Below are 46,603 nucleotides of genomic sequence, written 5' to 3' on the forward strand. Positions count from 1 at the left end.
AATAATAATTTTATATAATTAATGTTGTTTTTTTTTATTTTTTGTAATACACAGATGGGGGGGGGGGGGGGGGGGGGGGGGGGGGGGGGGGCCCCCCCCCCCACCCCCCCCCCGCCCGTGCCGCCCGGTGCGGCCGCGGATCAGCCGGTCGCCACCCGGGCGGCCCCTGCTGCCGCTACCGCGAAAGCACGGTGTCGGCCACCGACGGCGGTACGGGCGCGTGCGCCGACGGGCGGGCGGTGAAGGTGCCCCTGCCCTGCGTGCGGCTGCGGAGCGCGGACGCGTAGCCGAACAGCTCGGCCAGCGGAACCGCCGCCGTGACCTGCGCCGAGCCGGGTCGGGCAGCGGAGCCCACGACCCGGCCGCGCCGCGCCGCCAGGTCGCCCAGCACGCTGCCGACGGCCTCGTCCGGGACGGTCACCGTGATCTCGGCGACCGGTTCGAGGAGCTCCATCGTGCTCGCCCGCAAGGCCTCGCGCAGCGCGAACCGGCCCGCGGCACGGAAGGCCGGCTCCGAGGAGTCCTTGGAGTGCGTCGCCCCGTCGGTGAGGGTGACGCGCAGTCCGGTCACCGGGTAGCCGCCGAGGGGGCCCTCCGCGAGGGCGTCCCGGCACCCGGCCTCCACGGCACGCGCGTACTCCTGCGGCACCCGGCCGCCGACGACCGTCGACCGGAACGCGAACCCCTCCTCTCCCAGCGGTTCCACATCGATGACCACGTGCGCGAACTGGCCGGCGCCACCGTCCTGTTTGACGTGCCGGTGGACCAGGCCCCGCACGCCCCGTACGACGGTCTCCCGGTACGACACCTGCGGACGGCCCACGGCGAGCTCCAGGCCGTGGCTGCGGCGGATCTTCTCCACCGCGACCTCCAGGTGGAGCTCTCCCAGACCGGACAGCACGGTCTGCCCGGTCTCCCGGTCGGTCCGCACCACCAGCGAGGGGTCCTCCTCGGCTAGCCCGGCCAGCGCCGAGGCCAGCCGTCCGGTGTCCGTGGCACGGCGGGCCTCCACCGCCACCGAGACCACCGGTTCGGCCACCGAGGGCGGTTCGAGGAGCAGCGGAGCACCCGGCGCGCACAGGGTCGTGCCCGCGCGGGCGGTCTTCGGCCCGATCACGGCGACGATGTCACCGGCCGTCACCTCCTCCATCTCCCGGTGCCGGTCGGCCTGCACCCGCAGGATGCGGCCGATCCGCTCGGTCCGCCCGGTCGCGGCGTCGAGCACCTGCTCTCCCTTGCGGGCCGTGCCCGCGTAGACGCGCAGGTAGGTGAGCCGGCCCGTCGGGGTCGCGGTCACCTTGAAGGCGAGGGCCGTGAACGGCGCCGCCGGGTCGGTGGCCCGCTCGTGGGCCGGCCCGTCCGCATGCCCGGCGAGGGTCCCGCGTACGGGCGCCACCTCGGCGGGTGACGGCAGGTACGCGAGCACCGCGTCCAGCAGCGGCTCGATGCCGCGGTTGCGGTAGGCCGAGCCGCCGAGCACGACGACGCCGTCCCCGGAGAGGGTCAGCTCGCGCAGCGCCGCGGCGAGCGTGCGCTCGGTCAGGGCGGAGGTGGCGCAGAACTCCTCCAGGGCGCCCGCGTGCAGTCCGGCCACGGTCTCCTCCAACAGGGCGCGCCGGCGGGCCGCCTCCTCGCGGAGCGGTTCGGGGACCGGCCCGCTCTCGGGGACCTCGGCGCCGTCGTGCCAGACGAGGGCGCGCATCCGGAGCAGGTCGACGACGCCGGTGAACTGCTCCTCGCGTCCGATGGGCAGTTGGACGACCAGGGGGACGACGCCGAGCCGGTCCTCGATGGACGCGACCGCCGCGTCGAGATCGGCGCCCGGGCGGTCCAGCTTGTTGACGAAGGCGATCCGAGGCACGCCGTGCCGGTCCGCCTGCCGCCACACCGACTCGCTCTGCGGCTCGACGCCCGCGACGGCGTCGAACACGGCGACCGCCCCGTCGAGGACGCGCAGGGCGCGCTCGACCTCGTCGGAGAAGTCGACGTGACCGGGTGTGTCGATGAGGTTGAGCCGGTGGCCCTCCCAGGCGCAGCTCACGGCGGCCGCGAAGATGGTGATCCCGCGGTCGCGTTCCTGGGCGTCGTAGTCGGTTACGGTCGTGCCGTCGTGGACCTCGCCGCGCTTGTGGACGGCTCCGGTCGCGTACAGGATCCGCTCGGTGATCGTGGTCTTGCCCGCGTCCACGTGGGCGAGGATGCCGAGGTTGCGGAGGGTACGGAGGGCCGTCAGGGCGGCAGTGGCCGTGGTGGTCGTCGTGGTGGGGGCGGAGGGTCGCCGGTCGGTGCGCATGGCCCGATGCCTTTCGGCTGGTTGGGAACAGGGCAGCGCGATTCCCCGACGGCACGTGGACCGCCGCCGCCACCGCATGCGCCGGCCCCCGCAGCCACTGGTATGGGGCGGGCGGGAGCCTGGCAGGAAGACGGTGGAGGGCGGTTCAGGAGTGCGTCAGGGGCGTACGGTGGCGGCCGCGCAGCCGGCACCGCGCGCTCCGGGACACCGGGATCACGTCGTACCGGGAACGGGGAAGGGGGGCGGGGGCGGTGGCGGCGGCGCTCACGCGGTTGCTGCACATGGCCTGCTCCCCTCCCCTCTGCGGTCTGCTCAACTCGGCGACGTACGCGCCGTGATTCGGGTGCGGCGCGTGAGGTGAGTGTAGGGAGGCGGACGGCCGGGGAGCACGCGGTTTTTGCCGCGGGCTCCCCCGGCGGCCGGCGGTTCAGCCGTTCGGCCGTTCAGCTCCGTTCAACCGTTCAGCCGTTCAGCCGTTCAGCCGTTCAGCCGTTCAGCCGTTCAGCGACTGCATCAGCTCGGGCGCGTACCGGTCGCCCGAGACCACCCCGTGCGGGGCCACGGCGTCGAGGGCGGCCAGGTCCGCGTCGGTGATCGTCACGGCGGTGGCGGCGATGTTCTCCTCCAGGTAGCGGCGGCGCTTGGTGCCGGGGATGGGCACGGCGCCCTGGCGCAGGGTCCAGGCCAGCGCCAGCTGCGAGGGGGTGACGCCCTTCTCGGCGGCGAGGCGGCGCACCTGGTCGACGACGGCCAGGTTGCGGCCGAAGTTCTCGCCCTGGAAGCGGGGGTCGGTGCGGCGGAAGTCGTCGGCGGCGAAGTCGTCCGGAGTGGTGATCGCGCCCGAGAGGAAGCCGCGGCCGAGGGGCGAGTAGGCGACGAGTCCGATGCCGAGCTCGCGGAGGGTGTCCAGGACGCCGTCCTGCTCGATACCGCGCTCGAAGAGGCTGTACTCGGTCTGTACGGCGGCCAGCGGGTGCACGGCGTGGGCGCGGGCGATGGTGGCGGGGGCAACCTCGCACAGGCCGATGTGGCGGACCTTTCCGGCGGCCACGAGCTCGGCCATGGCGCCGACGCTCTCCTCGATCGGGACGGCCGGGTCGACGCGGTGCAGGTAGTACAGGTCGATGTGGTCGGTGCCGAGGTGGCGCAGGGAGCGGTCGGCGGCGTGGCGGATGTACTCGGGGGTTCCGTTGTGGCCGCGGAAGGCGCCGTCGTCGCCGAACTCGACGCCCGTCTTGGTGGCGATCACCGCGGCCTCGCGCCGGCCGGCGAGCGCCTTGCCGAGGAGCTGCTCGTTGATGAAGGGGCCGTAGCCCTCGGCGGTGTCGAGGAGCGTGACACCCAGTTCCAGGGCGCGGTCGATGGTGGCGAGCGACTCGGCCTCGTCGGTGGCTCCGTAGTGGGCGCTCATGCCCATCAGGCCGAGGCCCTCGGCGCCGACCTCCAGGCCCTGGCCGCCCAGTGCACGGATCTCCATGATGTTCTCCTGACCATGTAAGTAACTAACTGGTTAGCTCCACTATGAACGCAGCCTCCGGCGCATGTCAATAACTGGATAGTTACTTGCTAGGCTCGGACCATGGCACGGGATTCCAGCGCAACCAGGGCACGGCTGCTCGACGCGGCCTTCGCCGAGTTCGCGGCGTACGGCATCGCCGGCGCACGGGTCGACCGCATCGCGGAGGCGGCTCAGGCGAACAAGCGGCTCATCTACGTCTACTTCGGCAACAAGGAGCAGCTCTTCGACGCCGTGCTCCAGCGGGCGCTGGAGCAGGGCTCGGAGTCCGTGCCGTTCGACGCCGGGGACCTGCCGGGGTACGCGGGAGCCGTCTTCGACCACCTGGTCGAGCGGCCGGCCCTGATGCGGCTGGTGGTGTGGAAGCAGCTGGAGCGGCCCGGGGCCACGGAGGCGGAGGCGGCGTCCTACCAGGGCAAGATCGCGGTCTTGGAGGCGGCACAGGAGGCGGGCCGGGTCGACCCGTACTTCGACGCCGCCGACGTGCTGACCCTGGTGATGGGCCTGTCACAGGCCTGGTTCGGCGCGATGGGCGGCCCGGCGGCGAACGGGTCGACCCCGGGCTGGCCCCGGGAACGCCTGGCCCGCCACCGGGCGGCGGTGGTGGAGGCGGTACGCCGCGTGACGACTCCCGCGGGGACATAGCCTCCCGGCTGCCCGGGGCGGGGCTCCGGGCCGGCGGGCGACGCCGGAGTCCAGCTCGCCGGCTCCGGCGGTGACGGGCCCGGCGAGTCGACCGCCGGCGCCGTGGTGGCGCGGGCGGGCGGCGGTCGACGGTCGGCCTGCGGGCTCGGACACGTCGACCTGTGAACGAGCCGGAGCCACCGCTTCGCCCCCGCCGCGACTCCGCCCGTGGCCCGTCGGCGCCCTGTCAGAGGACGTCCGGGCCGATCGCCCGGATCACGTCGGCACGGGGCCCGGGGCTCGGCGGCTGATCGAGCGGGATCCGCACGGGTTCGCCCGCCACGCTGTCCTACGGGGCGACCGGCAGCCGGCGCTTGTGCTCCGTGAGGCGGTAGCGGCGGACGATGGTCTCGAAGGCCCGCTCGTCGACCGGCTTGCCCTCCAGGAAGTCGTCGATGTCGTCGTAGGTGACGCCGAGGGCGTCCTCGTCGGCCTTGCCCGGGTCGAGGGTCTCCAGGTCGGCCGTCGGGGTCTTCCACACCAGCTCGGCGGGCGCGCCGAGCGCGTCCGCGACGGCGCGCACCCGGCGCTTGGTCAGGCCGGTCAGCGGGACCAGGTCGGCCGCGCCGTCGCCGAACTTGGTGAAGAAGCCGGAGACCGCCTCGGCGGCGTGGTCGGTGCCGACGACCAGGCCGTCGTGCGCGCCGGCCACCGCGTACTGGGCGATCATGCGCTGCCGGGCCTTGATGTTGCCGTGGACGAAGTCCTGGTGGCCTGCGTCGCGGAAGGCCACACCGGCAGCCAGCGTGGCCTCCAGCGCGGCGTCGCTCGCGGGCTTGACGTCCACGGTCAGCACGTGGTCGGCCCGGATGAAGGAGAGGGCGAGCTGGGCATCGTGCTCGTCGGCCTGGACTCCGTAGGGCAGCCGCATCGCGTAGAACCGCGCTTCATGCCCGGCCGCCCGGGCCCGCTCGACGGCGAGCTGGCACAGCCGGCCGGTAGTGGTGGAGTCGACGCCGCCGCTGATGCCGAGGACGAGGGAGCGCAGACCGGTGGAGGTCAGCTGCCCGGCGAGGAAGGCCACCCGGCGTTCGATCTCCCGCTCGGCCTCGAAGGTCTCGGCGACCTGGAGTTCCCGGGCGATCTCCTGCTGCAGGGCGATGGCCGCCGACTCGCTCACGTCTGCTCCTTGTTCCGCTTCACGTCGTGGTGTCGCGGCCACCCTACCCAGGGGGGCGGGCCGTACGGCTGTCAGGGGTTGCCCGGCCGCGGTCTGCCGGCCTGGCTTTGTTCATGAGTCGTGAGGTCAGTTGTTCAAGGTGACCTACGGACAGGTGCCTGGACCGTCCGCCGGCGCGGGGCCCCGTCGTCGGGGATCTCCGGGGAGGCGAAGTGGAACGGCACTCCGAGGTAGTCGGCCAGGGCCCGGCCCGCCTCGGCTGCGGCGGTACCCGGCTGGGAGCCGCCGGGGCCGTCGTGGACGGTCGCCATGCGCGTGGACCACCTGCTCCGCCTCGCGCAGGCCCAGATCCAGCGGGCGCAGGGCCTCCCACACGGCCCTGACTGCCATCATCCGGCGGTCGCGCAACACGTCCGTGTCGACTTCCCGGCGGGTCTGTTCCTCCAAGGAGGCCCACCAACCGCTCACAGGGCCCTCCGAACCGGATTCCATGCCGTGTGTCATGAGCCGAACGTACGTCAGTACGGGGGCGCGGGACGCCCCACCCCCGGCGTGGAGGAACCGGCAGCGGCGGGGCCCGCACCGCTGCCGGTTGGCGGGGCGCTCAGCGCTTCGCGCGGCCGCCCCGGCCCAGGCCCAGGCCCACCAGGACCGCCGCCCCGATCACGATCGCCGCGTCGATGGCGAGCACCGTGCGCACCCCGTGCAGGAGGGAGGCCTGCGTCGTGGCCAGGACGCCCAGGAGCGGGATTCCGAGGGTGAGGCCGACCTGCTGGGTGGTGGTGACCAGGCCGGTGGCCAGGCCCTGTTCCGCGTCCGGTACACCGCTGGTCACCGTCAGCCCGTACGAGACGATCGCGCCGAGGTGGAACATGCTGGCCACCGAAACGGCGAGCGTCGCCACCAGCGCCCCGGACCCGGCGCCCACCGCGAGCAGTCCGGCCGTGAGCAGTCCCTGTCCGAGCAGCGAGCCGATCAGGGTGCGCCGGGCGCCGAAGCGGCCGATGACCTTCGGGGCGTACGAGCCGGCGAACGCGGAGGCGACGCCCTGGACGCCGAAGACCAGGCCCGTCCGGAAGGAGGACAGCTGCAGCGTCTCCTGGAGGTAGAGCGTCAGTACGAAGATGACCGTCGACATCATCGAGAAGGTCACCAGACCGCCCGCGTTGCCCCAGGCCACGGTCCGCCGCTTGAGCATCGGCAGCGACACCAGCGGGGCGGCGGCCCGCCACTCGACCGCGACGAAGGCGACGAGCAGTACCAGCCCCGCCACCAGCGTGACCTGTACGTCGATGCCGCCGAAGCCGTGCTGGGCGGCCGTGGAGAGGGCGTAGATCAGCGCGAGCAGACCGCCGGTGACCGTGACGGCGCCGGGCACGTCCAGGCGGGGCCGTTCGGGGGTGCGGGACTCGGGCAGCAGCCGGGGGGCGAGGGCGAGGACGGACACCGCGGTGAGGGCGAGGAGCCCCATCGTGGAGCGCCAGCCGAGCGTGTCGGTCATGACCCCGCCGAGGACCATGCCGATGGTGAACCCGAGGGAGAGCAGCGTGCCGGAGATGCCGAGCGCCCTGTCCCGGAGCGGACCTTCGGGGAACGTGGTGGTCAGCAGGGACATGCCGGTCGGCACGATGATCGCCGCACCGACGCCCTGCAGGGCCCGTCCGGTCAGGAAGGACGCCGGGTCCCAGGCGAGGGTGGCCAGGAGCGAGGCGGCGCCGAAGAGTGCGAGGCCGGTCAGGAACAGCTTCCTGCGTCCGTACAGGTCGGCGATCCGGCCGAAGAGGAGGAGGAAGCCGCCGGAGGGCAGTGCGAAGGCGGTCACCGCCCACTGGAGCGCGGACCGGCTCAGGCCCAGGTCCCGGCCGAGCACCGGCAGGGCCACGTTCAGTACGGAGAAGTCGAGCGCCACCATGAACTGGGCGGCGCACAGGACGAAGAGGACCAGCTTGGCCCGGCGCGAGAGCCGGTCGCCGGAGGGGGCTGCGGACGCGGGGCGCGGCGCGCCGGCCGCGGTTCCAGGGGTGGTCGTGGTCTGCGTATGCGTATCGATCGGCATGGCCACCACCCTCGCGGCAGGCGAAAGCCCGTGGAGAGTGGGAACTTATGCTGTTGGTGGCACCACCAGGCAGCCCACAGGGGGAGTTCGTGGCCACACCGATCGACAAGCACCGCCGTTCCGAGCTGCGCGAGTTCCTGATGAGCAGACGGGCCCGGATCAGCCCGGCCGAGGCCGGACTGCCGGACGGCGGGGCGCGTCGGCGCACTCCCGGCCTGCGCCGGGAGGAGGTCGCCGTGCTCGCCGGGGTCGGGGCCTCCTGGTATCAGTGGCTCGAACAGGGGCGTGACATCACGGTGTCCGGGCAGGTCCTCGACTCGGTCAGCCGGGTCCTGAAGCTGACCAGTGCCGAGCGCCGCCACCTGTACGTCCTGGCGGGGCTCAACCCGCCCGTCCTTGAGGTCGCGCCCGCCGACCGGGAGATGTGCCAGGGGCTGAAGCGGCTGATCGACGCGTGGATGCCGTTCCCCGCGCACATCATGGACGCGTACTGGAACACGGTGATGTACAACGACGCGGCCTCGCTGGTGCTCGGCATGCGTCCGGAGATCGTGCAGAACTGTCTGATCGCGTTCTTCACCGACCCCCTCTACAAGGCCCGTTCCCGGCACTGGGAGGAGATCGCCTGCAAGGTGGTCGCCCAGTTCCGGGCGGCGTGCTCGGAACTGCCCGACGACGAGGGTTTCCGCGCGGTCGTCGAGGAGGCCAGGGAACTCAGCCCGGAGTTCGCCGCGTTGTGGGAGCGGTGGGACATCCAGCCGGGCGGCCAGATGCAGAAGGAGATCGAGCACCCGGTCGTGGGGACGTTGTACGTGGAGTCGACCCAGCTGCGGGTGCCCGCGCGGCCGGACCTGTCGATCGTGCTGCACACGCCGCTGCCGAACACCGAAACGGCCGAGAAGCTGGAATGGCTGGTGTCGCCGGACGGACGGCGCGAGTCCATGTACCCGGTGGCCGGCTGAGCACGCCGGGGCCGGACACCGGTTCGGGCACCACCGCCCAGCGGTGGTGCCCGAACCGGAGGGGCATCACGCCCCGTTCCCTACCAGCGGTACCAGCGGCCGCCGCCACCTGCGGGCCGGGCGATGAACCCGAGCACCCAGATCACGAGGACGGCGAGCGCCAGCCACCACAGCACCTTCACTGCGAAACCCGCACCGAAGAGGACCAGGGCGAGCAGCAGAACCAACAGCAGGGGAACCATGTCAACCACCTCCGCACCCCCGCATGCCCTGCTCCCTTCCGGTCATGCACACGTCGTCGTGAAGCCTTGACCCCGCCCTTTGGCGCTCCCGGTTCGGCAAGGTCGAGACCGTTCCCTTCCCGCCGGAACCACGATCGCTCACGGCGATCGCTCATCCGGGCCCGGCCGGGTATACGCGGCCCATGAATCGGACTTGGCACGGACGGAAGTGGGCCACGACATGGGCCACGAGGAAGGCAACGCCACGAACCGCGGCGGAAGAAGAGGCCGTGGAACGGCGAACGGGCAGCGGCCGGGCCGGGCCGGTGGTGAGGACCGCCGCGGTCCTGGCCGCGCTGGTCGGCACGATCGCGTTCAGCGTCGCGCTCGCCCGGCTGACCCTGGAGCCCTCCCCCGCCTCCGAGGCCCTGACCTACAGCAACGTGCACCCCGGGCGTTCGATCCGCGCCTACCTCGACCACGGGACCCCCACCCAGAACCTGCGGCAGCTCGGCGGGAACCTGCTGCTGGGCGTGCCGTTCGGGATGCTGCTGCCCGTGCTGCTGCCCCAGGCCCGCGGCCTGGTACGGGTGGCGGTGGGCACGACGGTGGTCATGACGCTCGTGGAACTGGTGCAGGGTGCACTCGTACCCGGCCGGGCCTTCGACGTCGACGACGTCATCCTGAACACGACGGGCGCCCTGCTCGGTTACCTCTTCATCGGCCGGCGCCTCGGCCGAGCCGTGCACCCCCGCCGTCACCACTGGTGGCACCGCCTCCGTCCGCGCCGGCGGGCCTCCGCGGACTGACGGGCCGGCCGGCCGGGCGCCACGTGGCCGAAGCGGGCGGCCCGGAGCGTTCCAGGATGCGCTTCCGCTCGCCCCGCCGGGGGCCGACACTTGACCGACGGCGCGCCGAGTCCGGCGGCACGGACCGGACGGCGAACGGAAAGGGAGACAGTGGACTTGCAGGTCGATCGTGCTCGCGTCCCGAACAGGACCGGTCCCGCCGGCACTCCGGCCGCCCCCGCCGGGGCGAGGCGGGACCGCTCCGTGCGCGCACGATCCGTCGTCCTGGGCTTGCTCCTGGCGCTCCTGGGCATCGCCTGGGCCGGTACGCACGATCTGCTGTCGAGCCTTGAGCGGCACGGCAGGCTGACTCCGCCCGACGCCCCGGCCGCGGTCGCCACCATCGTCAGCCTCGGCACCGTCATCGGTGTGCTCGTCGGCGCGATCCTGAACGGGATGGCCAAGCTGATCCAGGCGCGCGGCCAGAAGGACGCGGACATGGTGCGCGCGCGGGCGGAACTGCTCCGGGCGGAGGCCGATATGGTGCGCGCCCGCCACGGCCTGCCCCCGGCACCGGCCGAGGCCGTCCCGCCCACCGCCGGGACGCCGGACGAGGAAACCCCCGCACAGGGCGGGTGAGCCCGCACGGGGCGGGTGAGCGGGCACGGGCCGTTCAGGCGCCGCCGGGGCCGGGGTTCCAGTGCGCGTGCATGGCGGCCAGCGTGGGGAGTTCGGCCCCGTTGCGGGTGAGGACGACCGTGCCCCGCTCGCCCGCGCGGGCGGCCGGGGCATGAGAGGTGACGGTGTCCCAGGGGGCCCACAGGGCGTGCCGGGTGGCGCGGCGGGCGATGGCCGTCAGGGGCCAGGGGGCCTCGACCGGACGGTGGTCGTAGCCGAGCATGCGGGTGCGCCGCCGGGTGGCGATGACCAGGCCCTCGATGCGGAGCCGGAGCGTGCCGTCGGGGCCCCGCACGTCGGTCAGGCGGACATCGCTGACGTGTCCGATGTCGCGCCCGGCGGGGTCGCGTACGCGGGCGCCCATGAGGTCAGCCAGATGCATGGCCGGACCCGGGGAGGCGGGTGATGACGTTGTCACGGATCCAGTTCTCCAGGGGGTGGACTCCCGGGGCGCCTGCCGTCGGTGCGGCGGTGACGGCCGCGCCGACCGCGGTGACCTGTTCGATCGGGATACGGGCGGGGGTGGTGCCGCCGGTTCGCAGGCGGCGGGCGACGGCCGCGAGGAACCGGCCGGTGCGGCCGCCGAGGCGCGGCGCGAGGGCCGTGGGCCCCACGAGGACCGCGCTGACGTGCAGCCTGCCGTGCTCGTCCCGTACGAGCTCCAGGTCGTCGACCTTGGCGACGGACGTGCCGTCGCCGTCCACGACCTGCCGGTCCAGCAGGTGGAAACGGGCACTGTACGCCCGTCCCGCGCGGCGCTCGGCCTGCGGGTCCGGGGGCGGTGCGGGTGGCATCACAGGCCTGCTTTCGTCGCGAACATCAGGGGAATGGCCGCTGCCGCCGCGACCCCGATGATCACCAGGTAGATCACCCCGAGGGTGTTGGCCAGCCGGCCGTTGACCGCCTTGCCCATGTACTCGTGGTCGTTGGCCACCACGAGGATCGGCAGGTAGGTCAGGGGGAGGGCGACGGCGGCGAACACCAGGGAGTACTCGGTGACCTTGATCGGGTCGATCCCGGTGAGGACCAGCACGGCCCCGGCGATCATCGACACGATGACGACGAAGTGGAACCGCGAGGCGGTCCGGGGTGCCTGCGTCTTCCCCCACGTCCAGCCGAAGTACTGCGCGACGGTGTAGCCACTGGACAGCGCCGTCTCCAGCGCCGCTCCGAACGTGGCCGCGAACACCCCCAGCAGGGCGCAGGCGATGCCCACCCGGCCCAGGGTGGCCACGACGGGCAGCACCACCTGGGAGAGGTGGTCGACGGCGATGCCGGCCGGGTGCAGGACCAGTGCGGCGCAGGTCATGATGGCGAGGGCGAGGAGCCCGCCGAGCGGAAAGCCGATGAAGACGTTCAGACGCTCGATGAGCAGGTCCTTGCGGCTCCAGCGCTCCTCGATGCCGCCGGAGGAGAAGAAGAACACCTCGTACGGGGTCATGGCACTCGCGAACAGGGCGATCCCGTAGTAGAGGTACGTGGGCAGCCCTTCCCCGGACGGGACCGCTGGGTGGCTGACCTCCTGCCAGACGTGGCCCCACTGCGGGCCGAGGTGGAGGACGGCCACGATGAACACCACCAGGGCCAGGCCCGCCAGGCCGAAGACCCGTTCCATGGTCTCGAACCTCGTGCGCCAGATGACGGCCCACACGCAGAAGGTCACCGCCGGGATCCACAGCAGGTAGGACAGGGCGGTGAGCAGTTCGAGGGCCAAGGCGACACCCGCCAGTTCGGCCGCCAGGGTGAGCAGGGTGACCAGGAAGGACCCGGCCAGGTTGGCGAGGGCGACCCGGGGGCCCAGCCGCTCGCGGACGATGTCGAAGGTGGGGCGCCCCGACTGCGCGGCGACCCGGCCGGCCATCTCCGCGTACACGCAGATGCCGACCACGCCGAGCAGCAGCACCCACACCAGGGCGAATCCGAAGCGGGCGCCCACCAGCGAGGAGGCGACCAGGTCGCCGATGTCCACGAATCCGCCGATGGCGGTCAGGATGCCCAGGGTCACCGCGAGGAGGCGCTTCACGACAGGTTCTCCTCCAGGGCGTTCAGCCGGTCGAGGACGGCCGCGAGCCCGGATGCGTGGGCGCCCAGTTCCTCGATGCGGCCGCGGCGGGCGTCGATGCGCACCGCGGCCAGTTCGTCGGCGGCGTCGGAGAGCACCTCGCCCACCTGCCGGCGGACCCGGTCCGAGGCGGGGCCGGGCGGCTGGCGGGACATGAACGCCTCGTCGGCTCCGGCCAGGTCCTTCTCGGCTTCGCCCAGGATCGCCGAGAGGTAGGGCCCGGTCGCCTTCTTCTCGCCCGCCGCCTTCACCGCCAGGCCGGCGGTGCTGACCGCCGAGGCCGCGGCCTCGGCGGTGTTGGCCGCCTTGTGCCGGTAGTCCTCTTCCGTACGGGACGGCCCGGCGCAGCCTGCCGCCGCCATCGCCGCTGCGACGGCGAGGACCAGCCATCGCACCGCGGCGGGCGCCGTACGCGTGGGGCGCCGCATCAGCGGTCCCGTACGACGAAGTAGAGCCCCACTGCCAGCAGCAGGGCGAGCTGGCCCCAGGCGGCCAGCAGTACCAGGCCTTGATCCATGCGCCGCCTCCCGCAGCTTCCGTCCCTCCGGGCACCGGATACCCACTGCTTGCGCTTTCAGCGCACCACGCCGGCACGTCCCCGGGAGCGCGACACGCGGGTCACGGGCCCGCTCCGGTGCGGCCCGCGACGAGCCGGGCGCGGTCGATCGTCAGGTCCGGGTCGTGGAGCCGTACGCAGCGGTCGCTCCCGCGCGGTCGACGTCGGCCTTCTCGAACGCCGGGTCACCGGGGTTCTGCGGGTGGTGACCGTGGATGGGTTCGTATGGCGGATGGTTCCCCGGCCGGTCGTACGTGCAGACGCGGGTGAGGGCCGCACCACCCGGGAACACCGCCGGGATGCGGTTGCTTCGGCCGCCCCCCGATGTCGACCGGGCCGGAGACCCGCCCGTGGCCCCGGCGCTGGGGGGCGGCGGCCGGGGAGTCGCTCGGCACCGAGGTGGCGCCGCACCCCGGCCGGCACCGCCAGGAGGCCGGCCGCCGGCCCCTGCGGCCAGGAGCGGAGCGCGGCTGTCGCCTCGGCTCTCGGTTTCTTCGTTCCGGCGGCCGTCGGACCCCTTGCGCCGCCCCTCCAGACCATGCGGCAGGATGGCAGCCCCGTTCGGAATGCGCACACTCGCCCGAACGGGGCGCCCCGCACGACGAACTGACAGGTGACAAGGTGACGACACACCCCGTACGACGGCCCGCGGCGGCCGTCGCCACTCCCCCGGTCCGGCGCGGAGCGGAGGGGGTCCGTTGAACCGGGAACTCGTCCTGCACGACTGGCTGGTCGCCGGTATCGCGCTGGCCGCCGGTGCGGTGGCCGCGCTGCTGCTGCGCGCCCTGCTGCGCTGGCTCGGCCGGCACGCGCTCAGGACCCGCTGGGCCGGAGACGACCTCATCGTGGACGCGCTGCGCACCCTCGCACCGGGGGCGGCGGTCATCGCGGGCGCGGCGGTGGCCGCCTCGACGCTGCCGCTCACCGCGAGGCTCTCGGGGTTCGTGAACCAGTCCCTGACCGCCCTGCTCATCTTCATCGCCACGTTGAGCGCGGCCCGGGTCGTCGCCGGTCTGGTGCGGTCCGTGGCGCAGTCCCGTACCGGGGTCGCGGGATCGGCCACCATCTTCGTCAACATCACGCGGATCGTGGTGCTCGCGATGGGCGTGCTGGTCTCGCTGGAGACCGTGGGCGTGTCCATCGCGCCGCTGCTCACGGCCCTCGGCGTGGGCGGTCTGGCCGTCGCCCTGGCCTTGCAGGACACCCTCGCCAACCTCTTCGCGGGCGTGCACATCCTCGCGTCGAAGACCGTGCAGCCGGGTGACTACATCCGGCTCAGCAGCGGTGAGGAGGGCTACGTGGTCGACATCAACTGGCGCAACACGGTGGTCCGCAACCTGTCCAACAACCTGGTGATCATCCCCAACGGGCGGCTCGCCCGCACCAACATGACCAACTACACGCAGCCCGAGCAGCAGTTGTCGATCTCGGTCCAGGTGGGCGTGGGCTACGAGAGCGATCTGGAGCACGTCGAGCGGGTGACCCTCGACGTGGTCGACAGTGTGATGGCCGACATCAACGGGGCGGTGCCAGACCACGAAGGCGCCGTGCGCTTCCACACGTTCGCGGATTCCAGGATCGATTTCACCGTGATCCTCGGCGTCGGCGAGTTCAGCGACCAGTACCGGATCAAGCACGAGTTCATCAAGCGCCTGCACCGGCGGTTCCGGGCGGAGGGCATCTCCATTCCGGCGCCCACCCGTACGGTCGCACTGCACCACGGGGATTCCGCGCCGGTCGCGCCCGCCCCGGTACCGCACCAGCGCGGGTCGTCGATGTCGGGCGCGGTCAGCGGTAGTTGAGCTCGGCCAGTTCGGTGGCGAGGCGGCTCTGCAGCGCCGGGACCCGGACGAGTACGGGGAAGAGGGTGTTGCGCAGGCCGCGCAGGACCGGGTTGCGGGTGGTCGAGAGCCGGGTCAGCCGGTCGGTGAGGGCCACCACGCGCCGGGCCACGGGCCTGCGCGCGGACTCGTACGCGTCGAGGTTGCCGCCGGCGAGCGCGCGGCCGAGGGCGTACGCGTCCTGGATGCCGGTGTTCATCCCCTGGCCGCCGGCGGGGCTGTGCACGTGAGCGGCGTCGCCGGCGAGCAGGAGCCGGCCCCGGCGGTAGCGGTCGGCGATCCGGTGGTGGATCCGGAACCGGGAGGACCAGACGAGCGCGGTGACGGTGGCCTGGCCCGGGGCGCGCTCGTCCAGCAGGCGCTGGACGTCGGCGCGGTCCGGCCGGGCCGGCGCCTGCCGGGCCGTGGCGACGATCCGGTAGCGCCCGCCGGGCAGCGGGGCGACCACCGCGAGCCCGGCGCCGCCGAAGGTGAGCGAAACCTCCCGGGGGCCGGGTGCCCAGTCCATGGCGACGTCGGCGAGGACGAAGGTCTCCTCGTACGAACTGCCCGTGAAGCCGATCCCGGCGGCCTCGCGGACCACGCTGTGCATCCCGTCGGCGCCGACGGCGTACGCGGCGCGCAGGGTTTCTCCGGTGGCGGTGGTGAGGGTGACCCCGTCGGGGTCCTGGGTGAGGCCGGTGACCTCGTGGGGGCGGTGCACCTCGCCGCCGAGGGCGCGCAGCCGCTCCAGGAGCACCGCCTCCGTCTCGTACTGGGGGACCATCAGGGCGTACGGGTGGGCCGTGCGCAGGCCGTCGAAGGAGACGGTGCCCAGCAGGCGGGCGCCGTCGCGGACGCGGAAACGGCTGATGGGGATGCCGCGGCCGATCAGCTCGGCGGACAGCCCGTGCGAGGGGTCAAGCTCGTCGAGCACCTCCAGGGTGCGCGCGTGCACGACGGCGGCGCGGGAGGTGTTGGCGCCCTCCGCCTGCCGGTCGAGCAGGACGAAATCGACGCCGGCCTCGGCGAGGGTCACCGCGAGGGCCAGGCCGGTCGGACCGGCTCCGACGACGGCGACGGTGGTCCGGGCGGGAAGCGCCGGCAGAGGGGCCTGCGGGGCCATGGCGTACCTCCTCATGGGCCAACGCATGTTGGCCAACAGTTGTTGACTCCTTGGGTCCACAGTGCGCCTTCCGCCATGGCGTGTCAACGACTGTTGGCCTACATTCGTTGGCATGACACAGGGAGCGATGGCACAGGGAGCCATGACGCAGGGAGCCCAGACGAAGGCGGCGATCCTGCGAGCCGCGCGGGAGCGCTTCGCCGCGCAGGGATACGAACGGACGACGATCCGCGCCGTCGCGGCGGACGCGGAGATCGACCCCTCGATGGTGATGCGGTACTTCGGGAACAAGGAGAAGCTCTTCGAGGCGGCGCTGGCGGTGGACCTGCGGCTGCCGGACTTCTCGGCCGTGCCCGCCCGTGAGCTGCCCGCCGCACTGGTGGACCACTTCGTGGAGCGGTGGGAAGGGGACCCGGCGGACGACGCGCTGCTGGTTCTGCTGCGCTCCGCGGTGACGAACGAGCGGGCGGCCGAGCGGATGCGGGAGGTGTTCGCGAGCCAGGTCGCACCGGCCCTGGCGGCGGCGATCGGCCCGCAGCGGGCAGCCCGGGTGGCGGGTCTCGTCGCGGCCCAGCTCCTCGGACTGGGGCTGACCCGCTACCTCCTGCGCCTCCCGTCGGTCACCGCCCTCGACCGCCAGGACCTGGTCAGCGCTCTGGCGCCGGCCCTGGCGGCCACCCTGACGGCCTCCGGCTGACGCCGACCGGCGGAGCCGGCCCGGGTCAGGCGTCCAGGGGCTGCCACGCCGGGCCGTGCCCGTCCCGCCGGACGCGTCCGAACACCACGTCGGCGAAGTGGACGCCGAAACCGATGGTGTCGGGCTCCGCCAGCTCGGCGACGAGGCGGCGGCGGTGGTCTGCGGTCCGGGCGGGGTCGTGGTCGAAGCCCGAGGACCATTCGGGGTGGTCGATCTGGATCGGCGAGTGCACGGCGTCCCCGAAGGCGATCAGACGCCGGCCGCCCCCGGTGATGACGTACTCGGCGTGCCCGACGGTGTGGCCGGGAGTGATCCGCACGTGCACGCCGGGGAAGACCTCCTCCCCGTCGGTGATCGTACGGACGCGCGGGGCGAGGGCCGCGACCTGCTCGGCCATGCCCTGGGCCTCCAGGAGGTCACGGCGGTCCCACTCCTGTTCGGAGATCAGGTACTCGGCGTGGGCGAGCAGGGGCCGGTCGCCGCCGGGGGCGGGATGGCAGGCCCAGCCGAGGTGGTCGGAGTGGAGGTGGGTGAAGGCCACCGCTTCGATGTCCTCGGGGCGGCGGCCGAGTTCGGCCAGGCTGCCCGGAAGTGCACCACCCCGGATCGCGCCGAGCGGGCCGTCCGGGGCCTCGTGCGTCTGCGGGCCGAAGCCCGCGTCGATCAGCAGCGCGCGGTCGCCGTGCTCCACCAGCAGTCCGCCGACGCTCCCGACGAGGTGACCCGTGGCGTCCAGGTACTCCGGATGGGCCGCCCAGACCTCGTCGGTGGTGTCCTTGAGCAGGTGCAGCGGCCGGAGCCGCACGTCGCCGTCCGGCACGTACGACACCTTCGTGTCGCCCAGCCGAATCGTGCGGATCCCCGCCGGCCGGCGCAGTCGTCCGCCCTGATCAACCGTCACATCAGACATGGCTCTCCCCTGGAAGTGGTCACGATGAGGCCGTCGCCGCGCATCCCGCGGCGACGACGTCACCATAAGCATCAAGCTCGAATCATTCAAGCTTGCAATATGTGCGCTTGACGGACTTGCTAGGGTGGGGGCATGTCGACGTCCTCCGAGCCCCAGGCCATCGCCGAGCGACAGCTGTGCGGGCTGGTGAACGGACTGGCCCAGCGGATCGCCGAGCACGTACGGGAGCGCGCCGCCACCCTCGGCCTCACCGCGTCCCAGGCGACCGCGCTGCGGGAGATGAGCGGGCCGATGACCATGCGGGAGCTCTCCGAACGCATGAGCTGCGAGCCCTCCAACACCACCTTCGTCGTCGACAAGCTGGAAAAGCAGAGCCTGATCGAGCGGCACCCGCACCCCACCGACCGCCGCGCCAAGCACCTCGTCCTCACCGCCGAGGGCACCGCCCTGCGCGAACGCCTCCTCGGACTCCTCGCCGTCGACTCCCCGCTGTCCGCCCTCACCCCGCAGGAGCAGCGCGTCCTGCACGGCCTGCTGGAGCAGGCCGTCACCCCTCAGTGAGCCGGCGGCGGTGACGCGTCCCGGGCGGACCATCCGCCGGACTCGACGAGGGCGATCTCCTCGTCGACGGCAAGGACTTCCGCGGACCGGCCCATGAGGCGGAGCTGTAGCCGGTAGTAGGACAAGGAGCGGACGAGGAGCTCGGCCCGTTCGGGTTCGAGCGTGCACATACGGCGTGCGGCGGCGACGGATTCCGCCCGCAGGGCCAGGGCCGTCTCCGGCCGGTGGGCGAACTGGCGGCTGTACTTCCCCAGCGCGACGGCCAGCTTGGGCAGGTAGGCCAAGGGACTCACCTGGACCAGTACGCGGTAGGCCGCGACCCGTTCTCCCACCGAGGGCTTTCCGGATCCGAGGAGGGCGACCCGTGCTCGCAGTACCGCGTCGTGATTGATGTGCGCCGAGTGATTCATGACGGTGATTCTCAAAGCTGCGCACGGGCCCGGACAAGGTTCTTCGACTATGCCGTCCGTCCTACGAAAACGGCCTCTGACCTGTCATGATGGATACGTATTCACCCCTGTGAGCCCCCGGCGGCCACCGCGAGGCGTCCCCAACTCAGCAGCCCAGGCGGGTTTTCACCAGGTACTCGGCCTCCTCGGTCAGCCGTGCACGCCGCTCCTGGCCCTGCGCGCGGTCGAGTTCGCCCCGCAGCGCCGACTCCGTACGCAGCACCGTCGCCCGCGGAACCGGGATCCGCTGGCCGGGCTTCTCCGTGAACGGCTGCAACTCCCCCGCCACGGCCTGCGCATCGTCGGAGGCCCCGCGGCGCAGCGAGAGGAACACGCGGGCCAGCCAGTCCGCCGGGATCTTCACCATCAGGTCGGTCATGTACGGGCAACGACGCACCACCGTCGACGTGACTCCCCGTCCCCCACCCGGACCAAGCGCGGGCGCTGCGTCCCGGCCCCTCAGCGGCGTGTGGGGGCGGGTGGGACGTGAACGGCCAGGGCGCAGACGTCGTCGCGGCCGCCGGGGGCCAGCTCGGCGAGGATACGGGCGAGCGGGTCCCGCTGGTGCGTGACGACCGCCCGGACCGCGGCGTCCGCGAGCCGGGCCATGCCGTGGTAGATGTCCTCCCCCGGTTCCTCGATCAGGCCGTCCGTGTAGAGCAGCAGGTGATCCCCCGGCTCCAGCTGGAGCGTCGCCTCGGCGTACCGGGCCTCGAAGGTGGCGCCGAGGAGCGGGCCCGCGGGCTGGGGAAGGAAGCGGGGGGTGCCGTCGCGGATCAGCAAGGGGGGCAGGTGGCCGGCCCGGACCCAGGTCAGGAGGTGGGTGGCCGGCTGGTAGTGGGCCATCACCATGGTGGCGGTGGTGCTGTACGGGTCGGTCGCGGAGTGCAGCAGCAGCGCGTTGAGCCGGACCAGCACGTCGGAGAGGGTGGAGCCGGTGACGATCATACCCTTGGCGGTGAACCGCAGTTGGGCCATGGTGCCGACGGCGTCGAGACCGTGGCCGGCCACGTCGCCGACGACGAAGAGAGCGCGCTCATCGGGGAGTTGGATGGCGCTGTACCAGTCGCCGCCGACGTTGACGCCGCTGTCGGCGGGGACGTAGAGGACGTCGACGGCGAGGCCCGCGAGGTCCATCGACCTCTCGGGGGCGGGCAGCAGCGCCTGGCGCAGCCGGGCGGCGATGTTGCGTTCGGCGCGGAGCATGCCGCGCTGGACCAGCATGGCCCGCTCCTGCTCGTGCAGGGCGAGTTCGGCGTCGCGCTGGGCCGTGCGGTCCTGGAAGAAGCCGTGGACCTCGACCGGCCTGCCCTCGGCGTCCGTCCGCGCTTCGGCGACGATCCGCAGGTGGCGTACCCCGTCCGCGGTGACGATGCGGAACTGCTGGTCGATCGGCCGGCCCTCGCCGAGCAGGCGCTCCACGGCCGCGCCCAGCGTCGGCAGGTCCTCGGGGACCAGGTGCTCCGGAAGCTCCTCCAGCCTCATGGGCCCGAGGGCGGGATCGCGGTCGAAGATGGCATAGACCTGCTCGGACCAGGTGATGCTGTCCGTGGTCAGGTTCCAGTCGGCCCAGCCGAGGTTGCCGAGGCGCTGCATGGCCGCGAGCCGGAGCGTTTCGCGCAGGCCCGTGTCATGGCGGATCCAGGAGACGACCAGACGGTCCCCGAGCCGGGTCGCGCGGACCGAATAGGTCGACTCCTCCGGTACGCCGGCGATGACCTCCTGGTAGACGAACGGCTCGCCCTCGTACGTGGTTCCCGTGGTCAGGGCGTCGTGGTAACCCTGCCACAGCGGGCTGCCGGCGACGGTGGGGTAGGTCTCCAGGACGCTCAGTCCCACGAGCTCCTTGCCGCACCGGCCCGCGATGTCCACCGAACCCGGCGCGGCCGCGTCGATGCGGTAGTCCTCCACCTCTCCGCTCGGCGAGCGCACGGGCGAGAGCAGGATCGCCGTCCCCGACAGGGCGTCGAAGACGGCCTGGATGTCCGCCACCTCCTGGCTGGCGGTCACGGCAGGGCGCGCGGAGTCGGCGGCGGACGCGTCGCCGTCGCGTTCGGGGGGGCCGGCGGTCCCGGAGCCGTCCCCCGGGCCGGCGGCTTCCGCGTCCGGTGCGGAGCCGGCTTCCGGGCTGCGGGAGCCCGGTGGGCCGTCGGCGTCGGCGCGCTCCTCACGCGGCGCGCCACCGGCCGGCAGGACGCCGCTCAGGCTGCTCACCATGCCCACGGTCTGCTGGAGCAGGGAGCGGACCTCGGGACCGAACGGGGCCAGGCGGGTCCGCAGGAAGCCCACGACGGTGGTGACGTGCCCCTGTGCGGTGACGGGGATCCAGGCGCGGGTGGACCATCGGCCCGGCGGCTTGCCGATGAGGAGGTAGCGTTCGGCGTCCGCCACCGGGTCCTCCAGCCACAGCGGCTGCTGGGAGGCCGCGACTTCCAGCGCCGCCACGCCCTCGAACGGCGGGATGTGCTGCCACTGGGCGGCCAGCGCGGCATCGACGCCCGCATGGCCCATGAGTTCCAGCCGCCCGGATTCCGTGACGGAGTAGATCAGGACGGCGTCCACGCACGCCGGCTCCTGCAGGGCCTCCCGCAGGAGTGCGGCCACGTCGCCGGGGGTACGCGCACGGGCGAGGGCTCCGGGGAATCCGGCCGGCAGCCGCCGGGCGCCGCCGCCCCCGTCCCCCGTCGGAACGTAGCGGGCGGAATCAAACACCGAGCCGCGCCGGTGGTCTGCCTGCCCGGCGGTCCCGGGCCGCTGCGCGGCGGGGGAGGCGGGACGGAACCGGCCCAGGGTGATCCAGCACTCCTCCATCAGCGTCCGGTCGTGGACCTCAGCACGCCGGACCAGGGTTTCGTACGCGACGTCCGCCGGGACTCGGTCCTCGGCCATCACCACGCCCTTGGCCCGTTCCAGGATCCCGGTGACGGAGGCCAGGCCCTCCAGGTCCACGACCTCGGATCGCAGCCTGGCCACGACTTTGGCCAGCGCCAGCAGCTCGGGGGCGGGACCGTCGTCGGGCACCCCGGATCCGGATTCCATGCTCCGAGCATGCCACGCCCCGGGGAGGGCAGCGTCCCCATGGAGGATTCAGCCATCCGGCGGCGTGATCGGCACGTCCTCGGACCGGCATCAGGGCAGGTCCGCGGGGCCTACTGCGGGGGCCGGTCCCCCAGGGCCGGGGGGACTTCCTCGTGCACCGTGAAGACGCTGCGCGCTCCCGTGACGTCGAACATACGCGCTACGGGGGGCCGGAGTGCGGCCAGTTCCACGGTACTGCCGGCCTCGGCCGCCCTCTGCCTGGCCCTCAACAGGATGTTGAGCCCGGTGGAGTCACAGAACGTCAGGCCCCCGCAGTCGACGACGATGCGGTCGGCACCCCGGGCGAAGACCTCGTCCAGCGCGTCGCTGAGCGGCCTGAGACTGTCGTGGTCCAGCTCTCCCGACACCGCGACCACGGCCGAGGTGCCGCTCCAGCGAAGATCTGCCGCGAGACGGGATCCGGCGCGGCCGTCAGAGGTGTCCCTCGCATTCGCCGCCATCCGACCCCTTCCGATCGCGGAGCGCACCGGTCCGTGGCGACGGTGGGCCCGTAGCGACCATACGACGCTTCGGCCCGGAGTGCCGAGCCGTGAGCGCCCGCGTCCTCCGCGCGCTCACCGCAGGGGTGGGTCAGTCGTCCGCCAGTTGGGCCACCCAGCCGTACGGGAGCTCCGCGCCGTCCAGGGTGACGGCCTCGACGGCGCGGGTCCGGGGGTCGATGTCGGCCTGGACGCCCTCGCCGGCGTACCGCGGATAGCCCGAGACGCCGAGCTCGCCGGTCGCCGTCACCCGGGCGGTGCGGAGGGTGGCGGCGTGCCCGGAGCCCTGCTCGGGGCCGGATCCCTGGTCGGGCCCGGCGCCCTGCCCGGGCTCGGCGGGGCCGGGGCGCAGCACGATGGTGTACCGGTCGCTCATGGCGTCCAGGCTAGCGAGCGGCGGCCGGACCGGCGGGGAGGCGCCGCTGTCGCCACGTTCGGTGACGAAAAGGTGCGTTCCGTAGCAGACCATGTCAGCGTCGTTGCTCAGGAGGCCATCGAGGGTCTCCACGTCTTTCCAGGAGCGTGAGCCGTCATGGGCGGTAAGCAGGACAAGCAGCGCCAGTCGGGCCAGTCAGGGCAATCCGGCAAGACTCCCTCCGAGATGGGGCAGGGCCGGCAGTCCGGCTCGCGCGACGCGCAGCGTTCGCAGCGCACCGGCGACCAGCAGCGCCGTCCGGGTGAGTTCTCCCGCGAGAGCGGACGTGAGGACGACATGATGCGCGACGAGGACATGGACGACATGCGCGACGAGCGCTGACCGACCGTCCCGCTTCACGCGGAGGGGAGCCCCGGGAGCCTTTCGGTTCCCGGGGCTCCGTCCTGGGGTGCGGGGTTCACGCCGTCGGCGGGGGCGGGACCGGCAGGCCGCCCGGCGCGGCTGACCATTCGGCGCCGCTTGACCGGAGTCGGCCAGACGGCTGCCGCACCGAGGTGGTAGCCGAGTTCGCGGTAGGCGTCGAACTGGGTGTGGTCGAACCACTGGTCCATGGTGCTCTGGCGGGGAAAGGCCTTCTCCTTCAGCGCGTAGCTCAGCAACTCGTAGGGCATGTCGGGCGTCAGGCCGGCCTTGGCGAAGACGATCGTCCCCTTGGTGGCGGGCACGCCGTCCCCGAAGTCGACGGGCTCCGGGTACTCGATCTCGCCCCGGACCACACAGCGTGCGGAGAACCGCGTGTTCAGGGCCGCCATGGGCTCCGTCGGCTCCACCTTCTCGGCGCTGCCCGGAACCAGCTGCAGCACCTCCTGCTGCTTGAACCTGATCTGCACGCCGAGGTCCTCGTACGCGAGGGTGACCGCCTCGGCGAGGGTCCTGGCCAGCGGCGGCGAGTCGCCGGACGAGTCGATGACGTAGACGGTCCGGCACCGCAGCCTCAGCAGCTCGACCAGGCCCAGGTTGTCGAAGTGCCCTCCGTCCGTGCACAGCAGCATCGGGCTGGTGTCCGAGTAGCGGCCGGCCAGCTCCTGGAGCTGGTAGCGCAGGCGGCGCACCCGGGGCAGCCGGGGCAGCACCCAGTCCGGGCCGCGCCGGGCCAGCTGCGCGAGGTACAGCGGGTTGGGCACCCAGGTGCCCAGGCGCAGGTTGGACAGGGCGAACAGGCGTTGCACGGCCATCGCCTGAGTGCCCATCGTCGAGGCGAACGCCGCTCCCGACACGGCCATCGCGGACTGCACCGTGAGGTCTCGCCGGATCGTGGGATGGGCCGTCTCCTCCATCGTGGTCGTCCGTACCCACCCGGTGTCGGGGCCGCCCACGTAGTCGTGGGAGAAGGTGAAGGGCACGGCCGCCCGGCCGGGCGCGGTCCGGTTGCGCAGCGAGAGGGCCGCCGAGGCGACGAAGACGACCTGCGGGAAGGCGGGATCCTTCGGCGGCTTGGCGTGGGTGCTCAGCGGGGTCGCCTCGCCGTTGTAGTCGTACGGGAGGGCGCCGACCGATCCGTCGTGCAGCACGGCCCGGCGCACCGCGAAGGCGCCGGCCAACCGCTGCCGGTAGAAGGGGTGCAGGCTGAAGGTGGTCTGGTCGACGAGCAGGGCCGACGCGAGCAGGGCGGCCGCGAGCCCCCACCGCCACCCGCCCCAGCCGTTCGCGTAGAGCGCCGACCAGGACAGCAGGGCCAGCCCGAAGAAGGCGACGAGGGCGAGGACGAGCCAGACCACGAGCGCCGGGAGCCAGCCCGTTCCGGTCCGGGTGACGATCGCCTTGGCCCCCTTGGTGAACCAGCGCGTCCTGCTGCCGTCCGGCTGCACCTTCCTGACGCGGCTGCCGGCGGCGTTGAACGCCCCTGCGACCGCGGTCGCCGCGACGGTCAGCGCTCCCAGCAGGGAGATCCCCCGGGCTCCCTCGGGGAACACGTCGGCGCGCTCGCCGAGCCAGGCGAACACCCACACCACCACCGGAACGGCCACCGCGAACACGGCGACGGCCGCGGCGAGGCCCAGGATCCCGGTCACCGTGGTCCGCACCCAGGCAGGGCGGGACCGGCCCCGGCCGGCCGTGAACTGGTACGCCGCCACCGACACGGCGGCGGCCAGGGCCACGAGGCCGAGGAGGGGCGGCCAGACCTGCGGGTGCAGCTGCTGCGCCAGGCCCGGGAAGGAACCGGTCCGCCGGACGGGATAGTGGTCCAGGTCGGTGAGCGGCGCTGCGTGGTAGAAGAGGCTGAGGCAGATCCCGGCCACCGTGAACGTCAGCGCCAGCAGCCCCAGCGAGACGCACAGGCCGCGCAGGATGACGCCCGCGGCGTGCAGCTTCTCGCGGGGGCTGTCCGCCAGGTACTTGGCGTGCCGACGGACGTGGTCCTCCTCCGGGCTGCCCGGCTCGAACGCGTCCCGGGCCGTCGCGAGGTCGGCGCGCGCGATCAGCCGGCCCTGCCGGTTCCTCGGCTGCCGGTCCGTGATCGCCAGCTGGTACGCGCCGACGGCGTAGCCGCCGCCCGAGACGGAGGTCAGGTAGCGGGCCCTGGACAGCACGCCTCCCTCGCGCAGCGCCTGCAGGGCGCCCAGCGCGACGGAGGCGGAGCGGATCCCGCCGCCCGAGACGCAGATCCCGGTCTCTGCCGGTTCCCGGCCGGGGGGCTGCAGGGCGCGGGTGCGCCAGCGGTCGCGCGCGCTGTCCTTCCGCGGGGCCGCGGGGACGTGCCGGTCCGCCCATGCGGTCAGGGGCAGGTTCGCGTGGGGGGCGGCGGGCGGGGTGATGAGGTCCGGGTCGTCCATGGGCTCGCCGCGGGCGAGTGCGTACGCCTGCTGGACGCGCAGCGGCCTGCTGCCGGACGCCGGCGCGCCGTCGGACTGCGGCCCGCCGTCGGACGGCGGCGCGTTCTTCACCACCGCCCGGCGCAGACAGCGGCGTGCGAGCAGGGTGACACCGATCCAGAGGGCGGCGGCCAGGAGCGGCGGCACCAGCGACCACTTCAGCAGGGCGCACCAGGCGGCCCTCTCCCAGTCCCCGTCCTCACGGGTGGCGAGGGCGTCCATGCCCCGGAAGAGGAAGGCGTTCTCGCAGAGGTCCGCCGCGGCGAGCACCAGGGTGACGGCGGCGGCGCGCCTCGCCCATTTCCGGGACACCCACCGGTAGAGGAAGCAGCTGCCGAAACCGAACAGGGCGAGCAGGAGCAGCGCGTAACCGGGGACGAAGAGGTACGAGTCGAGCCGCAGGGCCCGGCGGAACGGCTCAAGCCGTTCTCCCCGGGGCGGGCACCCGCCGTGGGGCCCGTAGAGCAGCCGGCAGGCCTGCTTCCACGTGCCCGCGAGCTGTAGCCGCACCTCCTCGGGCAGATCGCCTCCGCGCCGGTCGCAGAAGAGCCCGGTGAGGACGCCGCCGCCGATCAGCGCGAGCAAGCTCAGGGGCGCGGCCCACTTCGCGTAGGGAGGACGGGTATGCGCTGGCGTCGGCGTGCTGTCCACAGCCCGACGGTAAGCGGGGCGTGCGGGCGCTGTCCGGATGCGCGCCGGGCACCGGGGGCGGATGACCCGAAGGAACGGACGCGTCCGCGCAGGCGTTCCGGGACGGTGATGCCGAGCATGTGCGGCCCCCGGGTCTCGGGCACGCCCAGGGCAGGCTCCGGGCGGCCGAGGAGATGCGGGCCGTGGTCGCCGCCAGGGCGGCGGCGACCCGGGGCACCGTCCACGGCGGGTCATGGCGGCCGCTTCTGCGGCGGTGGCCCGGCGTCAGGCCGCCGCGCGGAGTGCCGCGGGGTGGCGGCGGCGGGCGGGGTCCGTGAGGGAGACCGGCTTCCAGACGCCGTCGGGGTGGTAGACGTCGGTGCCGGGCGGGACGATCTCGTCGATCCGGTCGAGAGTCGCGTCGTCCAGGGTGAGGCAGGCCCCCTTCAGCGCGGCCTGGAGCTGTGACTGCGTACGCGGCCCGATGATCACCGAGGTGACGGCGGGGTGGGCCAGCGGGAAGGCCAGCGCCAGTTCGGGCAGGGTGCACCCGACCTGGTCCGCGAGGGCCACCAGCTCCTCCACGGCGTCGAGCTTGGCCGCGGTCACGGGCAGTTCGGGGTCGAAGCGGGCCGGGTGGAGTGCGGCGCGACCGCTGCCGAGGTCGATCGGACGGCCCTTGCGGTGGCGTCCGGTGAGGAAGCCGGAGGCGAGCGGACTCCAGGTCAGCACGCCCATGCCGAGCCGCTGGGCGACGGGCAGCACGTGGGCCTCGATGCCGCGGGCGAGCAGCGAGTACGGCGGCTGTTCGGTGCGGAAGCGCTGCAGCCCGCGGCGTTCGGCGAGGTGGTGGGCCTCGACGAGGTCCTCGGCGGGGAAGGTCGAGCAGCCGAACGCCCGGATCTTGCCCTGGGTCACCAGGTCGCCGAGGGCCGACAGGGTCTCCTCGATGTCGGTGGTGTGGTCGGGGCGGTGCACCTGGTAGAGGTCGATCCAGTCGGTGCGCAGCCTGCGCAGGCTCTCCTCGACCGCGCGCACGATCCAGCGGCGGGAGTTGCCGCCGCGGTTGGGGCCCTCGCCCATCGGGAAGTGGACCTTGGTGGCGAGGACCACGTCGTCCCTGCGGCCGTGCAGCGCCTTGCCGACGATGGTCTCCGACTCGCCCGCCGAGTACATGTCGGCGGTGTCGACGAAGTTGATGCCCTCGTCGAGTGCGGTGTGGATGATCCGGGCGCAGTCGTCGTGGTCGGGATTGCCGACCGCTCCGAACATCATGGTGCCGAGGCAGTAGGCACTGACTTCTATGCCGGTGCGGCCGAGGACGCGGTAGCGCATGGCGGATTGCCCCCTGTGGTCGTTGCGCGGGTGCACCGGGCGGTGCGTCCGGCGACTCTACGAGCTGGAGTGCACTCCAGATCAAGTGACCGCAGCGACCGCGCCCGCGGCCGGGTGTTCAGTTGGCCCGGCCGTAGCGGACGTTGTCGCTCCAGATCCGCTCCAGCCGCACACGGGTGCCGGGTCGTGGGGCGTGCCAGATCTTGTCGTCGCCGGCGTAGATGCCGACGTGGCCGAGTCTGCCCCCTTTGGCGAAGAACACCAGGTCACCGAGGGCGCGATCGCTGCGGGAGATGTGCTGCGTGTCGCGGTACTGCTGCTCGGCGGTGCGGGGAAGTCTGCGGCCCGCCTTCCGGAAGGCGTAGAGGGTCAGGCCGGAACAGTCGAAGCGTTTTGGACCTGTTGCCCCGTAGGCGTACGGGGAGCCCTGTTTGGAGGCGGCCACCGCCAGCGCCCTGGTGCCATACGGCACGGCGATCTCGGCCGCGTCGGCGGGTGTGGCGGGGGCGGTGAGGGCGCCGGCGGCCAGGAAGGCCGCGGCGAGGAGGGAGGACGCCCGCGGGCGGCGGCGGCGAGGGGTCGGGCGGCCGCTCCGGGGCCCGCGTACGAGCCCTTGTGAAAGCCCTCGTGCGAGCCCTCGTGTGTCCATACCGGACGTGGTCATCGTGATACCTCCGCATTGGGTGAGCAGTTGAACCGGCCGATCTCTGGACAGTGCTGTTCGGGGCGGTGACATGCGTAGTGGCATTCGATGGCCGATGAGTCTTGCGGCCGCCCTCGGGCTCCTGTTCGGCAACACGGGGCGTTTTGTTCCTTCTTTGCCTTACGTCGTACGGGCAGAGCCATGGGCCGCAGGATCTCCCGAGGCTCCCAACGCCGCCCCGACAGGGGCTAAAGTCGCTGGTCATGACCGTGTTGCATGGTTCTTCCGTGGTCCTGCGCCCCACCCTCGTGCAGGACGTTCCCGCTCTGGCCGCCATCCGGGCCACACCGGCGGTGCAGGCCCGTTGGAGGGGCGGGCCGGACTTCGCGGCGGAGATCGCGGCGGAGCTCCACGAGGCCGGCGTCCACCACCTGACCGTGCTGTACGAGGACCGGGTCATCGGCGGCGTCCAGTGGCACGCCGAGGAGGATCCGGACTACCGGCACGCCGGCATCGACCTGTTCCTCGATCCGGACGTCCACGGGCGCGGCCTGGGCACCGACACCGTGCGCACCCTCGCCCGCCATCTCGTCGACGACCGCGGCTTCCACCGCCTGGTGATCGATCCCGCCGCCGACAACGCCCCGGCGATCCGCTGTTACGCCAAGGTCGGCTTCAAGGCGGTCGGCACCATGCGCCAGTACGAGCGCGGCCCGGACGGCACGTGGCACGACGGCCTGCTGATGGACCTGCTGGCCGCGGAACTGACCCGCTGAACCCGGCCGCGGGAGTTCACCGGTGCCCGGCCGCTGCACGGGGGCGGCCGGGGCGGCTTGAGCGGGCGGACGGCGGATCTCGTGGGACGCCGGGGCCACTTGGACCACCGGCCCAGGAGGGCCCGTGGCGGTGCGGGGCCGGGCCCCGGCGCGGAACCGGCCGGCGCATGGAGGTGGGGGGCGAGGGTAGGCGCGCGGCGGAGGATCGTCCTGCCGGGCGGCCCGGTGGCGCCCCAGGGGGCGTGTGGCCGCCGATGACCACGAAAGGTCGCGCATGTCGCACGTAGAGGAATACGTCGAGGTCAACGTCCCCGTCCGTACGGCCTACAACCAGTGGACCCAGTTCGAGCAGTTCCCCGCCTTCATGGAGGGGGTGGAGCGCATCGAGCAGCGCAGCGACACCCTCACCCACTGGGTGACGAACGTGAACGGTGTGCAGCGCGAGTTCGACGCGCGGATCACCGAGCAGCTTCCCGACCAGCGCGTCGCGTGGATGACGGTGGACGGGGAGCCGCGGCAGGCCGGGCTGGTCACCTTCCAGCCGATCGACGCGGGCACCACCAAGGTGTCCCTGCACATGAACTGGGTGCCCGAGGGGCTGGCCGAGAGCGCCGCCGACAAGCTCGGCTTCGTCAAGCGGCAGGTCGCCGGTGACCTCAAGCGCTTCAAGCTGTTCATCGAGTCGCGCGGAGTCGAGACCGGCGCCTGGCGCGGTGAGGTTTGAGACCGATGAGATCCGAGGCGGCGCACGAGGCCCGGCGGGCGGCATCCAGCGGGGGCAAGGGCCGGGAGGTCACGGCGCGCAGCGGGCTCGCGGCCCGCGGGGTGCTGTACGTACTGGTCGGTCTGCTGGCCGTGCGCGTCGCCTTCGGAGGCGGGGGTGAGGAGGCGGACCGGCGCGGCGCCTTGCAGAAGCTGGCGGAGCAGCCCCTGGGCGAGGTGCTCATCTGGGCGGTGGGCATCGGCCTCGTCGGCATGATGCTGTGGCGGCTGTCGGAGGCGGTGTTCGGCGAGGCCGGCGCGGACACCGCCCCCGCCGCCGAGGCGGGCGCCCACGAGGCCGCCTCCGGCCGCTCGGCCCGCCGCGGCGGCTCCTTCGGCACCGGCAGCGTCTGGAAGCGGATCGCGGCCGCGGCCCGGGCCGTCTTCTACGCCGTGGCCGCCTTCTCCGTCCTGTCCTTCGCGGCGGGCTCCGGCGGGGGCCGCTCCAGTGACGAGCAGTCGCGCGATGTGACGGCGAAGACGCTGGGGCTGCCCGCGGGCCAGTGGCTGGTGGGTGCGGCCGGGCTCGCGATCGGGATCGCCGGCGTGGTGATCGCCGTCCAGGCGGCGCGGCTCAGTTTCCGCAAGGAGCTCGCGATGGGCGGCGCGTCGGCGCGCCTGCGCAAGGCGGTCGACTTCCTGGGGGTGAGCGGCGGCCTGGCGCGCGGGGCGGTGTTCGCCGCGGCCGGCGCCTTCATCGTGTACGCGGCCGTGCAGTTTGACCCCGGTCAGGCGAAGGGGATCGACGACACGCTGCGGGCGTTCGCCGGGACACCGGCGGGGCCGTGGCTGCTGGTCGTGGTCGCCGTCGGGCTGGTGCTGTTCGGAGTGTTCTGCTGGGCCCTGGCCCGGTGGCGCAAGGTCTGAGCCGGGCGGAGGGCCGCACCTTCCTGGCCAGGCCGGTTCCGGGACGGCACACTGAGGGGGTTGGCCGCCCCCATGGTCAGGAGTGTCCGTGCCCGTCCCGATCATCATCGACTGCGATCCCGGGCACGACGATGCCCTCGCGATCATGCTGGCGGCCGGCGATCCGGCGGTCGACCTGCTGGCCATCACCACCGTTGCGGGGAACCAGACGCTGGAGAAGACCACGCTGAACGCCCGTCGGGTCTGCACCGTCGCGGGCATCACCGGGGTGCCGATCGCGGCGGGGTGCGACCGGCCGCTGGTACAGCCGCTGGCGGTGGCGTCCGACGTGCACGGCGTGTCGGGGCTGGACGGGCCGCGGTTCCCGGAGCCCACCGTCGACGTGGTCCCGGAGCACGCGGTGGACCTGATCCACCGGATCCTGACCGAACACCCCGAGCCGGTCACCCTGGTCCCGACCGCACCCCTGACCAACATCGCCCTGCTGCTGACCCGTTATCCCGGTGACGCCGCCCGGATCCGCGAGATCGTCCTCATGGGCGGCTCCACGGAGCGGGGCAACCGCAGCCCGGCGGCCGAGTTCAACGTCCAGACCGATCCGGAGGCCGCGGACATCGTCTTCCGCAGCGGGGTTCCCCTCACCATGTGCGGGCTCAACGTCACCCACCAGGCCCTCGCCACCCGCGAGGTCCTGGCCCGCTTCGAGGACCTGGGCACCGAGCTGGGGCGCACGTGTGCCGAACTGCTGACCTTCTTCGCCTCCACCTACCGCACCCTGTGGGGGTTCCCGGATCCGCCGCTGCACGATCCCGTCGCGGTGGCCCGGGTGCTCGATCCGCAGATCGTGCACTGCGTGGAGGCGAACGTCGTCGTCGAGTTGCACGGCCGGTACACGCGGGGCGCCACCGTGGTGGACCTGCACCGGTACGTGGACCGGCCGGTGAACGCACTGGTCGCGGTGACCCTGGAGGCGGAGCTCTTCTGGGACCGGATGGTCGCCGCCGTCGCGGCCCTGGGCCGCCGGAGCGCGTGAGACGACCGCGGCGAGCAGACAGCCGCAACGAGCGGGGCGGCCGGGGCCCGCCGGCCGTACGGGTCCGGCCCGAGCGTCGGACCCGTACGGCCGCCCCCGGGAGCGGCCTCAGCCCAGGGAGATGCTGTCGCCCTGGACCGTGATCTTCGCCGCCGGCAGGGGACGGGTCGCGGGACCGCCGGCCACGGTGCCGTCGGTGACCTTGAACATGCTCTGGTGGCAGGGGCACACGATGTTCCCGTCGGCCACCGTGGCGACCGAGCAGCCCTGATGGGTACAGGTCGCCGAGAACGCCTTGAACTCCCCGGCCTTCGGCTGGGTGACCACGACCTTCTGGTCCTTGAAGACCTTTCCGCCGCCGACCGGGATCTCCGAGGTCTGCGCCAGGGCCTTGCCCGCGGCGCCGCCGCCCGCGGGCGCCGCCCCTCCGGTGCTTCCGGGCGCGTCGGACGGCGCGCCGGAGGCATCCGCGGGGCCGTCGTTGCCGCAGCCGCTCAGGATGCCGCCCGCCACGGTGGCGGCGCCCGCCGCGAGGATCGTGCGTCGGCGCGTGGTGTCGCCCATGGTCGTGTCTCCTTCTTCGTACCGGTTGCGGACCGGAGTCTCATGCCTCTCCCCGGCCTCAGCAGGTACACGCCCCGCCGCTCCGGGCGGTTCACCGTACAGGCGAAACGGCCGCTGCGGCGTTCAAGTGAGTAACCCGCCAAAAGGAAGGGCCGGGCCTGTGGCATCTCGGCCAACCTGCGCCTGCGCCCCTGAACGCCCCCCGGAGTGACGTTCCGTCGGCCGCTCGCCGGGGCAGCCGCGTGGTGCCGTTGGTACGTCACCGAAGGAGAGAACACGATGACGAAGGTCCTGGTCCTGCACAGCGTCAGCCTGGTGCGGTCCGCCCTCGCGGCGCTGTTGAGATCGGAAGGGTCCTTCGACGTCACGTCGGCGGGCTGGCGCACCGCGGCGCGCCAGGCGGAGTCCTTACGACCAGACGTCGCGGTCGTCGACCTCGACTGTCCGGGCTCGGCGGCCGTCCTGGGGGCCGACGGGCGGGGAGGCCGGCAGGTGCTGGCCCCGCCCACCCCCGTCCTGGTCCTGGCCTCGGCGGACACGCCGGGGTCGCTGCGCCGGGCCTTCCAGGCCGAGGTGCTCGGCTGTGTCGACAAGGACGGCTCACCCGGCCGGCTCGTACGGGCCGTGCGGAAGGTCGCGTCGGGGCAGCGCTTCATCGACGCCAGCCTGGCCTCCGCGTTCATGGAGTCCGACCCGGTCCCGCTGAGCCCGCGCGAGCTCAGCGTGCTCGCCCGGGCCGCCGAGGGCGACTCGATCGCGGAGATTGCGCGCGCCCTGCACCTGGCGAGCGGGACGGTACGGAACTACATGGCCGCCGCCACCCGCAAGACCGGGGCCCGCAACCGCATCGACGCGATACGGATATCCCGGCAGGCCGGCTGGGTGTGATCCGGGCCCCGCCGCCCGGGGCCGTTGCCACCGGTCGGCTTCGCGGTCACCGCGTCAGTCGTCCGCGGTCCCGTGCCACATCCCCACGAGATCCCGGTACAGGGGGGACCTCGCGGGGAGTTCGGCATGCGTGCCGAGCACGGCACGGGACCCGTCGAGTACGAGGACCCGGTCGGCGCGGGCCGCGGACGAGATGCGGTGGGCCACGACGACGAGGGTTCCCGGGCGGGCCGCCAGGGCGCGTTCGGCCCGCTCCTCGGTCCGCGGGTCCAGGTGGCAGGTGGCCTCGTCGAGCAGCAGGAGCGGAGCCGGCGACAGGTAGGCCGCGGCGAGGGCCAGTTGCTGGCTCTCGCCGCGGGAGAGCAGGCGCGGCACCACCTCCGCGTCCAGGCCGCCGCACCGCTCGACGAACCCGTCCAGGCCCATCGCGGCCACGGCACCCCGCAGTTGCCGCTCGTCCGGGGTGCCGGGGCCGGGGCACAGGTGGGTCAGGTTCTCCCGGACGGTGCCGGTGAACACATAGGCCTGCTGGGGCAGCAGGGTCCGCCGCGGGTCCGGTCCCGTGGCGCCGGCGGCCCTGCGGGCGGCCGATCCCGCGACGAGCACCGTCCCCCGGTCGGGCGTGAGGAGTCCCGAGAGCAGGGCGGTGAGCGTGGACTTGCCGATGCCGCTCGGGCCGACCACGGCGAGGTGCTCGCCGGGACGGACCGCCAGGTCGAGGCCGTCGAGTACGGGGACCGCGCCCGGCCCGTACGCGAAGGTGACGCCCCGCAGCTCGGCGGCGGCCTGCCTCCGCGACGTGGGCTGCGCCCGCGGCGCGGGCTCCGGGGGCGGGGTCGGCGTCGGCTCCGGATCCCGCTCCGGCTCGCAGAAGCGGTCGAGCACCACGACGAGCCGGGTCCCGGCCGACCCGAGCGCCGTCATCAGGGTGTGCAGCGCGGGCAGCAGCGCCTGCACCAGGTAGGTGAGCGCCCCCGCCAGCGTCCCGGCGGTGACCCCGCGGCCCAGCAGCCAGGGCGTCGCGGCGAGCAGCGCGACCACGGGCAGCCGGCCCGCCGCACCGAGGGCCAGCGTACGGACGGCCGCCCACCCCGCGAGCCTGCGGGTCAGCCGCTCCTGGGCGGCGATCAGCGGCTCCACCCTCTCGGCCGCGGCCGCTTCCCCGCCGCAGGCGACGATGTCCCGCAGCCCCTCCCCCACCGCCCCGACCTGCCGCGACAGTGCCTCGTCGGTGTCGAGGGAGTCGCGCTGTACGGCGGCCATGGGGCGCAGGGTGGCGAGGAAGGCGGCCAGTCCGAGCAGCAGCGGGGGAAGGACGACCAGCAGCAGGACCGGGTCGAGGGCCGCCATGCCGGCCAGCGCCCCCACGGCGGTGAACACGAACGACCGGGCCGTCAGGACCAGCCCGGCGAAGGAGTCGCGGGCCATTTCGGTCTGCTGGGTCAGCCGTGACACCGCGCTCGCGTCGGCGGCGCGCGCCGGGTCGGCGACCGCGCGGTCGAGCGCCTGGCGCACCGCTCGCCGGACCAGGCCGTTGCGCAGCGGTTCCACCAGGCCGGCGAGTCCGGCGAACACCCCGCGCAGTGCGAAGGCGCCGAGCAGCGCCCCGGCCCCGGCCGCCGCCAGCCAGCCGAGGCCGGCGGCGGGGCGGCCGGCGAGGAAGCCGTCGTCGAGCGCGCGGGCCACGCCGTAGCCGCCGAGGAAGGTGTGCACGGACTCCAGCAGCGACCAGCCCGCGAGCCGCCCCAGGACGGGGGTGCGGGCGCGCAGGAACCGCCGGCCCTCGGGGGCGACGCGCCGCCATGCGCCGCCCGGCCGGGGTGCGGGGCGGCGATCCGGGCCGGTCACCGGGCCGCCTCCCGCCGGTCCGCAGCGGTGTCCACGCCGGCGGCGAACACCGCGCGGTAGCCGGGGTCCTGCCAGAGCTCCTCGTGGGGGCCGGTGGCTCTGATCCGCCCGTCCTCCAGCCAGACGACGAGATCGGCGCGGGCGGCGCAGGAGAGGCGGTGGGTGATGAGGATCCGGGTGCCGGGCCGGACCTCCCGGGCGAGCGCCCGCTCGACCCGGCGGGCGGTGAGGGTGTCGAGGCCGGAGGTCGCGTCGTCGAGCACCAGCAGCCTGCCCGCCCGGTAGAACGCCCTGGCCAGGCCCAGGCGTTGGCTCTCACCACCGGACATCGGGGCTTCGTCGAGCGGCGTGCCGTAGCCGTGGGGCAGCCTCCGTACGAACGGATCGGCGCCGGCTGCCCGTGCCGCGGCCGGTACCGCCCCGGAGCCGGCCCCGCGGCCGGTGCCCGGGACGGGGGCGGCTTCCGACGCCGGCGGGGACCCGAAGGTGATGGCTTCCGCGATGGTGGCGCCCAGGAGCACCGGCCGGTCGAAGGCATGGCCCACCTCGCGGCGCAGTACCTCGGCGGGCAGCTCCGCCAGCGGGACACCGTCCAGCAGTACCTGTCCGGCGTCGGGGTCGGCCAGCCGCCCCGCCACGGCGGCGAGCAGCGTCTTGCCCGCACCGGAGCGGCCGACCACGGCCACGGTGCTCCCGCCGGGGATCCGCAGGTCGATGTCGCGGAGCACCACCGAGCCCCCGCGCACCACGCGGACCGCGCGCAGCTCCAGCGTTCCCGGGCCGTCCGGGGGCAGCTCCGCCCGGCCGTGCTCCCGTACGGGCAGCGTCAGGAGGGAGGCGGTCCGCACGGCGGCGGCCCGGCCGCGTACCACCGCGGCGAGGGCGCCGGTCACCGCGCCGATCCCGGCGGCGAGTCCGGCGTAGCGGACGGCCGCGAGCAGGTCGCCGACGCCGAGGGCCCCGGCCGACAGCCGCAGGCCGGCCACCGCGAGTACGGCGTACAGCAGCAGCGGCATGAGGGCGGCCGAACGGGCCGAGGTGGCGCCGTAGACCCGCCACATGCGCCGGCCCTCGGCGTCCAGTTCGGGCAGCCGGCCGAGGATCCGGGCGCGTTCGCGGGCTGCGGTCCCGGCGGCGGCGATGGTCCGGGCCCCGGCGAGGGCCTCGACGAGACGGCCTGCCGTCGCGAGCTGCGCCTGCTGGTAGCGGCCGACGCTGGTGGAGGAGTCGCGCGTGAACGCCCGGAGCAGCAGGACCAGCAGGGGCAGTCCCGCGAGGAAGACGAGGGCCGTCCAGGTGTCGATGAGGAACAGCGCGATCAGTCCGCCGAGCGGCGGGAGGACGGCGGCGGCAGCGGCCGCGAGGGCGGCCGGCACCTTGCCCGCCTCGGTGGCATGGGCGGTCAGCCGGGCGGCGAGCTCGCCCGGCGCGTGCCGGGCCGCGTGGTGCGGCGCCGTGGCCAGCAGGCGGGCCAGGCCGCGCCTGCGCCACCAGGCGGCGGAGCGGCCGTCGACCGCGCCGGTCAGCCGTGCGGCGGCCGCGTCCAGCAGGACCTCGGCCGCGATGACCGCGGTGCACAGCAGGGTCCAGCGGGGGCCGGCCGGGTCGCGGCGCAGCAGCAGGTCGAGGGTGTGGCCGAGGACGGCCGGTTCGGCGAGGGCCGCGCCGGCGGCGGTGACGGCGCAGCCGAGGACGGCTGCGGTGCGCCCTGCGCTGTGCCGGGTGGCGGCGGCGAGCGCGCGGTCGGCGGAGCGTGCGGCTCCCGGTGTCTCGGCGGCTCCGTCCGGGGCCGGCAGGTCGGGCGGTGTCATCCGCGGACGCCTCCAGAACAGGGGTGCGGGTCCGGGCGGCGAACCGCCCGGACCCGGAGCGACCTGGGTCAGTTACAGGTCGTGACGCTCAGGCTGCTGTCGCCGCAGAGCAGCAGGCTCGCCCGGCTGCCGCCACCGGTCATCGCGGCCTCGGTGATCTCTTCCTTGGGGGTCTCCATCGACTGCAGGTCAAGAAGGGTCATGTCAGGTTCCTCTTCTTCTCGTGAGTGTTCCGATGGGTCACGGCCCCGTACGGGACCGGCTTGGGGGCCGCCGCGGAACGCCGCAGCGGCGGGAGGAACGGCAGCTGTGCGCGCCCGCCGGGCGCTGCGCTGCCGAGGGCGAGGAGGGCTCCGGCCGTGCCGGTGGCCAGGTCCATCGAGAGCCGCATCATCTGCTCGCCGGGGAAGGCCAGGTGCCCCTGGTAGGGGACGGCGTGCCGGGCCAGCGCCTCGATCTGGCGGGCGATGTCGCCGGGTCCGGAGCCGGGCCCGGGAGTGGTGGTCCGCGCGAGGTGGAGGACCATCCCGGCGGCGCCGCGGAACAGGCCGGGCTGGGCGTAGAAGGTGGCCTGGGCCGCTTTGACGATCTGGCGGCGGGCCTCCTCGAAGCGCTCTTCCGCGCCGTGCTCCAGCCAGTCGTCGAGCACCATGCCGATGCCCACGCTGCCGGCGCCGAGGTACGGCATCGTGCGCCAGCCCTCGTTCACCTGGAGGGTGCCGTAGGCACTGGTCACGCAGCGGTCGAGGTCGCGGTGCAGGGCGAGGCCGGCCTTGGCCAGCAGGTCCCGGTCGCCGGTGCGCTCGTAGAGGCGCAGGAGCAGCAGGGCGGGCCCGCTGTTGCCGTGGAGCAGTCCCGCGCGGGGCGGGCGCCGCTGCGGTCCGGCGACCAGTTCGGCGCAGCGCAGGGCGGCGGCGTGCAGTGCGGGCTCGCCGGACGCCGTCCCGAGGGCGTCGAGGGCCAGTCCGATCCCGGCGAGGCCGCTGTGCAGGTCGGTTCCGATGCCGTCCCAGGGCTCGTGCAGGACGCGGTCGGCGAGCGAGAGCGCGCGGTCGCGGTGGCCGAGCCGGTGCAGCGTCCAGGCGATGCCGGCCAGGCCGTCGTAGAAGCCGAGCGGGGTGCCGGAGGCCGGTCGGGCGGTCCGGTCCAGCAGCCACTGCTCGGCCTCGGGCCAGGGCGGGGCGCCGGTCTCGGCGAGGGCGTGGAGGACTCCGGCCGCGCCGTAACCGAAGCAGGCGCCGCCGCCGGGTGTCGCGAACTGGGCGATGTCCCCCGGGAAGAGCCGGTCCTCGCGCTCCGGGGTGGCCGAGGCGTGCAGCGCCGCGGTCATGGAGGCGCGGGCGGCGTCCCGGTCCCCCGGTGCGACGGGCAGGTACGGTCCGGCCGGGGCGGGCAGGCGTCCGGCGGGCGTGTCCGGGGAGCCGGCCAGGATCTCCTCGACGGCCTCGTCGAGGAAGGCGCGGGGTATCGGGAACTGCTCGGCGGCGAGGGCGGCCAGGTGTACGGCCTTGGTGCGGTCCAGCGCGAGGAGGCTGGTCAGCGGGAGGAACAGGGCGAGCCGCAGGCAGGCGAGGGCGTAGCGGTCGACGGCGAAGCCTCGGCGTTCCGCCGGGGCGACGAAGGCGGGGTTGGCGACCGTCTGCCGCAGCCCCTCGTCGACGTGGGCGGCCGCTTCGAAGTCCAGCAGGGCGACGGAGGGTTCACCCGTCTCGTCCTCGGTCACCATGATGTTGAAGAGGTGGAGGTCGTTGAAGACGATCCCGCGGGCGTGCACGGCTTCGACGGCTTCGGTCACCCGCCGGTGGACGGTGAGGGCCCAGTCGGTGTACTCGGCGAGCTGCGCGGGCTCCGGGTCGGCCTCGATCAGCGGGTGGCGGTGGGCGAAGTAGGTGTTGAGGGGCTTGCCCTCCAGGTACTGCAGGACCAGGAAGTGGTGGTCTCCGACCGTGAAGGTGCCGCGGACCGCGGGGACGCAGTCCAGGCCCGCGAGCTGCTCCAGCGCGCTCTGCTCGCGGCGCAGCCGGGCCACGGCGTCGGCTCCGTCGGCGGCGAGGCCCGCGTACGGCCGGGCCTCCTTGAGCACCACGGACTCGCCCGTGCGGGTGTCCGTGCCGGCGTAGACGCCGCCCCCGTTGGAGAAGTGCAGGGCGCGTTCGATCGTGTAGGGCACCCCGGTGAGGGTGACGGCGGACCGGGCGTCGAGGTGCGGCTTGAGGAAGGCCGGCGGTTCGACCCAGTCGGGCAGCTGGAAGGCGGGGCCGCGCCGGTCCGGGACGAGCCGCCCGTCGGGGGCCTCGACGGCCGGTACCAGTTCGCCGTGCTCGTCGTAGCAGTGCCGCAGGGTGAAGCTGCCGTAGCGCAGGTGGACCGGGCCGGCGGCCCAGCGCAGATCGCTGAGGATGTACGGGCCGGGCGAGCCGGCCAGCAGGGCGTCGAGGTCCTCGGCGATCTCGCGGCAGTGCTCCTCGTCGGCGGGGTAGACGGTGATGAACTTCCCGCTCGCCGCACGGTCGGCGTACTTGGCGTTGCGCAGGTGCAGCAGGTAGCGGCTGGGCACGAACTTGAAGGCGGTGCGGCGGGCGGTGCAGTAGGCGTACACGGTGTCGAGCACGGACTCCGCGTTGCCGAGCGTGGCCGAGACGTGGATCTTCCAGCCCTGGGAGGGCAGTTGGATCCCCTCGGGGCGCAGGGCGAGCCAGTCCCCGCTGCGGTGCGAGCGCCACCCCGGGGGTACCGGGGCGAGCGCGGCCGGGTAGCTCTCCTCGGCCCGCCGGTACGGTGCGTCGTAGAACCAGCGGTCGGCGTCGCAGAACGCGGCGTACCCCTTGTTCACTCCTGCTCCTTCGGTCGGCGGCAGGACCGAAGGTGTCACGGAGGAAGGGGGCGGCGACAGTAACGGCTGTCACCGCCTGGGTGTGCAGTACGCACGAGTTCAGGCGGGGGCGACCTCCGACGGGGCGCCGCCGCATTCGGGGTGTCCCCAGCGGGCGCCGACCTTGGCGATCAACTCGCCGGCCGCGTAGGACCGGCCGCAGGGGCAGGTGCCGGGGAACTTGGCCTTGATGGAGGCGCGTCCGCGGGCGGACGACGACTTCTTGGCCGCGGTACCGGTCGTGCGGCGCGGAGCGGAGGTGGCGCGGGCGGGTGCCGGAGCCGGCATCGCGGCGCTGCCGAGGGCGGTTCCGGCCGGCTGCTGGGTGGCGGCGGCGTCGCTGGCGGCCTGGTCGGCGATGGCGTTGAGGTGGTCGCCGTCCTCGCGGTGCGCGGGGACGTAGCGGAACTCCACGTCCCGCTCGGCCAGGAGCGCGTCGATCTGCTCGACGAGCTCCCGGTTGGCCACCGGTTTGCCCGCGGCGGTCTTCCACCCGTTGCGCTTCCAGGCGGGGAGCCACTGGGTGACGGCCTTCATGGCGTACTGGGAGTCCATCCGCACCTCGACGGCCGTCCCCGGCGCGAGGGCCTCCAGCAGCCGCTGCAGGGCGGTGAGCTCCCCCACGTTGTTGGTGGCGCGGCCGAGCGGCCCGGCCTCCCAGCGCTCGGGACGGCCCTGCTCGTCGGCGATGACCCAGGCCCAGCCGGCGGGGCCCGGATTTCCCTTCGCCGCCCCGTCGCAGGCGGCAATGATGCGATCAGACATCCCCCGATCATGCACCAGAGCCGCCCGGCGACGAATTCGGTGCCCCTGCGGCACCGGCCGCCCTCAGGCGGTGGTGGTGCGGACGCGGGACAGGATGGCCTCCGTGTCGACTCCGGTGGGCAGGGTTCCGTAGGCGCCGCCGTGCTCGCCGCCGAGGCGGGAGGCGCAGAAGGCGTCCGCCACCGCGGCGGGGGCGTGCCGGGTCAGCAGCGAGGCCTGCAGGACCAGGGCCATGGTCTCGGTGAGCTGCCGGGCCCGGTATTCGGCCTCGGCGGGATCGGCCAGCTGCTTGTGGAGGGCGGCCACCGCCGCGTCCAGGTGCCGGTCGGCGCCGGCCGCCAGGCCCACCTCCGCGAAGAAGGCCTCGACCGTCTCCGGCTGGCGGCCCATCGCCCGCAGCGAGTCGAGCGCGGCGACGTTGCCGGAGCCCTCCCAGATGGAGGACAGCGGGGCCTCGCGGTAGAGGCGCGGCATGCCGGAATCCTCGATGTACCCGTTGCCGCCCAGGCATTCCAGGGCCTCCGCCGCATGACCGGGCGCCCGCTTGCAGACCCAGTACTTGGTCACCGCCAGCCCCAGCCGGCGCAGCAGTGCCTCGTCGGAACCGCCCTGTGCCACCCGGTCGGTGGCGCCCGCGAGGCGCAGGGCGACGGCGGTCGCCGCCTCCGACTCCAGCGCCAGGTCGGCCAGGACGTTGCGCATCAGCGGCTGGTCGATCAGCGCCTTGCCGAAGGCACGCCTGTGGGTGGCATGGTGCACGGCGCGGACGGCGCCGAGCCGCATGCCGGAGGCGCCGCCCAGGACGCAGTCGAGGCGGGTCATGTTGACCATCTCGATGATGGTGGCGACCCCGCGCCCCTCCTCCCCCACCAGCCAGCCGAAGGCGTCGTCGTACTCGATCTCGGCGGAGGCGTTGGAGCGGTTGCCCAGCTTGTCCTTGAGGCGCTGGAGCAGCAGCCGGTTGCGGGTGCCGTCCGGCAGCACCCGCGGCAGCAGGAAGCAGGACAGGCCCCCGGGGGCCTGCGCCAGCGTCAGGAAGACGTCCGACATGGGGGCGGAGGTGAACCACTTGTGCCCGGTCAGCCGGTAGGTGCCGTCGCCGGCCGGGACCGCGGTCGTGGTGTTGGCGCGTACGTCGGAGCCGCCCTGCTTCTCGGTCATCGACATGCCCGCGATCAGCCCGTTCTTGGTGTCGGGCCGGCGCAGTCCGAAATCGTACGTGCGGGACGCCAGGAGCGGTTCCAGCCACTGCGCGAGTCCGGGGGTCGCGCGCAGGGCGGGCACCGCCGCGTACGTCATGGACACGGGGCAGGAGTGGCCCGCCTCGACCTGTCCCCAGACCAGGAACTTGGCGGCGCGCGCGACGTGCGCGCCCGGCTGTGCCTCCGCCCAGGGTGCGGCGTGCAGGCCGTGGGTGACGGCGGTCCGCATCAGCTCGTGCCAGTACGGGTGGAACTCCACCTCGTCGATGCGGTGGCCGTAGCGGTCGTGGGTGCGCAGCACCGGCGGGTTCTCGTTGACCAGGCGCCCCCACTCGGCGGCCTGCTCCGAGCCGGCGAGGACGCCCAGGCGGTGGATCTCGGGCAGGGCCCACTCGGCGCCCTCGCGGGAGACCGCCTCCAGCAGCGCGGGGTCGGCCGCCGCGTCGTAACCGTGGTGCGGGGGCACCTGGTTGGTGACCTCATGCGTCTGCGGCATCGTGTCCTCCTAGGGCACGCAGGGTGAAGGTGATCAGGGCGGGGATGACCTCGCCGGGGGCGGCGTCGCCGTCGGCGAGCGGCCCGACGAGTGCCTCGGCGATGGCGCCGACGAGCGCCGCCGCGGTCAGCTCCGGCGACTGCGGGGGCAGTTCTCCGGCGGCGACGCCCTCGGCGATCCGCCGGGCGTACACGTCGCGGAACGCGCAGCGGAAGACGAGCCGTTCGGTGTCGACCGCCGCGTCGGCGGGCTCGGCGAGCAGGGCGAAGGCGCGGCGCGGGGCCTGCAGGGCACGGGAGGCGAAGGTCTCGACGGCGGCGGCCACCCGCTCGGCCGCCGTTCCGGGCCGGTCCGCGGCGGCGGCGACCGCCTGCACCTCGCGGGCCACCAGGGTCCGGAAGAGGGCTGCGGCCAGCTCGGACTTGCCGGAGAACGACTGGTAGACGCTGCCGGTGGAGATCTTCGCCTCGGCCGCGATGGCGGCGACCGAGCAGCCGGCGTACCCCTCGCGGGAGAGCAGGCGGACGGCGGCTTCGAGCACGCGGTCGCGCCGGGCGTCGAGGCGGGCCTGTACGGCAGGCGGGCGTCGGTAGGGCATGCGAAGGATTGAAGCACTGATTCACTGCTTCACACCAGACCTTCCGGGTGGCGGCGCACGCCATGTCGGGGCGGGTCGAAGGTGGTTGCGGCGGCCATGGGCACGGGTCCGCCCGGGGCCTACGCTCCCGGCAACCGTCTTCCCGGAGGTGCCATGAGACCGTCGACCGCCAACCCGGCCGGCCGCTGCGTACGCCGCCTCGCGGCCGCGTTCCTGCTGGTGGGCGCCGCCCTCCTGGGCCCGGGGAGCGCGGCTTCGGCTGCCGCCCCCGCGGCCGCGACGCCCGCCCCTGGTCCGCTCCGGCCCTACCACCTCGGGGGCGTGTACAGCGCCGGCATCTCCTCGGGCGGCTACATGGCCACGCAGCTGCACGTGGCGTACTCGGGCACGTTCGACGGCTCCGCCGCCTTCGCCTCGGGCCCGTACGGCTGCGCGCAGAACATGCTCGCCACCGCCCTGAACGCCTGCATGGACACCGTGCAGGACCTCCGGCTCGACCAGCTGGAGCAGACCGCGCGCGCCTGGTCGGCGCAGGGCCTCGTCGACCCCGTGGAGCAGCTCTCCGGCGACCCGGTGTACGTCTTCAGCGGATCGGGCGACCAGACCGTCAAGCGGCCGGTCGCGGACGCACTCGCGGAGTTCTACCGGCGTTTCGGGGCCCGGGTCCGCTACGACAGGAGCACCTCGGCGGGGCACGCATGGATCAGCCCGCTCGGCCCGAACGCCTGCACGGTGACGGGGCATCCCTGGATCAACGACTGCGGCTTCGACGCCGAGGGCGACCTGCTCGGCCACCTGCTGGGCTCCGTCACCGCCCCGAGCGGCACCCCCGGCGGCACGCTGACCTCCTACGACCAGAACCCGTACGCCCCCGGGGGCGTGGCCGCGTCGGTGTCCATGGGCGAGCAGGGCTTCCTCTACGTGCCGTCGGCCTGCGCCGGCGCGGCCGGCCCGGGCGGCGGTGTCTGCCGGCTCCTCGTCGCCCTGCACGGCTGCAAGCAGGGGTACGCGTACCAGGCCTTCGGTACCCGCTTCGTGGAACAGGCCCACCTCAACGAGTACGCGGACACCAACCGGCTGATCGTGCTCTACCCGCAGGCCCGGGCGACCTCCACGGCGGACAACCCGAACGGCTGCTGGAACTGGTGGGGTTACCAGGGCGACACCGCGTACGCCCGGCACGGCGGACGGCAGATCGAGTCGATCATGGCGATGGTGCGGGCCCTCGGTGGCGGCGGAGCGCCTCCGTCCGGGCAGGACCGGGTGCAGCTGCCGAGCCGGGACGCCGAGGACGGCTACGTCAAGGCCGCGGCCGACGGCTCGGCCGCGGCGCTCGGCACCCTGGAGGACCTCTACGGTCTTGCCCTGGGGCGCGGCGGCGACGGCCGGTACGACCGGGCGGTGCTCTCCTTCGACACCTCGCTGATCCCGGCGGGGAAGGAGATCACCCGGGCCTACGTGACACTGGCGCGCAACGGCGGGTCGGCGGATCCGTGGGCCGGCGGCAACCGGCTGCTGGTGGACGTCCGGACCGGATGCTTCGGCGGCTGCTCCCCGGAACCGGGGGACTGGTCCGCGCCCGCGACGGTGGCGGGGGCCGCCGAGGTGCCGGCCTTCCTCACGGGGAGCGCGGCGTCGAGCGACCTGTCGGCCGCGGGTCTCGCCGCCCTGGACCGCACGGGTACGACGCAGGTGCGCCTGCGCTTCTCCGTCCCCCAGACCTCGACGGCGTACCTCTTCGTCGCCGAGGGCGCCCGGGCCACCCTGACCGTCGAGTACCGCTCCTGACCGACCCTCGGCCGGCTGCGGGTGGCCCTCGTGGCACCCGCAGCCGGCGTGCCGCCGCTGCCCGAACGGGCGATCTCCGGGGCCCGGGCGTCTCGAATCCGATCATGCGGCGTTAGGCGAAGCGGACCGTAGAGGGAGCGGACGAGGGAGAACGATGACAGACCTGACCGCGGCGCTGCGGCGCGCGCGAACACGGCCGCGCGGTGCCGCAGGGTGTCCGAGGCGCCGGCGTTCTCGCTCGGCGTGTTCGCGGTGATCCTCTTCAATGCGCTGCTGCTGGGCGTGGAGACGTACAGCGGGCTGTCCCGCGACCACGGCCATGTCCTGGACCTGGCCGAGCAGTTCTGCGTGGCGGCGTTCACCGTGGAGATGCTGGTCCGGCTGGGCGCGCACGCCGACAGGCCGAAAGCTTTCTTCCGCGACCCGTGGAACGTGTTCGACCTCCTGGTCGTCTCTTCCGCGTTCGTTCCGTTCCTGCGGGAGAACACCACCCTGCTGCGGCTGCTGAGGCTGGCGCGCGTGCTGCGTACCGCGCGGTTCATGCCGCAGTTGCGGATCCTGCTGGTCGCCGTGGGCCGCAGCCTTCCGGGCACGGTCAGCTTCCTGTTCGTCGGGGCGCTGATCCTCTACGTGTACGCGATGGTCGGCTGGATCTGCTTCGCCCGCCACGACCCCGCGCACTACGGCTCACTCGGCCGGGCCGCCCTGACCCTGTTCCTGCTGATGACGCTGGAGGGCCTCGGTGACGCCGTCCACGCGGGACTGGCCGTGTCGCCGTTCAGCATCGTCTACTACGCCTCGTACGTGCTGCTCGCGTCCTTCGTCCTGGTCAACGTCCTGATCGGGGTGGTCCTCAACGCCCTGGACGAGGCGCGCGAGATGGAGGCGGAGCAGACGGCGGCCGCCTCGCCGGGGCAGGGGCCGGAGCCGGGGGCGGCCGGTCCGGCGGCGGATCCGGCCGATGAACTCCGGCTGCGCATCGCCGCGTTGCGCCACGCCCTGGCCGAGGTGGAGGCCCGCCTGGACGCCCCTCCCCGGGAGACGTCCGCCCCGGCTGCTCCCCGCTCCCCCGCCCCCGCCCCCGCCTCTGCTCCCGCCGGCTCGGGGAGCAGCGGCCGGTGAACGATCCCGGCGGCCGAGGTGTTGCCGGGGCAGGTGCCGGACGGCCCGGGCGGGAGGTACGTGTCAGTGGCCCCGCTTACGCTCGCGGCATGAGAGCTTCGGGAACATTCAAGGTGTCAGGGTTCAGTCCGGCGTCCGTGACCGGCCCGGCGGTGGAGACGGCGCTGCCGGTCGGCGTCGCCACGATGGAGAAGCGGTACGAGGGGGAGGTCACCGGCCGTTCGGCGACGCTCTTCACCTCCGCGTTCGATCAGGCGCTCGGGACGGGTGCGTACGTCGCGATGGAGTCCTTCGAGGGCGCGCTGCACGGGCGGGCCGGTGCCTTCAACTTCGCGCATTCCGCGACCACTCTGGGCGAGACCAGGGAGAACGAGTTCTTCGTCATCGTCCCCACGAGCGGTACGGGCGCGCTGACGGGCATCACGGGGACGGGCGGCCTGGCGGTCGACGCCGACGGAACCCACCGCATCTGGTTCGAGTACGCACTCGACGCGTAGAACGCGGCGGCCGCACGGGAGCATAGACGGCTGCGCCGGGCGGCGCACGCCGGGACGGGTGCGAGGCGTCCCGACGTGCGCCCCTGCGCCTTCGGTGCGCACGATGGAGGACGGGACCGAGTGGCACACGTACCGGTCCTGTACCCCGAGGCCTGGCTCGACCCGCCGGGCCCTCGACAGAAAGGCGGCGCGATGAGCGGCACGCCGAGTACTGCACCGCGTACCACGCCGAGCAGCAGCAGTGGCAGCAATGGCAGAAACGCCTGGGCGGCGGGCGGCACGATGTTCGCCGGTGTCCTGATGATCGTCAACGGCATCTTCGGCATCTTCGAAGGCATCGCGGGCATCGCCCACAACCACGTCTACGCGCGCGTCGACCACTACGTCTTCAAGTTCAACCTCACCACCTGGGGCTGGATCCACCTGATCGTGGGCCTCCTGGTCGCCATCGCCGGTGCGGCCATCCTCAAGGGTTCGACGGCCGGCCGGATCGTCGGTATCGCCCTTGCCGCGCTCTCCGTGATCGCGCATTTCATGTGGCTGCCGTACCAGCCGGTCTGGTCTCTCATCGCCATCGCCATCGGCGTGTTCGTCATCTGGGCCCTGTGCACCGACCACCCGGCCAGGACCGGAACCGGGTACGGGCCGGGACGGATGTGAGGCCAGGTCCCCGCGCGCCGCACGCGTGAACGCCGTACGCGCTGAACATGACCGTGCCACAGCCGTGAAGCGCCCCTGTGCCGGGCCCTCCCGCCGGCCCCCCCGATCGGTAGATCAACA

General features: G+C 73.5%; 45 protein-coding genes. 17 read left to right on the forward strand and 28 right to left on the reverse strand.

Annotated features, from left to right (window positions below):
• Nucleotides 1-175 precede the first annotated feature (175 nt).
• Nucleotides 176-2,293: an elongation factor G gene (gene fusA / locus ABZ128_RS30745; protein ID WP_356852561.1), complete on the reverse strand. Its 2,118-nt coding sequence runs from the start codon at nucleotides 2,291-2,293 to the stop codon at nucleotides 176-178.
• Nucleotides 2,294-2,786: 493 nt separating this feature from the next.
• A complete protein-coding gene (locus tag ABZ128_RS30750) occupies nucleotides 2,787-3,770 on the reverse strand; it encodes an aldo/keto reductase (RefSeq protein ID WP_356852563.1) in 984 nt (327 codons plus the stop codon).
• Nucleotides 3,771-3,872: 102 nt separating this feature from the next.
• Between ABZ128_RS30750 and ABZ128_RS30755 the strand changes: the two genes are divergently transcribed.
• Complete coding sequence (locus tag ABZ128_RS30755; protein ID WP_356852565.1) at nucleotides 3,873-4,454, forward strand: TetR family transcriptional regulator; 582 nt, start codon at nucleotides 3,873-3,875, stop codon at nucleotides 4,452-4,454.
• A 328-nt stretch (nucleotides 4,455-4,782) separates the two neighbouring features.
• On the opposite strand, the gene nadE is transcribed toward ABZ128_RS30755, so the two are convergent.
• From nadE to ABZ128_RS30770, 3 genes are all read right to left on the reverse strand, one after another.
• Complete coding sequence (gene nadE / locus ABZ128_RS30760; RefSeq protein ID WP_356852566.1) at nucleotides 4,783-5,613, reverse strand: ammonia-dependent NAD(+) synthetase; 831 nt, start codon at nucleotides 5,611-5,613, stop codon at nucleotides 4,783-4,785.
• A gap of 134 nt (nucleotides 5,614-5,747) precedes the next feature.
• Nucleotides 5,748-5,924: a hypothetical protein gene (locus ABZ128_RS30765; RefSeq protein WP_356852568.1), complete on the reverse strand. Its 177-nt coding sequence runs from the start codon at nucleotides 5,922-5,924 to the stop codon at nucleotides 5,748-5,750.
• A 293-nt stretch (nucleotides 5,925-6,217) separates the two neighbouring features.
• Nucleotides 6,218-7,669 (reverse strand): MFS transporter, encoded by a 1,452-nt coding sequence (locus ABZ128_RS30770; protein ID WP_356852570.1) that lies wholly within the window; start codon nucleotides 7,667-7,669, stop codon nucleotides 6,218-6,220.
• A 140-nt stretch (nucleotides 7,670-7,809) separates the two neighbouring features.
• Between ABZ128_RS30770 and ABZ128_RS30775 the strand changes: the two genes are divergently transcribed.
• Entirely contained in the window at nucleotides 7,810-8,631 is an 822-nt protein-coding gene (locus ABZ128_RS30775) for a helix-turn-helix transcriptional regulator (protein WP_356852628.1), read from the forward strand.
• 80 nt (nucleotides 8,632-8,711) lie between these two features.
• Here the strand turns inward: ABZ128_RS30775 and ABZ128_RS30780 are convergent, their stop codons facing one another.
• Nucleotides 8,712-8,873, reverse strand: a complete 162-nt coding sequence (locus ABZ128_RS30780) for a hydrophobic protein (RefSeq protein ID WP_356852571.1) — start codon at nucleotides 8,871-8,873, stop codon at nucleotides 8,712-8,714.
• Between the two features lie 305 nt (nucleotides 8,874-9,178).
• Here ABZ128_RS30780 and ABZ128_RS30785 point away from each other — a divergent pair, with 305 nt between their 5' ends.
• The gene (locus ABZ128_RS30785; RefSeq protein WP_356852629.1) at nucleotides 9,179-9,661 is read left to right on the forward strand and encodes a VanZ family protein; all 483 of its coding nucleotides are present in this window, start codon (nucleotides 9,179-9,181) and stop codon (nucleotides 9,659-9,661) included.
• A gap of 243 nt (nucleotides 9,662-9,904) precedes the next feature.
• Nucleotides 9,905-10,279 (forward strand): hypothetical protein, encoded by a 375-nt coding sequence (locus ABZ128_RS30790; protein WP_356852573.1) that lies wholly within the window; start codon nucleotides 9,905-9,907, stop codon nucleotides 10,277-10,279.
• A gap of 34 nt (nucleotides 10,280-10,313) precedes the next feature.
• Here ABZ128_RS30790 and ABZ128_RS30795 read toward each other — a convergent pair whose 3' ends face one another.
• From ABZ128_RS30795 to ABZ128_RS30810, 4 genes are read right to left on the reverse strand one after another with little or no spacing between them, the layout of a single operon-like run.
• On the reverse strand, nucleotides 10,314-10,700 hold the full coding sequence (locus ABZ128_RS30795; protein ID WP_356852574.1) for a hypothetical protein: 387 nt from the start codon (nucleotides 10,698-10,700) through the stop codon (nucleotides 10,314-10,316).
• Nucleotides 10,687-11,112: a hypothetical protein gene (locus ABZ128_RS30800; RefSeq protein WP_356852575.1), complete on the reverse strand. Its 426-nt coding sequence runs from the start codon at nucleotides 11,110-11,112 to the stop codon at nucleotides 10,687-10,689. Before ABZ128_RS30800 ends, ABZ128_RS30795 begins: the two co-directional genes overlap by 14 nt.
• Nucleotides 11,112-12,341, reverse strand: coding sequence for a divalent metal cation transporter (locus ABZ128_RS30805; protein WP_356852576.1), 1,230 nt, complete (start codon nucleotides 12,339-12,341; stop codon nucleotides 11,112-11,114). Before ABZ128_RS30805 ends, ABZ128_RS30800 begins: the two co-directional genes overlap by 1 nt.
• Nucleotides 12,338-12,808 carry a hypothetical protein gene (locus ABZ128_RS30810; protein WP_356852578.1) on the reverse strand — a complete coding sequence of 157 codons (471 nt, stop codon included), beginning with the start codon at nucleotides 12,806-12,808 and terminating at the stop codon, nucleotides 12,338-12,340. The genes ABZ128_RS30805 and ABZ128_RS30810 overlap by 4 nt, the downstream gene beginning before the upstream one ends.
• Before the next feature lie 826 nt (nucleotides 12,809-13,634).
• On the opposite strand from ABZ128_RS30810, the gene ABZ128_RS30815 reads away from it, so the two are divergent.
• Nucleotides 13,635-14,738 carry a mechanosensitive ion channel family protein gene (locus ABZ128_RS30815; RefSeq protein WP_356852579.1) on the forward strand — a complete coding sequence of 368 codons (1,104 nt, stop codon included), beginning with the start codon at nucleotides 13,635-13,637 and terminating at the stop codon, nucleotides 14,736-14,738.
• Here ABZ128_RS30815 and ABZ128_RS30820 read toward each other — a convergent pair.
• Complete coding sequence (locus ABZ128_RS30820; RefSeq protein WP_356852581.1) at nucleotides 14,725-15,882, reverse strand: FAD-dependent monooxygenase; 1,158 nt, start codon at nucleotides 15,880-15,882, stop codon at nucleotides 14,725-14,727. The genes ABZ128_RS30815 and ABZ128_RS30820 overlap by 14 nt on opposite strands.
• A gap of 112 nt (nucleotides 15,883-15,994) precedes the next feature.
• Between ABZ128_RS30820 and ABZ128_RS30825 the strand changes: the two genes are divergently transcribed.
• On the forward strand, nucleotides 15,995-16,579 hold the full coding sequence (locus ABZ128_RS30825) for a TetR family transcriptional regulator (RefSeq protein ID WP_356852583.1): 585 nt from the start codon (nucleotides 15,995-15,997) through the stop codon (nucleotides 16,577-16,579).
• Between the two features lie 25 nt (nucleotides 16,580-16,604).
• Here the strand turns inward: ABZ128_RS30825 and ABZ128_RS30830 are convergent, their stop codons facing one another.
• Nucleotides 16,605-17,489 carry an MBL fold metallo-hydrolase gene (locus ABZ128_RS30830; protein ID WP_356852585.1) on the reverse strand — a complete coding sequence of 295 codons (885 nt, stop codon included), beginning with the start codon at nucleotides 17,487-17,489 and terminating at the stop codon, nucleotides 16,605-16,607.
• 132 nt (nucleotides 17,490-17,621) lie between these two features.
• Here ABZ128_RS30830 and ABZ128_RS30835 point away from each other — a divergent pair, with 132 nt between their 5' ends.
• Nucleotides 17,622-18,050 carry a MarR family transcriptional regulator gene (locus ABZ128_RS30835; protein WP_356852587.1) on the forward strand — a complete coding sequence of 143 codons (429 nt, stop codon included), beginning with the start codon at nucleotides 17,622-17,624 and terminating at the stop codon, nucleotides 18,048-18,050.
• Here ABZ128_RS30835 and ABZ128_RS30840 read toward each other — a convergent pair.
• The 5 genes from ABZ128_RS30840 to ABZ128_RS30860 all read right to left on the reverse strand — a co-directional run bounded on the left by ABZ128_RS30840 (nucleotide 18,044) and on the right by ABZ128_RS30860 (nucleotide 22,453).
• Entirely contained in the window at nucleotides 18,044-18,460 is a 417-nt protein-coding gene (locus tag ABZ128_RS30840; protein WP_356852589.1) for a hypothetical protein, read from the reverse strand. The genes ABZ128_RS30835 and ABZ128_RS30840 overlap by 7 nt on opposite strands.
• A gap of 145 nt (nucleotides 18,461-18,605) precedes the next feature.
• Nucleotides 18,606-18,878 carry a hypothetical protein gene (locus tag ABZ128_RS30845; protein ID WP_356852591.1) on the reverse strand — a complete coding sequence of 91 codons (273 nt, stop codon included), beginning with the start codon at nucleotides 18,876-18,878 and terminating at the stop codon, nucleotides 18,606-18,608.
• A gap of 80 nt (nucleotides 18,879-18,958) precedes the next feature.
• Entirely contained in the window at nucleotides 18,959-21,538 is a 2,580-nt protein-coding gene (locus ABZ128_RS30850) for a SpoIIE family protein phosphatase (RefSeq protein ID WP_356852592.1), read from the reverse strand.
• A gap of 110 nt (nucleotides 21,539-21,648) precedes the next feature.
• Nucleotides 21,649-22,038 carry an STAS domain-containing protein gene (locus ABZ128_RS30855; protein WP_356852594.1) on the reverse strand — a complete coding sequence of 130 codons (390 nt, stop codon included), beginning with the start codon at nucleotides 22,036-22,038 and terminating at the stop codon, nucleotides 21,649-21,651.
• Nucleotides 22,039-22,168: 130 nt separating this feature from the next.
• Nucleotides 22,169-22,453 (reverse strand): hypothetical protein, encoded by a 285-nt coding sequence (locus tag ABZ128_RS30860; protein WP_356852595.1) that lies wholly within the window; start codon nucleotides 22,451-22,453, stop codon nucleotides 22,169-22,171.
• 156 nt (nucleotides 22,454-22,609) lie between these two features.
• On the opposite strand from ABZ128_RS30860, the gene ABZ128_RS30865 reads away from it, so the two are divergent.
• The gene (locus ABZ128_RS30865; protein ID WP_356852597.1) at nucleotides 22,610-22,834 is read left to right on the forward strand and encodes a hypothetical protein; all 225 of its coding nucleotides are present in this window, start codon (nucleotides 22,610-22,612) and stop codon (nucleotides 22,832-22,834) included.
• Between the two features lie 14 nt (nucleotides 22,835-22,848).
• On the opposite strand, the gene ABZ128_RS30870 is transcribed toward ABZ128_RS30865, so the two are convergent.
• From ABZ128_RS30870 to ABZ128_RS30880, 3 genes are all read right to left on the reverse strand, one after another.
• A complete protein-coding gene (locus ABZ128_RS30870; RefSeq protein WP_356852598.1) occupies nucleotides 22,849-25,977 on the reverse strand; it encodes a hypothetical protein in 3,129 nt (1,042 codons plus the stop codon).
• Nucleotides 25,978-26,241: 264 nt separating this feature from the next.
• Nucleotides 26,242-27,291 (reverse strand): aldo/keto reductase, encoded by a 1,050-nt coding sequence (locus tag ABZ128_RS30875; protein WP_356852600.1) that lies wholly within the window; start codon nucleotides 27,289-27,291, stop codon nucleotides 26,242-26,244.
• 118 nt (nucleotides 27,292-27,409) lie between these two features.
• Nucleotides 27,410-27,955 (reverse strand): C40 family peptidase, encoded by a 546-nt coding sequence (locus ABZ128_RS30880; protein ID WP_356852602.1) that lies wholly within the window; start codon nucleotides 27,953-27,955, stop codon nucleotides 27,410-27,412.
• A 242-nt stretch (nucleotides 27,956-28,197) separates the two neighbouring features.
• Here ABZ128_RS30880 and ABZ128_RS30885 point away from each other — a divergent pair, with 242 nt between their 5' ends.
• From ABZ128_RS30885 to ABZ128_RS30900, 4 genes are all read left to right on the forward strand, one after another.
• On the forward strand, nucleotides 28,198-28,710 hold the full coding sequence (locus tag ABZ128_RS30885; protein ID WP_356852604.1) for a GNAT family protein: 513 nt from the start codon (nucleotides 28,198-28,200) through the stop codon (nucleotides 28,708-28,710).
• A gap of 274 nt (nucleotides 28,711-28,984) precedes the next feature.
• On the forward strand, nucleotides 28,985-29,434 hold the full coding sequence (locus ABZ128_RS30890) for an SRPBCC family protein (protein ID WP_356852606.1): 450 nt from the start codon (nucleotides 28,985-28,987) through the stop codon (nucleotides 29,432-29,434).
• A gap of 5 nt (nucleotides 29,435-29,439) precedes the next feature.
• Complete coding sequence (locus ABZ128_RS30895) at nucleotides 29,440-30,339, forward strand: DUF1206 domain-containing protein (RefSeq protein WP_356852607.1); 900 nt, start codon at nucleotides 29,440-29,442, stop codon at nucleotides 30,337-30,339.
• Nucleotides 30,340-30,427: 88 nt separating this feature from the next.
• Nucleotides 30,428-31,372, forward strand: a complete 945-nt coding sequence (locus ABZ128_RS30900; RefSeq protein ID WP_356852608.1) for a nucleoside hydrolase — start codon at nucleotides 30,428-30,430, stop codon at nucleotides 31,370-31,372.
• Between the two features lie 108 nt (nucleotides 31,373-31,480).
• On the opposite strand, the gene ABZ128_RS30905 is transcribed toward ABZ128_RS30900, so the two are convergent.
• The gene (locus tag ABZ128_RS30905) at nucleotides 31,481-31,936 is read right to left on the reverse strand and encodes a Rieske (2Fe-2S) protein (RefSeq protein ID WP_356852609.1); all 456 of its coding nucleotides are present in this window, start codon (nucleotides 31,934-31,936) and stop codon (nucleotides 31,481-31,483) included.
• A gap of 279 nt (nucleotides 31,937-32,215) precedes the next feature.
• On the opposite strand from ABZ128_RS30905, the gene ABZ128_RS30910 reads away from it, so the two are divergent.
• Complete coding sequence (locus ABZ128_RS30910) at nucleotides 32,216-32,824, forward strand: response regulator transcription factor (protein WP_356852610.1); 609 nt, start codon at nucleotides 32,216-32,218, stop codon at nucleotides 32,822-32,824.
• Between the two features lie 54 nt (nucleotides 32,825-32,878).
• Here ABZ128_RS30910 and ABZ128_RS30915 read toward each other — a convergent pair whose 3' ends face one another.
• The 7 genes from ABZ128_RS30915 to ABZ128_RS30945 all read right to left on the reverse strand — a co-directional run bounded on the left by ABZ128_RS30915 (nucleotide 32,879) and on the right by ABZ128_RS30945 (nucleotide 42,416).
• The gene (locus ABZ128_RS30915) at nucleotides 32,879-34,672 is read right to left on the reverse strand and encodes an ABC transporter ATP-binding protein (RefSeq protein ID WP_356852612.1); all 1,794 of its coding nucleotides are present in this window, start codon (nucleotides 34,670-34,672) and stop codon (nucleotides 32,879-32,881) included.
• The gene (locus ABZ128_RS30920; RefSeq protein WP_356852614.1) at nucleotides 34,669-36,483 is read right to left on the reverse strand and encodes an ABC transporter ATP-binding protein; all 1,815 of its coding nucleotides are present in this window, start codon (nucleotides 36,481-36,483) and stop codon (nucleotides 34,669-34,671) included. The genes ABZ128_RS30915 and ABZ128_RS30920 overlap by 4 nt, the downstream gene beginning before the upstream one ends.
• A gap of 68 nt (nucleotides 36,484-36,551) precedes the next feature.
• Nucleotides 36,552-36,686: a SapB/AmfS family lanthipeptide gene (locus ABZ128_RS30925; protein ID WP_267799330.1), complete on the reverse strand. Its 135-nt coding sequence runs from the start codon at nucleotides 36,684-36,686 to the stop codon at nucleotides 36,552-36,554.
• Nucleotides 36,683-39,316: a class III lanthionine synthetase LanKC gene (gene lanKC / locus ABZ128_RS30930; RefSeq protein ID WP_356852615.1), complete on the reverse strand. Its 2,634-nt coding sequence runs from the start codon at nucleotides 39,314-39,316 to the stop codon at nucleotides 36,683-36,685. Before lanKC ends, ABZ128_RS30925 begins: the two co-directional genes overlap by 4 nt.
• Nucleotides 39,317-39,415: 99 nt before the next feature.
• Nucleotides 39,416-40,120, reverse strand: coding sequence for a ribonuclease H (locus tag ABZ128_RS30935; protein WP_356852617.1), 705 nt, complete (start codon nucleotides 40,118-40,120; stop codon nucleotides 39,416-39,418).
• 63 nt (nucleotides 40,121-40,183) lie between these two features.
• Nucleotides 40,184-41,818 (reverse strand): isovaleryl-CoA dehydrogenase, encoded by a 1,635-nt coding sequence (locus ABZ128_RS30940; protein ID WP_356852619.1) that lies wholly within the window; start codon nucleotides 41,816-41,818, stop codon nucleotides 40,184-40,186.
• Nucleotides 41,802-42,416: a TetR family transcriptional regulator gene (locus tag ABZ128_RS30945; protein WP_356852620.1), complete on the reverse strand. Its 615-nt coding sequence runs from the start codon at nucleotides 42,414-42,416 to the stop codon at nucleotides 41,802-41,804. The genes ABZ128_RS30940 and ABZ128_RS30945 overlap by 17 nt, the downstream gene beginning before the upstream one ends.
• 153 nt (nucleotides 42,417-42,569) lie before the next feature.
• Here ABZ128_RS30945 and ABZ128_RS30950 point away from each other — a divergent pair, with 153 nt between their 5' ends.
• The 4 genes from ABZ128_RS30950 to ABZ128_RS30965 all read left to right on the forward strand — a co-directional run bounded on the left by ABZ128_RS30950 (nucleotide 42,570) and on the right by ABZ128_RS30965 (nucleotide 46,483).
• Nucleotides 42,570-44,204, forward strand: coding sequence for a PHB depolymerase family esterase (locus ABZ128_RS30950; RefSeq protein WP_356852622.1), 1,635 nt, complete (start codon nucleotides 42,570-42,572; stop codon nucleotides 44,202-44,204).
• A gap of 213 nt (nucleotides 44,205-44,417) precedes the next feature.
• Entirely contained in the window at nucleotides 44,418-45,326 is a 909-nt protein-coding gene (locus tag ABZ128_RS30955) for an ion transporter (protein WP_356852623.1), read from the forward strand.
• 89 nt (nucleotides 45,327-45,415) lie between these two features.
• Nucleotides 45,416-45,823 (forward strand): DUF3224 domain-containing protein, encoded by a 408-nt coding sequence (locus ABZ128_RS30960; RefSeq protein ID WP_356852625.1) that lies wholly within the window; start codon nucleotides 45,416-45,418, stop codon nucleotides 45,821-45,823.
• Between the two features lie 192 nt (nucleotides 45,824-46,015).
• Complete coding sequence (locus ABZ128_RS30965; RefSeq protein WP_356852626.1) at nucleotides 46,016-46,483, forward strand: hypothetical protein; 468 nt, start codon at nucleotides 46,016-46,018, stop codon at nucleotides 46,481-46,483.
• Nucleotides 46,484-46,603 lie beyond the last annotated feature (120 nt).

It is taken from the genome of Streptomyces sp. NPDC006326 (genome assembly GCF_040612915.1).
Classification (GTDB): Bacteria; Actinomycetota; Actinomycetes; order Streptomycetales; family Streptomycetaceae; genus Streptomyces.

Bases quoted from the DNA above. Each gene is read 5' to 3' on its own strand.
- ABZ128_RS30810 (WP_356852578.1), bottom strand. From the start codon at position 12,808: ATGCGGCGCCCCACGCGTACGGCGCCCGCCGCGGTGCGATGGCTGGTC.
- ABZ128_RS30850 (WP_356852592.1), bottom strand. From the start codon at position 21,538: ATGGAATCCGGATCCGGGGTGCCCGACGACGGTCCCGCCCCCGAGCTG.
- ABZ128_RS30830 (WP_356852585.1), bottom strand. From the start codon at position 17,489: ATGTCTGATGTGACGGTTGATCAGGGCGGACGACTGCGCCGGCCGGCG.
- ABZ128_RS30910 (WP_356852610.1), top strand. From the start codon at position 32,216: ATGACGAAGGTCCTGGTCCTGCACAGCGTCAGCCTGGTGCGGTCCGCC.
- ABZ128_RS30795 (WP_356852574.1), bottom strand. From the start codon at position 10,700: ATGCATCTGGCTGACCTCATGGGCGCCCGCGTACGCGACCCCGCCGGG.
- ABZ128_RS30800 (WP_356852575.1), bottom strand. From the start codon at position 11,112: ATGCCACCCGCACCGCCCCCGGACCCGCAGGCCGAGCGCCGCGCGGGA.
- ABZ128_RS30960 (WP_356852625.1), top strand. From the start codon at position 45,416: ATGAGAGCTTCGGGAACATTCAAGGTGTCAGGGTTCAGTCCGGCGTCC.
- ABZ128_RS30865 (WP_356852597.1), top strand. From the start codon at position 22,610: ATGGGCGGTAAGCAGGACAAGCAGCGCCAGTCGGGCCAGTCAGGGCAA.
- ABZ128_RS30965 (WP_356852626.1), top strand. From the start codon at position 46,016: ATGAGCGGCACGCCGAGTACTGCACCGCGTACCACGCCGAGCAGCAGC.
- ABZ128_RS30755 (WP_356852565.1), top strand. From the start codon at position 3,873: ATGGCACGGGATTCCAGCGCAACCAGGGCACGGCTGCTCGACGCGGCC.
- ABZ128_RS30925 (WP_267799330.1), bottom strand. From the start codon at position 36,686: ATGACCCTTCTTGACCTGCAGTCGATGGAGACCCCCAAGGAAGAGATC.
- ABZ128_RS30820 (WP_356852581.1), bottom strand. From the start codon at position 15,882: ATGGCCCCGCAGGCCCCTCTGCCGGCGCTTCCCGCCCGGACCACCGTC.
- ABZ128_RS30895 (WP_356852607.1), top strand. From the start codon at position 29,440: ATGAGATCCGAGGCGGCGCACGAGGCCCGGCGGGCGGCATCCAGCGGG.
- ABZ128_RS30920 (WP_356852614.1), bottom strand. From the start codon at position 36,483: ATGACACCGCCCGACCTGCCGGCCCCGGACGGAGCCGCCGAGACACCG.
- ABZ128_RS30765 (WP_356852568.1), bottom strand. From the start codon at position 5,924: ATGGCGACCGTCCACGACGGCCCCGGCGGCTCCCAGCCGGGTACCGCC.
- ABZ128_RS30770 (WP_356852570.1), bottom strand. From the start codon at position 7,669: ATGCCGATCGATACGCATACGCAGACCACGACCACCCCTGGAACCGCG.
- ABZ128_RS30780 (WP_356852571.1), bottom strand. From the start codon at position 8,873: ATGGTTCCCCTGCTGTTGGTTCTGCTGCTCGCCCTGGTCCTCTTCGGT.
- fusA (WP_356852561.1), bottom strand. From the start codon at position 2,293: ATGCGCACCGACCGGCGACCCTCCGCCCCCACCACGACGACCACCACG.
- ABZ128_RS30845 (WP_356852591.1), bottom strand. From the start codon at position 18,878: ATGACCGACCTGATGGTGAAGATCCCGGCGGACTGGCTGGCCCGCGTG.
- ABZ128_RS30855 (WP_356852594.1), bottom strand. From the start codon at position 22,038: ATGGCGGCGAATGCGAGGGACACCTCTGACGGCCGCGCCGGATCCCGT.
- ABZ128_RS30890 (WP_356852606.1), top strand. From the start codon at position 28,985: ATGTCGCACGTAGAGGAATACGTCGAGGTCAACGTCCCCGTCCGTACG.
- ABZ128_RS30835 (WP_356852587.1), top strand. From the start codon at position 17,622: ATGTCGACGTCCTCCGAGCCCCAGGCCATCGCCGAGCGACAGCTGTGC.
- ABZ128_RS30875 (WP_356852600.1), bottom strand. From the start codon at position 27,291: ATGCGCTACCGCGTCCTCGGCCGCACCGGCATAGAAGTCAGTGCCTAC.
- ABZ128_RS30905 (WP_356852609.1), bottom strand. From the start codon at position 31,936: ATGGGCGACACCACGCGCCGACGCACGATCCTCGCGGCGGGCGCCGCC.
- ABZ128_RS30775 (WP_356852628.1), top strand. From the start codon at position 7,810: ATGAGCAGACGGGCCCGGATCAGCCCGGCCGAGGCCGGACTGCCGGAC.
- ABZ128_RS30935 (WP_356852617.1), bottom strand. From the start codon at position 40,120: ATGTCTGATCGCATCATTGCCGCCTGCGACGGGGCGGCGAAGGGAAAT.
- ABZ128_RS30825 (WP_356852583.1), top strand. From the start codon at position 15,995: ATGACACAGGGAGCGATGGCACAGGGAGCCATGACGCAGGGAGCCCAG.
- ABZ128_RS30840 (WP_356852589.1), bottom strand. From the start codon at position 18,460: ATGAATCACTCGGCGCACATCAATCACGACGCGGTACTGCGAGCACGG.
- ABZ128_RS30945 (WP_356852620.1), bottom strand. From the start codon at position 42,416: ATGCCCTACCGACGCCCGCCTGCCGTACAGGCCCGCCTCGACGCCCGG.
- ABZ128_RS30860 (WP_356852595.1), bottom strand. From the start codon at position 22,453: ATGAGCGACCGGTACACCATCGTGCTGCGCCCCGGCCCCGCCGAGCCC.
- ABZ128_RS30885 (WP_356852604.1), top strand. From the start codon at position 28,198: ATGACCGTGTTGCATGGTTCTTCCGTGGTCCTGCGCCCCACCCTCGTG.
- ABZ128_RS30880 (WP_356852602.1), bottom strand. From the start codon at position 27,955: ATGACCACGTCCGGTATGGACACACGAGGGCTCGCACGAGGGCTTTCA.
- ABZ128_RS30750 (WP_356852563.1), bottom strand. From the start codon at position 3,770: ATGGAGATCCGTGCACTGGGCGGCCAGGGCCTGGAGGTCGGCGCCGAG.
- ABZ128_RS30940 (WP_356852619.1), bottom strand. From the start codon at position 41,818: ATGCCGCAGACGCATGAGGTCACCAACCAGGTGCCCCCGCACCACGGT.
- ABZ128_RS30950 (WP_356852622.1), top strand. From the start codon at position 42,570: ATGAGACCGTCGACCGCCAACCCGGCCGGCCGCTGCGTACGCCGCCTC.